This is a genomic window from Pseudomonas fjordensis (genome assembly GCF_976987115.1).
This window is the reverse complement of record NZ_OZ336860.1, coordinates 2,835,049-2,891,930: the sequence shown is the minus strand read 5'-3', so window position 1 is coordinate 2,891,930 and position 56,882 is coordinate 2,835,049. Positions and strand designations below refer to the sequence as shown.

Annotated in this window: 51 protein-coding genes and 1 pseudogene (2 of these 52 only partly in view); 34 read left to right on the top strand and 18 right to left on the bottom strand. The window is 60.6% G+C overall.

The annotated features are described in order from the left end of the window. A pseudogene (locus ACWHXD_RS13000) lies at positions 1-14 on the top strand (hypothetical protein); its annotated part reaches 157 nt to the left of the window's first position; the annotation flags it as partial. Positions 15-142: 128 nt separating this feature from the next. Beyond that, positions 143-355: a hypothetical protein gene (locus ACWHXD_RS12995; RefSeq protein ID WP_003190877.1), complete on the top strand. Its 213-nt coding sequence runs from the start codon at positions 143-145 to the stop codon at positions 353-355. Between the two features lie 101 nt (positions 356-456). On the opposite strand, the gene ACWHXD_RS12990 is transcribed toward ACWHXD_RS12995, so the two are convergent. From ACWHXD_RS12990 to ACWHXD_RS12975, 4 genes are all read right to left on the bottom strand, one after another. Beyond that, positions 457-948 carry a GNAT family N-acetyltransferase gene (locus ACWHXD_RS12990; RefSeq protein WP_003190875.1) on the bottom strand — a complete coding sequence of 164 codons (492 nt, stop codon included), beginning with the start codon at positions 946-948 and terminating at the stop codon, positions 457-459. A 165-nt stretch (positions 949-1,113) separates the two neighbouring features. Next, entirely contained in the window at positions 1,114-2,220 is a 1,107-nt protein-coding gene (gene zapE / locus ACWHXD_RS12985; protein WP_032892097.1) for a cell division protein ZapE, read from the bottom strand. A 664-nt stretch (positions 2,221-2,884) separates the two neighbouring features. Beyond that, positions 2,885-4,288 carry an MFS transporter gene (locus ACWHXD_RS12980; protein WP_138762585.1) on the bottom strand — a complete coding sequence of 468 codons (1,404 nt, stop codon included), beginning with the start codon at positions 4,286-4,288 and terminating at the stop codon, positions 2,885-2,887. A gap of 143 nt (positions 4,289-4,431) precedes the next feature. After that, complete coding sequence (locus ACWHXD_RS12975) at positions 4,432-4,962, bottom strand: GNAT family N-acetyltransferase (protein ID WP_138762584.1); 531 nt, start codon at positions 4,960-4,962, stop codon at positions 4,432-4,434. Positions 4,963-5,289: 327 nt separating this feature from the next. Here ACWHXD_RS12975 and proP point away from each other — a divergent pair, with 327 nt between their 5' ends. Together proP and ACWHXD_RS12965 are read left to right on the top strand one after the other, a co-directional pair. After that, entirely contained in the window at positions 5,290-6,792 is a 1,503-nt protein-coding gene (proP, locus tag ACWHXD_RS12970; RefSeq protein ID WP_032892100.1) for a glycine betaine/L-proline transporter ProP, read from the top strand. 53 nt (positions 6,793-6,845) lie between these two features. Beyond that, positions 6,846-7,352 (top strand): GAF domain-containing protein, encoded by a 507-nt coding sequence (locus tag ACWHXD_RS12965; RefSeq protein WP_032892101.1) that lies wholly within the window; start codon positions 6,846-6,848, stop codon positions 7,350-7,352. Here the strand turns inward: ACWHXD_RS12965 and ACWHXD_RS12960 are convergent. Beyond that, positions 7,327-8,250 carry an AraC family transcriptional regulator gene (locus ACWHXD_RS12960; RefSeq protein ID WP_032892102.1) on the bottom strand — a complete coding sequence of 308 codons (924 nt, stop codon included), beginning with the start codon at positions 8,248-8,250 and terminating at the stop codon, positions 7,327-7,329. The two genes, ACWHXD_RS12965 and ACWHXD_RS12960, sit on opposite strands and share 26 nt — an antisense overlap. Positions 8,251-8,413: 163 nt before the next feature. Between ACWHXD_RS12960 and ACWHXD_RS12955 the strand changes: the two genes are divergently transcribed. Both ACWHXD_RS12955 and ACWHXD_RS12950 read left to right on the top strand, forming a co-directional pair. Then, positions 8,414-9,436: an alpha/beta hydrolase gene (locus tag ACWHXD_RS12955; protein WP_138762583.1), complete on the top strand. Its 1,023-nt coding sequence runs from the start codon at positions 8,414-8,416 to the stop codon at positions 9,434-9,436. Continuing rightward, positions 9,433-10,623 (top strand): MFS transporter, encoded by a 1,191-nt coding sequence (locus ACWHXD_RS12950; RefSeq protein ID WP_138762582.1) that lies wholly within the window; start codon positions 9,433-9,435, stop codon positions 10,621-10,623. Before ACWHXD_RS12955 ends, ACWHXD_RS12950 begins: the two co-directional genes overlap by 4 nt. Here the strand turns inward: ACWHXD_RS12950 and ACWHXD_RS12945 are convergent. Continuing rightward, entirely contained in the window at positions 10,616-11,437 is an 822-nt protein-coding gene (locus ACWHXD_RS12945) for an AraC family transcriptional regulator (protein WP_034135456.1), read from the bottom strand. The two genes, ACWHXD_RS12950 and ACWHXD_RS12945, sit on opposite strands and share 8 nt — an antisense overlap. Before the next feature lie 102 nt (positions 11,438-11,539). On the opposite strand from ACWHXD_RS12945, the gene ACWHXD_RS12940 reads away from it, so the two are divergent. Next, positions 11,540-12,751 (top strand): MFS transporter, encoded by a 1,212-nt coding sequence (locus ACWHXD_RS12940; RefSeq protein WP_138762581.1) that lies wholly within the window; start codon positions 11,540-11,542, stop codon positions 12,749-12,751. 557 nt (positions 12,752-13,308) lie between these two features. Here ACWHXD_RS12940 and ACWHXD_RS12935 read toward each other — a convergent pair. Further along, positions 13,309-13,623, bottom strand: a complete 315-nt coding sequence (locus ACWHXD_RS12935; protein ID WP_014718650.1) for a DUF2834 domain-containing protein — start codon at positions 13,621-13,623, stop codon at positions 13,309-13,311. Between the two features lie 190 nt (positions 13,624-13,813). Here ACWHXD_RS12935 and ACWHXD_RS12930 point away from each other — a divergent pair, with 190 nt between their 5' ends. Next, complete coding sequence (locus ACWHXD_RS12930; RefSeq protein ID WP_138762580.1) at positions 13,814-15,523, top strand: amidase; 1,710 nt, start codon at positions 13,814-13,816, stop codon at positions 15,521-15,523. A 662-nt stretch (positions 15,524-16,185) separates the two neighbouring features. Here ACWHXD_RS12930 and ACWHXD_RS12925 read toward each other — a convergent pair. After that, a complete protein-coding gene (locus ACWHXD_RS12925; protein WP_098951723.1) occupies positions 16,186-17,511 on the bottom strand; it encodes an aminotransferase-like domain-containing protein in 1,326 nt (441 codons plus the stop codon). 86 nt (positions 17,512-17,597) lie between these two features. On the opposite strand from ACWHXD_RS12925, the gene ACWHXD_RS12920 reads away from it, so the two are divergent. From ACWHXD_RS12920 to ACWHXD_RS12910, 3 genes are read left to right on the top strand one after another with little or no spacing between them, the layout of a single operon-like run. Then, positions 17,598-18,488 (top strand): DMT family transporter, encoded by an 891-nt coding sequence (locus ACWHXD_RS12920; RefSeq protein WP_138762579.1) that lies wholly within the window; start codon positions 17,598-17,600, stop codon positions 18,486-18,488. Between the two features lie 47 nt (positions 18,489-18,535). After that, positions 18,536-19,030, top strand: a complete 495-nt coding sequence (locus ACWHXD_RS12915) for a PaaI family thioesterase (protein WP_034135447.1) — start codon at positions 18,536-18,538, stop codon at positions 19,028-19,030. Positions 19,031-19,085: 55 nt separating this feature from the next. Further along, positions 19,086-19,412 (top strand): hypothetical protein, encoded by a 327-nt coding sequence (locus ACWHXD_RS12910; protein WP_078467504.1) that lies wholly within the window; start codon positions 19,086-19,088, stop codon positions 19,410-19,412. On the opposite strand, the gene ACWHXD_RS12905 is transcribed toward ACWHXD_RS12910, so the two are convergent. Continuing rightward, positions 19,378-20,253: a LysR family transcriptional regulator gene (locus ACWHXD_RS12905; protein ID WP_032897463.1), complete on the bottom strand. Its 876-nt coding sequence runs from the start codon at positions 20,251-20,253 to the stop codon at positions 19,378-19,380. The two genes, ACWHXD_RS12910 and ACWHXD_RS12905, sit on opposite strands and share 35 nt — an antisense overlap. A 130-nt stretch (positions 20,254-20,383) precedes the next feature. Here ACWHXD_RS12905 and ampC point away from each other — a divergent pair, with 130 nt between their 5' ends. Beyond that, positions 20,384-21,526, top strand: coding sequence for a class C beta-lactamase (ampC, locus tag ACWHXD_RS12900; RefSeq protein ID WP_138762578.1), 1,143 nt, complete (start codon positions 20,384-20,386; stop codon positions 21,524-21,526). A gap of 77 nt (positions 21,527-21,603) precedes the next feature. Here ampC and ACWHXD_RS12895 read toward each other — a convergent pair whose 3' ends face one another. After that, positions 21,604-22,551: a polyprenyl synthetase family protein gene (locus ACWHXD_RS12895; RefSeq protein ID WP_138762577.1), complete on the bottom strand. Its 948-nt coding sequence runs from the start codon at positions 22,549-22,551 to the stop codon at positions 21,604-21,606. Positions 22,552-23,040: 489 nt separating this feature from the next. On the opposite strand from ACWHXD_RS12895, the gene ACWHXD_RS12890 reads away from it, so the two are divergent. The 3 genes from ACWHXD_RS12890 to ACWHXD_RS12880 all read left to right on the top strand — a co-directional run bounded on the left by ACWHXD_RS12890 (position 23,041) and on the right by ACWHXD_RS12880 (position 25,128). After that, entirely contained in the window at positions 23,041-23,910 is an 870-nt protein-coding gene (locus ACWHXD_RS12890; protein WP_238344571.1) for a terpene synthase family protein, read from the top strand. 139 nt (positions 23,911-24,049) lie between these two features. Next, positions 24,050-24,613, top strand: coding sequence for a nicotinamide riboside transporter PnuC (pnuC, locus tag ACWHXD_RS12885; protein ID WP_032892112.1), 564 nt, complete (start codon positions 24,050-24,052; stop codon positions 24,611-24,613). After that, positions 24,610-25,128 carry an AAA family ATPase gene (locus tag ACWHXD_RS12880; protein ID WP_003190840.1) on the top strand — a complete coding sequence of 173 codons (519 nt, stop codon included), beginning with the start codon at positions 24,610-24,612 and terminating at the stop codon, positions 25,126-25,128. The genes pnuC and ACWHXD_RS12880 overlap by 4 nt, the downstream gene beginning before the upstream one ends. Positions 25,129-25,242: 114 nt before the next feature. On the opposite strand, the gene ACWHXD_RS12875 is transcribed toward ACWHXD_RS12880, so the two are convergent. Both ACWHXD_RS12875 and ACWHXD_RS12870 read right to left on the bottom strand, forming a co-directional pair. Further along, on the bottom strand, positions 25,243-26,520 hold the full coding sequence (locus ACWHXD_RS12875) for an ATP-binding protein (protein ID WP_098951730.1): 1,278 nt from the start codon (positions 26,518-26,520) through the stop codon (positions 25,243-25,245). Continuing rightward, complete coding sequence (locus ACWHXD_RS12870) at positions 26,521-27,228, bottom strand: response regulator (RefSeq protein WP_032892114.1); 708 nt, start codon at positions 27,226-27,228, stop codon at positions 26,521-26,523. Between the two features lie 157 nt (positions 27,229-27,385). Between ACWHXD_RS12870 and ACWHXD_RS12865 the strand changes: the two genes are divergently transcribed. Beyond that, the gene (locus ACWHXD_RS12865) at positions 27,386-28,585 is read left to right on the top strand and encodes an MFS transporter (protein WP_138762575.1); all 1,200 of its coding nucleotides are present in this window, start codon (positions 27,386-27,388) and stop codon (positions 28,583-28,585) included. Here the strand turns inward: ACWHXD_RS12865 and ACWHXD_RS12860 are convergent. Further along, on the bottom strand, positions 28,541-29,143 hold the full coding sequence (locus ACWHXD_RS12860) for a MiaE family protein (RefSeq protein WP_138762574.1): 603 nt from the start codon (positions 29,141-29,143) through the stop codon (positions 28,541-28,543). The genes ACWHXD_RS12865 and ACWHXD_RS12860 overlap by 45 nt on opposite strands. A gap of 149 nt (positions 29,144-29,292) precedes the next feature. Here ACWHXD_RS12860 and ACWHXD_RS12855 point away from each other — a divergent pair, with 149 nt between their 5' ends. Then, complete coding sequence (locus ACWHXD_RS12855; RefSeq protein ID WP_138762573.1) at positions 29,293-30,156, top strand: universal stress protein UspL; 864 nt, start codon at positions 29,293-29,295, stop codon at positions 30,154-30,156. Positions 30,157-30,283: 127 nt separating this feature from the next. Here the strand turns inward: ACWHXD_RS12855 and ACWHXD_RS12850 are convergent, their stop codons facing one another. Continuing rightward, positions 30,284-30,754 carry a DUF1289 domain-containing protein gene (locus tag ACWHXD_RS12850; RefSeq protein ID WP_032892118.1) on the bottom strand — a complete coding sequence of 157 codons (471 nt, stop codon included), beginning with the start codon at positions 30,752-30,754 and terminating at the stop codon, positions 30,284-30,286. Positions 30,755-31,149: 395 nt separating this feature from the next. Here ACWHXD_RS12850 and acnB point away from each other — a divergent pair, with 395 nt between their 5' ends. Then, on the top strand, positions 31,150-33,759 hold the full coding sequence (acnB, locus tag ACWHXD_RS12845) for a bifunctional aconitate hydratase 2/2-methylisocitrate dehydratase (protein WP_032892119.1): 2,610 nt from the start codon (positions 31,150-31,152) through the stop codon (positions 33,757-33,759). A 691-nt stretch (positions 33,760-34,450) separates the two neighbouring features. On the opposite strand, the gene ACWHXD_RS12840 is transcribed toward acnB, so the two are convergent. Continuing rightward, positions 34,451-35,728: a serine/threonine transporter gene (locus tag ACWHXD_RS12840; RefSeq protein WP_032892121.1), complete on the bottom strand. Its 1,278-nt coding sequence runs from the start codon at positions 35,726-35,728 to the stop codon at positions 34,451-34,453. 413 nt (positions 35,729-36,141) lie between these two features. On the opposite strand from ACWHXD_RS12840, the gene ACWHXD_RS12835 reads away from it, so the two are divergent. Both ACWHXD_RS12835 and ACWHXD_RS12830 read left to right on the top strand, forming a co-directional pair. Beyond that, the gene (locus ACWHXD_RS12835) at positions 36,142-36,642 is read left to right on the top strand and encodes a DUF4822 domain-containing protein (protein ID WP_078803003.1); all 501 of its coding nucleotides are present in this window, start codon (positions 36,142-36,144) and stop codon (positions 36,640-36,642) included. A gap of 90 nt (positions 36,643-36,732) precedes the next feature. Beyond that, positions 36,733-37,146, top strand: a complete 414-nt coding sequence (locus ACWHXD_RS12830; protein ID WP_032897465.1) for a hypothetical protein — start codon at positions 36,733-36,735, stop codon at positions 37,144-37,146. 12 nt (positions 37,147-37,158) lie between these two features. Here ACWHXD_RS12830 and ACWHXD_RS12825 read toward each other — a convergent pair whose 3' ends face one another. Beyond that, complete coding sequence (locus ACWHXD_RS12825; protein WP_032892123.1) at positions 37,159-37,491, bottom strand: hypothetical protein; 333 nt, start codon at positions 37,489-37,491, stop codon at positions 37,159-37,161. A 287-nt stretch (positions 37,492-37,778) separates the two neighbouring features. Here ACWHXD_RS12825 and ACWHXD_RS12820 point away from each other — a divergent pair, with 287 nt between their 5' ends. From ACWHXD_RS12820 to ACWHXD_RS12800, 5 genes are all read left to right on the top strand, one after another. Beyond that, a complete protein-coding gene (locus ACWHXD_RS12820) occupies positions 37,779-38,732 on the top strand; it encodes a 2-hydroxyacid dehydrogenase (RefSeq protein ID WP_098951737.1) in 954 nt (317 codons plus the stop codon). Between the two features lie 129 nt (positions 38,733-38,861). Further along, positions 38,862-39,929, top strand: a complete 1,068-nt coding sequence (locus ACWHXD_RS12815) for a phosphotransferase family protein (RefSeq protein WP_098951739.1) — start codon at positions 38,862-38,864, stop codon at positions 39,927-39,929. Positions 39,930-39,950: 21 nt separating this feature from the next. Beyond that, positions 39,951-40,718 (top strand): SDR family oxidoreductase, encoded by a 768-nt coding sequence (locus tag ACWHXD_RS12810; RefSeq protein ID WP_138762572.1) that lies wholly within the window; start codon positions 39,951-39,953, stop codon positions 40,716-40,718. A gap of 70 nt (positions 40,719-40,788) precedes the next feature. Beyond that, complete coding sequence (gene pdxR, locus ACWHXD_RS12805; RefSeq protein WP_138762571.1) at positions 40,789-42,222, top strand: MocR-like pyridoxine biosynthesis transcription factor PdxR; 1,434 nt, start codon at positions 40,789-40,791, stop codon at positions 42,220-42,222. Between the two features lie 84 nt (positions 42,223-42,306). Continuing rightward, complete coding sequence (locus tag ACWHXD_RS12800) at positions 42,307-42,708, top strand: cupin domain-containing protein (protein WP_047710700.1); 402 nt, start codon at positions 42,307-42,309, stop codon at positions 42,706-42,708. A gap of 127 nt (positions 42,709-42,835) precedes the next feature. On the opposite strand, the gene ACWHXD_RS12795 is transcribed toward ACWHXD_RS12800, so the two are convergent. Then, a complete protein-coding gene (locus ACWHXD_RS12795; protein ID WP_098951744.1) occupies positions 42,836-43,465 on the bottom strand; it encodes a DNA-3-methyladenine glycosylase I in 630 nt (209 codons plus the stop codon). 215 nt (positions 43,466-43,680) lie between these two features. On the opposite strand from ACWHXD_RS12795, the gene ACWHXD_RS12790 reads away from it, so the two are divergent. The 3 genes from ACWHXD_RS12790 (at position 43,681) to ACWHXD_RS12780 (ending at position 46,582) form a co-directional block, all read left to right on the top strand. Further along, on the top strand, positions 43,681-45,006 hold the full coding sequence (locus ACWHXD_RS12790) for a C4-dicarboxylate transporter DctA (protein WP_169855370.1): 1,326 nt from the start codon (positions 43,681-43,683) through the stop codon (positions 45,004-45,006). Between the two features lie 171 nt (positions 45,007-45,177). Beyond that, entirely contained in the window at positions 45,178-45,879 is a 702-nt protein-coding gene (locus ACWHXD_RS12785; protein WP_014718317.1) for a FadR/GntR family transcriptional regulator, read from the top strand. 16 nt (positions 45,880-45,895) lie between these two features. Continuing rightward, positions 45,896-46,582 carry a GntR family transcriptional regulator gene (locus ACWHXD_RS12780; RefSeq protein WP_032892131.1) on the top strand — a complete coding sequence of 229 codons (687 nt, stop codon included), beginning with the start codon at positions 45,896-45,898 and terminating at the stop codon, positions 46,580-46,582. Between the two features lie 223 nt (positions 46,583-46,805). Here the strand turns inward: ACWHXD_RS12780 and ACWHXD_RS12775 are convergent, their stop codons facing one another. After that, positions 46,806-51,674: an NAD-glutamate dehydrogenase gene (locus ACWHXD_RS12775; RefSeq protein WP_138762570.1), complete on the bottom strand. Its 4,869-nt coding sequence runs from the start codon at positions 51,672-51,674 to the stop codon at positions 46,806-46,808. 482 nt (positions 51,675-52,156) lie between these two features. Between ACWHXD_RS12775 and ACWHXD_RS12770 the strand changes: the two genes are divergently transcribed. From ACWHXD_RS12770 to ACWHXD_RS12745, 6 genes are all read left to right on the top strand, one after another. Next, a complete protein-coding gene (locus ACWHXD_RS12770) occupies positions 52,157-52,510 on the top strand; it encodes a hypothetical protein (RefSeq protein WP_034135431.1) in 354 nt (117 codons plus the stop codon). A 564-nt stretch (positions 52,511-53,074) separates the two neighbouring features. Beyond that, entirely contained in the window at positions 53,075-54,034 is a 960-nt protein-coding gene (locus ACWHXD_RS12765) for an AAA family ATPase (protein ID WP_032892134.1), read from the top strand. A 5-nt stretch (positions 54,035-54,039) separates the two neighbouring features. Further along, entirely contained in the window at positions 54,040-54,972 is a 933-nt protein-coding gene (locus ACWHXD_RS12760) for a DUF58 domain-containing protein (RefSeq protein ID WP_032892136.1), read from the top strand. After that, positions 54,969-55,463 (top strand): DUF4381 domain-containing protein, encoded by a 495-nt coding sequence (locus ACWHXD_RS12755; protein WP_003190798.1) that lies wholly within the window; start codon positions 54,969-54,971, stop codon positions 55,461-55,463. Before ACWHXD_RS12760 ends, ACWHXD_RS12755 begins: the two co-directional genes overlap by 4 nt. Continuing rightward, positions 55,456-56,544 (top strand): vWA domain-containing protein, encoded by a 1,089-nt coding sequence (locus tag ACWHXD_RS12750; protein ID WP_138762569.1) that lies wholly within the window; start codon positions 55,456-55,458, stop codon positions 56,542-56,544. Before ACWHXD_RS12755 ends, ACWHXD_RS12750 begins: the two co-directional genes overlap by 8 nt. Beyond that, positions 56,541-56,882: the start of a tetratricopeptide repeat protein gene (locus ACWHXD_RS12745; protein ID WP_138762568.1), read on the top strand. It continues 1,398 nt past the right edge of the window; 342 of the gene's 1,740 nt are visible here — the first part of the coding sequence; the start codon lies at positions 56,541-56,543; its stop codon lies off the right edge, out of view. The genes ACWHXD_RS12750 and ACWHXD_RS12745 overlap by 4 nt, the downstream gene beginning before the upstream one ends.

Below are 56,882 nucleotides of genomic sequence, written 5' to 3'. Positions count from 1 at the left end.
GCCGCGTACGTTGAAGCTAACAAAACTGTTAACTTCAACGGCACTTTCAGTTAATTCCCACTTAATAAGATAACGCCATAGTCGCTCCATGATCTGATCACGGAGCGACCGGACACCTATCACTTTTAATGGGAATACCGCGATGAAACTGTCGACCTTGATGCTGGCCAGCCTGATGACCCTGACCTCCGCCGCCGCCTTTGCAGAGGGCGGTGCAGAGCGTTCCAAGGAGTTCTACAACAACTTCAGCTTCATTCAGGAAAAAACCCACGGCAAGGCTGAACAACAAGTTGCCAGTGCCGATGGCAAATCGGTTAAGTCTGAGACGGTTGATCAGACGCAACCGAACAGCTGAGTTAATACTTACTTAATCCGTAGCACCCTGCGCCATTCTGCTCCGTTGGCGAAGGTTTATTGGGCGCCGTTTAATGGCGCCCTTTTTTTGCCGGTTAGTTATTACAACGGTTTATGCCAGAACAGCATTCGCCCATGGGCGGGATCAAACACTGAGTCGTCAAACCCGAACTTGCGGTATGCCGACTGCGCCAGGGCATTACCTTCCAGCACTTCGAGGGTGATCTTGCAGCAACCACGCTGCCGGGCGATTTCCTCGACCTTTTGCAGCATCTTCTGACTCAAGCCCAAGCCGCGAAATTGCTCCTTCACCACCACATCGTGGACGTTGACCAAGGGTCGGCAGGCGAAGGTCGAGAAGCCTTCAAAGCAATTGACCAACCCCGCTGGCTCACCCCCGACAAACGCCAGCACGCTGAACGCGTGGGGGCGCTTGGCCAGTTCGGCGGGCAGTTGCTGCAAGAGATCGGCGGGCAGGCTGTGGCCGCCGCCCATCGGATCTTCAGCGTAATGGTTGAGCAGCAGGCCAATGGCGTCGGCGTGCACGGCGTTGGTATAGCTGGCTTGCAGCACCAGGATGTCTGGGGTGTCCATGTCCTTCCTCGATAGCGACAACCAGGGAATCGTTTCCCTTTGAGAAGGGCGATTGTAAGCGTGGAGTCGGCAGTAGATGAAGGAGATAAGCGACAAATAACTGACAGAAAGTGCGAAGGTTGCGCGCATCAAAGCGCGCAATGAGCCCGCAAGCGGCGATTTTTCCTAGGTGGCGAAGCGTTGCAGTTGCATCTCCTGCAGCCGGCTCAGGGTGCGTCGGAAAGGAAATTCCAGGTAACCATCGGTGTACAGGTGCTGCAACGGCACACGGGCTTCGATAAAGAGCGGCACCTTGCGGTCGTAGCACTCGTCTACCAAGGCGATAAAGCGACGTACGCTGTCATCGTGCACCGACAACTGCGGCAACTCTCGATCCCCCGCCACCACGCGCTCGGCGCCGTCTTCAGTGCCACGGGCAATTCGGCCTGGGCGTTTCTGTGCACTAAGGTTGGGGACGTCTCCCAGCAGGATGGCGCGGAAGCGATCACACAACAGCATGAAATCCATGGCGGCCAGGGGCTGCTCGCACAGGTCCGCATAGCGACACCAAAGCACGGTGTCACTGGCCTGTACCGTCATGATGGTGCGGTGCCCTACGTTTACCGCCCCGCTGGTCACGGTTTGGCCTTGGCTCAATTGCTGGAACACCGCCGCCAGTGCCTCGGGTTGATTCACCCAATAGCGCTGCATGCCCACGCCGGGATGCAAGCGATGATCCTCGCCACCGTCCACGGCCACCACCTGCATATGCTGCTTGAGCGCATCGATGCCCGGCAGGAAACGCTCACGGTTGAAGCCATCGGCATACAACTGGTCGGGCGGCTGGTTGGACGTGCACACCATCACCACGCCTTCCTCGAACATCACCTGGAACAGGCGGCCGAGAATGATCGCGTCCCCGATATCGTTCACAAACAGCTCGTCGAAGCACAGTACGCGCACGGCCTGGCTCAGCTCCCGGGCCAACGCCTGCAAGGGGTCCTGGGTGCCCGTGAGCTGGAATAAGCGCTGGTGCACCCACGCCATGAAGTGGTGAAAATGCTGGCGCCGCGCAGGCACGCGCAGGCTTTGGTAGAACTGGTCCATCAGCCAGGTCTTGCCGCGTCCCACCGGCCCCCACAGGTACACGCCAGCAATCGGTGAACGCCCTTGGTGCAAGGCCTCGTGACAGGCTTGCAGGGCTTGGACCGCCCGGCGCTGGGCGTCGTCGGCGACGAAACCCGGCTGGGTGATGGCATGTTGATAAGCGGCGAGAGGCGAGTCGAAAGTCATGTTGGCCAGTATGACTGATAGACCGTATATGTACTCTGCTTGATCTCACATCCCGGTATAGATATCGACGCAACGTTGGTGCGACGCAGGGCCTGTGGCGAGGGAGCTTGCTCCCGTGACGGCCTGCCTACCGACGCCTATCTACCTGGCACCCCACGATCCAACTGTGGGAGCTGGCTTGCCTGCGATGACGGCCTGACAGTCGCCCCATATCTACCTGACACCCCCACGATCCAACTGTGGGAGCGGGCTTGCTCGCGAAGGCGGCCTGGCAGGCGACACAGTTAGATTGTGTACATATCCATTGCTGCGGTAACGGCTACTTGGGGTTCCGCCCTGACGGCGGGTCACTTTGGAAAAGCCCCAAAGTAACCAAAGGGCTCTTGCCCCACCACTCGGCACCTCGCCTAGGCTCGGTGTGCCCGTAATCCGCCAGTGATTTGGGGGGCCGCCGCCACGCGCCATCCATGGCGCGGGGCGGCTAAACCGGCATCCCTGCCGGTTTACCCCCCAAATCTCTGGCGAATTACGGCCAGCGTGGTTTGACGGGGCGCCTGAGATCAAAATCAAGAGCAGATCAAGAGCGGCTCGCTTCGCATCGTAGTTAGCGTTTGCTGCTACAGCCCATACAGTTGTATCGGGAGCAAGCGGCGTCGCATTAAAGCTACAGGTCAGTGATTTCCTTGTGGCGCGGCACCAGCATCTTCATCACGCTCCAGGCCACCAGGTAAGCCAGGGCGCAGATGGCGAACATGATCATGTAACCGGTATGGATGTCGTTGATGGACTTGTAATAGTCGAACACCCAACCACCGACCTTGGTCATGAGCACGCCGCCCAAGCCACCGGCCATGCCGCCAATGCCGACCACCGAGGCCACGGTTTTCTGCGGGAACATGTCGGACACGGTGGTGAAAATGTTGCATGACCACGCCTGGTGTGCCGAGGCGCCCACGCCGATCAGCAGCACCGGCACCCAGAAGCTGAGGTAACCCAGCGGCTGCGCCAGCAACACCACCAGCGGGAACAGCGCAATCACCAGCATGGCTTTCATGCGCCCGTCATAGGGGGCATCGCCGCGTGCCATGAAGTAGCTGGGGAACCAGCCGCCGCCAATACTGCCGACCATGGTCATGCTGTACAGCACCGCCAGCGGCATCACAATATCGGCACCTTTCATGCCGTATTGGGCAGACAGGTAGGTGGGCAGCCAGAACAGGAAAAACCACCACACGCCGTCAGTCATGAACTTGCCAAAGGCAAACGCCCAGGTCTGGCGGTAGGTCAACAGTTTGAACCAGGAGACTTTCTTCACAGCGGTGCCCGTCGGCGCCGGGGTGAACGGCTGTACGGTCTGGTCGCTGCGGATGTAGGCCAGCTCTTCAGGCGACAGGCGTTTTTGCTGTTCCGGTTTTTGATACACGGCGGCCCACACGGCTACCCACACAAAACCCAGCATGCCGATGACCATAAACGCCGCCTCCCAACCCCACATGCCAGCAATCAAGGGCACACAGATGGGCGCCAGGATCGCGCCGACGTTGGCGCCAGAGTTGAAGATGCCGGTGGCCAGGGAGCGTTCTTTCTTGGGGAAATATTCGGCAGTGGCCTTGATCGCGATCGGGAAATTACCCGCTTCGCCAATCGCCAACACCGCCCGCGAGAGCATGAAGCCGGCAATCGACACTGGGATCACCGCCAGGCCAATGGCACCGCTGACGGCTGCGATGCCCTCGCCCATCGGTACCGCAAACGCATGCATGATCGCGCCGGTGGACCAGATACCAATCGCTACTACATAAGCGGCCTTGGTGCCGATCTTGTCGACGAAGCGCCCGGCAAACAGCATGGAAATGGCGTAGACAAACTGGAACACCGCCGCGATGTTGGCGTAATCGGTGTTGCTCCAGCCAAACTGCGTCGAGAGTTGCGGTGCCAACAGGCTGAGCACCTGGCGGTCGAGGTAATTGACCGTGGTGGCGAAAAACAACATCGCGCAGATCGTCCAGCGATAGCTGCCGACCGCCTGGCCGACACGAAGGGCACTGATGGGCTCGTTCAGATTCATGGCATCACTTTTTATTTTTGTTAGGTAGGACATATGTAACGTCATATGTCGTCGTACAACTGCGAGTTTTATAGCGAGACACCCACGCAGTGTCAATCGTAAAGATTGCCGCTTATCGAGGATTTACGTGGAATAGGAAAATGTCAGGCTTGTGCAGTTGTAGGATGACAAACCCTGAGTACCAGGCTGGGGGCTTGACCGGGGACATCATCCAGCAGGCCAAAGCGTTGCATGCCGAGCTTCTCCAATACGCGGATCGACGCAGCATGATCGGGCCGCACCAACCCGAAGACTTCCGGTAAAGATAGCGTGTCGAACGCCAGCGCCAGGGCGTCACGACCCAGCTCAGTGGCATACCCCTGCCCCCACGCCTCGACAGCCAGGCGATAGCCAAGGTTGATGCGCCGCAGCGTCAGATAGTTAAGTGGCGCAATGCCGCCAAATCCGATGATGTGTTCGGGGCTCTCTTTGCGGGCAATCGCCCACCAGCCGTAACCCTGGGAGGCCCATTGCTCAAGCCAGTGATCCAATAGCCGTTGTGCTGCAGCCAGGTTGGGCAGCGGGCCGGCAGGATTGAACAAGTGGGTCTGTGGATCACCGAAGATCGCGAACAATCGCTGAACGTCTGCGGCCTGTGGTTGGCGGTAGGTAAGGCGTGAATGGCTGCTTGGCATATGAATGACTTCCCTGTTTTGCCTGACTGACAATGACAACCCCCTGTGGGAGCGTTCGAGCTTTAGCGAGGCCGCGATGGCGATAGTTCAGGCAACACAAATGCCAACAGTGCCGCCGCCTTCGTAGCCTCGCCGGGGCTCGACAACTCCCACATTTGATCTGTTTTTCCGGTAGCCATGCATCGGCCTCCTGAACCAGGCATTTTCACCCCCGGGAGAAAAAATACACAAAGCGGTGAATTATTTCGTGTCCACTTGTATCTGAACTGACAGAGCGGTGCCATCGTAGCGATGGCACCTCCCCTGTTCAGCTTTTGAGTGGCCCGCATGAAACTACGTAAAAAACGCGTCAAACCCATCGGATTGAAAGACATCACCATTGTCGACGACAACAAGATGCGCAAGGCGATCACCGCTGCCGCACTTGGCAATGCCATGGAATGGTTCGACTTTGGCGTCTATGGCTTTGTCGCCTACGTGCTGGGCAAGGTGTTCTTCCCCGACGCCTCCCCAAGCGTGCAGATGATCGCAGCACTGGCCACCTTCTCCGTTCCCTTCCTGATTCGCCCGCTGGGCGGCCTGTTCTTTGGTGCACTGGGCGATAAGTACGGGCGGCAAAAAGTCCTCGCCGCCACCATCGTGATCATGTCCTTGAGCACCTTTGCCATCGGCCTGATCCCCGGCTATGCCTCCATTGGCATCTGGGCGCCGATCCTGTTGCTGCTGTGCAAAATGGCCCAGGGTTTCTCGGTGGGCGGTGAGTACACCGGCGCGTCGATTTTCGTGGCTGAATACGCCCCGGACCGCAAGCGCGGCTTCCTTGGCAGTTGGCTGGACTTCGGCTCTATCGCCGGTTTCGTCCTCGGTGCGGGTGTGGTGGTGTTGATCTCCACCGTGCTCGGTGAGGCTGAGTTCGAGGCCTGGGGCTGGCGCCTGCCGTTCTTCCTCGCCCTGCCCCTGGGCATCATCGGCCTGTACCTGCGCCATGCGCTGGAAGAGACACCGGCGTTTCAACAGCATGTCGACAAACTCGAACAGGGTGACCGCGAAGGCCTGAGCCACGGCCCGAAAGTCTCATTCAAGGAAATCGCCACCAAGCACTGGCGCAGCCTGCTGACCTGCATCGGTATCGTCGCGGCCACCAACGTGACCTACTACATGCTGCTCACCTACATGCCGAGCTACCTGTCCCACAACCTGCACTATGCCGAAAACAGCGGCGTGCTGATCATCATCGCAATCATGGTCGGCATGCTGTTCGTGCAGCCGTTCATTGGCTTTGTCAGCGACAAGATCGGCCGCAAGCCGTTCATCATCGCCGGCAGCATTGGCCTGCTGTTCCTGTCGATCCCGGCCTTCATGCTGATCACCAGCGGCAAGACCGGCCTGATTTTCGGCGGCCTGCTGATTCTGGCGGTAGTGCTGAACTTCTTTATCGGTGTGATGGCGTCGACCTTGCCGGCAATGTTCCCCACCCACCTGCGCTACAGCGCCCTGGCCAGTGCCTTCAACGTCTCGGTACTGATCGCCGGTGTTACGCCGACCGCCGTGGCCTGGCTGGTGGAGAGCACCAACAACCTGTACATGCCCGCCTATTACCTGATGGTGTTCGCAGTGGTTGGCCTGATCACGGGCCTGACCATGAAGGAAACTGCCAACAAACCCCTGCGTGGCGCGGCCCCGGCAGCTTCCGACATGGAAGAAGCCAAGGAACTGCTGCAAGAGCATCACGACAATATCGAGCAGAAAATCGAAGACATCGACGCCGAGATTGCCGCGTTGCAAACCAAGCGGGAAAACCTGGTACAGCAACACCCGCGCATCAATTAACAACCTGACTGTGCGTGGTCGCCGCCTGCGACCACGCCATTGGAGCGTTCAGCATGGTTTCAAGCGTCACCGCCGCACACAGGTTACTCAGCGCAGACGAGCGCGCCGCCATTGCCGAAATAGAAGCAACCACCAACATCCTCAAGCTGGTCACCCGCCTGACCGGGATGAGATTCGCCGGCATCGCCAAGTTCACCGACCAGGAATGGGTGGTGTGTTCGGCCTATGACCCGCTGCAAATGGGCATCAACGTCGACGACGTACTCGACCTTGAAACCACCCTGTGCAGTGAGTTCTGCATCAACCCACACACCCTGTTCATTCCTCAGATCAGCCAGAACGGCCGTTTCGCGGCGCGCCCGGTGGTCAAGCAATACGCCATCGAAAGCTACGCCGGCGCGCCGATCTTCCTGCCCGATGGCCGCCTGTTCGGCGCGCTGTGTGCGCTGGACTCACGGGCCATGTTGTTCGACGACCCGAACCTGCCGGAAACCCTGAGCCTGTTCGCACGGCTGATTGGCTGCATTTTCTACGCTAATTTGACCCCGGCAGATCACTGACACCCGCCCTGCCCCGCAGGGTCGCCATGTCGCGCTTGGGCGGCACCCCAAACAGCCGGCTGTACTCACGGCTGAATTGCGACGGGCTCTCATACCCGACTTTGAACGCGGCACTGGACACATCCTGGTGCTCGTTCAACATCAACCGACGCGCTTCATTCAAACGCAGCCATTTCTGGTATTGCAGCGGGCTCATCGCGGTCAGTTGCCGGAAGTGATGGTGAAAGGTCGCCGCGCTCATTTGCACCCGCGCTGCCAGCTCTTCCACCCGCAGGGCGGCGTCGAAATTCAACTTCAGCCAGTCGATGGCCTTGGCAATCCGATAGCCCTGCCCGTCCACCGAGCAGATCTGGCGCAATCGCCCGGCCTGGTCGCTTTTCAGTAGCCGGTAATGAATCTCGCGCTGGATCAAGGGCGCGAGTACCGGGATGGCTTCGGGTTCATCCAGCAACGCCACCAGGCGCGCGAATGCGGCCAGCATGCCGTCGGTGACCGTGCCGATCCCCACGCCCTTCATGACCGCACGCTCACGCACCGGCGGCAGGCCACCCTGGGCGATCAGCTCGGTGAGCATGCGCAGGTCCAGCTTGAACGTCAGCCCCAGGCACGGCTGCTCGGGGCTGGCCGCCAGCACCTCGGAATTGGCGGGGATGTCCAGCGATGTCACCAGGAACCGGGACGTGTCGTAGGGGTAGCCCTCGCCGCCCACCCACAACTGCTTCTCGCCCTGGGCCACCAGCACGATGCACGGCTCCACCATGCACACCACCGGCGCAGCGGGTTGCTCACGCCGATAAAAGCCCAGGCCGGGGATCGGCATGGCGTAGTCGCCGGGCGACGGCGTGCGCGAACCAATCGACTGGATCAGCGCGTTCAGGGGGGTGGGAGTGGACGTCATAGCAGACCCTTTCAATGCTTCATTGCACTTTACCCGCGCAAGCCACGGGCGTCGTCACCTTGCGCTGAAACTCAGAGGATCAGGCAAGTAATCCACTCAAATGCACTACAGAAGCCCTGCCGTCACCCGGAAAATGTGCGGACACTTCACAAGGAACATCCCTATGAAACGCCTCTTGCTCGCCTTGGGTTTGCTGGTGACTTCTCTTTCTTCATTTGGAGCCGATATGTCCAACGGTGCGGATAACTTCTACAGCAGCAACACAGTGACGGCCGAACCTGTCACCTTCAACAATCAATACGGCATGCAGGTCGCAGGCACGCTGTTCGTGCCCAAGCACCTGGCCCCGGGCTCAAAGCACGCAGCCCTTGTCGTCGGCCACCCGATGGGCGCCGTCAAAGAGCAAAGCGCTAACCTCTACGCCACCAAAATGGCTGAACAGGGTTTCGTGACCCTGTCCCTGGACCTTTCCTTCTGGGGCCAAAGCGCCGGTACGCCGCGCAACGCGGTGTTGCCCGACCTCTACGTGGAAGACTTCAGCGCCGCCGTGGACTTTCTCGGCACTCGCCCACAGGTCGACCGGGAACGCATCGGCGCCATCGGCATTTGTGGCAGCGGCAGTTTCGTGATCAGTGCGGCGAAGATCGATCCGCGTCTCAAGGCAATCGCCACCGTCAGCATGTACGACATGGGCGCGGCCAACCGTAATGGCCTCAAGCACGGCATGACCTTGCAACAGCGCCAGCAGATCCTGCGCCAGGCCGCCAACCAGCGCTATGTAGAATTCCAGGGCGGCGAGACCCTCTACACCGGTGGCACGCCGCAGAGCCTCACGGGCGATCCGATCGGCGACGAGTTCTACGACTTCTACCGCACCCCGCGCGGCGAAGTCACCCCGGCAGGCGCCTCATCGCAAACCACCACCCGGCCGACGCTGACCAGCAACGTCAAGTTCATGAACTTCTACCCCTTCAACGATATCGAGACGATCTCGCCGCGCCCGCTGCTGCTGATTACCGGGGCCGACGCGCACTCCCGAGAATTCAGTGAAGACGCCTACCAACGCGCTGCCGAGCCCAAGCAATTGCTGGTCATCCCCAACGCTGGCCATGTAGACCTGTACGACCGCGTCGAACTGATCCCGTTTGACACGCTCACCACCTTCTTCCAGAGCCACTTGCAGTGAGTTCCGTGACCCCTCAACCGCAACGCTGGGGCGCGGTGCTGGCGATGTCGCTGGCGGCGTTTGCCTTGGTCGCCTCCGAGTTCATGCCGGTCAGCCTGCTGACACCGCTGGCGGCTGACTTGCAGATCACTGAAGGCCAGGCCGGCCAGGGTATTTCTGTGTCCGGGGTGTTTGCCCTGCTCACCAGCCTGGTGATCGCGGCGGTTGCCGCGCGGATGGATCGCAAGCGCCTGCTGATGGCCTTGACCTTGCTGATGATCGTCTCGGGCAGCGTGGTGGCGTTCGCACCGAATTACGCGGTGTTCATGCTCGGTCGCGCGTTGATTGGCGTAGCGATTGGCGGCTTCTGGTCGCTGTCGGCGGCCACGGCAATGCGCCTGGTCGAGCCCGCCCAAGTGCCACGGGCCTTGGCCATCGTCAACGGTGGCAACGCCCTGGCGACGGTGATTGCGGCGCCGCTGGGCAGTTTTCTCGGCGGCCTGATTGGCTGGCGCGGCGCATTCTTTTGCGTGGTGCCGGTGGCCGTGATTGCGCTGGCCTGGCTGTGGCTGAGCTTGCCTGCGCTCAAGCACAGCGGCGCAGCGAACACCGGCAATGCACTGCGCCTGCTGAAAAGCCCCAAGGTGGCCTTGGGCATGTGCGCTGTCAGCTTGTTCTTCATGGGCCAGTTCATGCTGTTCACTTACCTGCGGCCGTTCCTGGAAGGCGTGACCCGGGTCGAGGTGTCCACCCTGTCGTTGATGCTGCTGGTGCTCGGCCTGGCCGGTCTGGCGGGTACGGTGTTGATTGAGCACTTGCTCAAGCGCCACCTCTACCCGACGCTGATTGCCATCCCGTTGATCATGGCCGGCATCGCCCTTGCGCTGGTGGCGTTCGGCGGTTCAGCGATTGCCACCACTGTGCTGCTGGGCTGCTGGGGCCTGGTGGCCACTGCTGCGCCTGTGGGCTGGTGGACATGGCTGGCGCGCGCCTTGCCCGACGACGCCGAGGCCGGCGGGGGATTGATGGTCGCCATCATCCAACTGGCGATTGCCGCTGGCGCCACCGTCGGTGGCGTGGCATTCGACTTGAGCGGCTATCAGGCCACCTTCGAGCTGAGCGCCGCCTTGCTGGTGATCGCCACGCTGCTCGCTTACCTGGCATCGCGCCGCACGGCTCATGCGCGCATGGCGAGCGGCGCTACTTGAAAAAATGACTCGGCGTTTTGCCAAACTGTTTCTTGAACATGCTGGTAAAAGCGCTGGGGCTTTCATAGCCCAACTCAAACGCCACATCGATGATCTTCTGCCCCACCGCAATGCGCTCCAGCGCCAGCAATAGCCGCGCTTGCTGGCGCCACTGGCCAAAGGTCATGCCGGTTTCCTTGCGGAACAGGCGCTGGATGGTGGTTTGGTCCAACCCCAACCGCGCACTCCAGTCGGCGACGGTGGAGGCATCACTCGGCTCGTCCTGCAACGCCAGGCAGATCGGGCTCAAGCGTGGGTCGGCAGGCTGCGGCAAAGACAGCGGCAAGGCCGGCAGGATGGCCAGCTCATCAAGAATCAGGTGCATGATCCGCGCGTCGCGTGAATCCTCGGCATATGGCGGTTTCAAACTGACCGAGGCCTTGATCAGTTCGCTCAGCAGCGGCGAGACTGTCACCGTCTTGGGCTCGGCCGGCAGGTTGGGGAAGCTGTCCGGGCGCACGAACACGCTACGCATCTGCAGCGTACCCACGCAGCGCAGCGAGTGAACTTGACCGCAAGGCATCCAAAAGCCACGATTGGGCGGCACCGTCCATTGCCTCAGGGCCGAGTACACCACCATCACACCGCCAATGGCGTACAGCAGTTGGTGCTTGTTGTGGCTGTGTTCGGGGATCACCCAGTTTTCGGGGTAATCGGTGGCCGAGCTGATGACGGCCCAGTCGCCCTCATCGATTTCTCGCAGAAATTTATCCAGTGATTTGATCATTTCGCCCTTTTTGCGATGGTTTCTGCCCGAATTGCGCGAGACAGGCATTGGCGCCGAATCTAGCATAAACGCCGAGTCCAGATGGAGTGGCGGTTCACATCACCGCCGCCCGCCTCCACGCCTGTTAGCTGCCTTGTACGGAATGCCCGCATGTCCACAGTCACAGCGTCACCCGCCGCACCTTCGACCAGCCCGCAAGTAAGCCCCTTAGTCATGCGCGTCCTGGGCGCCTGTGCCCTGGCGCACCTGATCAATGACTTGATCCAGGCGGTGCTGCCGTCGATTTACCCGATGCTCAAGGCCAACTACGGGCTGAGCTTTACCCAGGTCGGCCTGATCACCCTGACCTTCCAGTTGACCGCCTCGCTGCTGCAACCGTGGATCGGCTACCACACCGACCGCCACCCCAAACCCTGGCTATTGCCGGCGGGCATGGTGTGCACCTTGGTCGGCATCTTGATGCTGGCCTTTGTCGGCAACTTCCCGGCGATATTGCTCGCGGCGGCGCTGGTGGGCGTGGGCTCATCGACCTTCCACCCGGAAACCTCCCGCGTCGCACGCCTGGCCTCCGGTGGGCGCTACGGCCTGGCGCAATCGACCTTCCAGGTCGGCGGCAACACCGGCAGCGCCTTCGGCCCATTGCTGGCGGCGGCGATCATCATTCCCTACGGCCAAAGCCACATTGCCTGGTTCGGCCTGTTCGCGGTGTTCGCCATCCTGGTGCTGTACGGTTTGAGCCGCTGGTACCGCCACCACCTCAACCTGTTCAAGCTCAAGCAAGGCAGCCAGGCGACCCACGGCTTGTCCAAAGGCCGCGTGACCTTCGCCCTGGTGCTATTGGCCGTGCTGGTGTTCTCCAAATACTGGTACATGACCAGCCTGACCAGCTACTTCACGTTCTACCTGATCGAGAAATTCCAGCTGTCGGTGGCAAGCTCCCAGATGTACCTGTTCCTGTTCCTCGGCGCGGTGGCCGTGGGCACCTTTGCTGGTGGCCCGATCGGCGACAAGATCGGCCGCAAAAAGGTTATCTGGTTCTCCATCCTCGGCGCCGCACCGTTCACCCTGGCCCTGCCCTACGTCGACCTGTTCTGGACCGCCGTACTCAGCGTGGTCATTGGCTTTATCATCGCCTCGGCGTTCTCGGCCATCGTGGTGTTTGCCCAGGAACTGGTGCCGGGCAATGTGGGCATGATCGCCGGGATATTCTTCGGCCTGATGTTCGGCTTCAGTGGGATCGGCGCGGCGCTGCTCGGGATGCTCGCTGATCATCACGGCATCGAGTACGTGTACAAGTTGTGCTCATTCCTGCCGTTGGTGGGTATCCTGACGGTACTGTTGCCGTCGACCAAAGGGGTTTGATCGGTTGCGGGGCGCCAAATAGGTATCGACACAACTCTGTAGCGCTCAACGGTAACCACGATGCGAAGCGAGCCGCTCATGATCTTGATCTGCTTTTGATCTCAAGCGCCCCGTCAAACCACGCTGGCCGGAATTCGACAGGGATTTGGGGGGTAAACCGGCAGGGATGCCGGTTTAGCCGCCCCGCGCCATGGATGGCGCGTGGCGGCGGCCGCCCAAATCACTGGCGGATTACGGGCACACCGAGCCTAAGCGAGGTGCCGAGTGGTGGGGCAAGAGCGTTTTGCTTACTTTTGCGCTTCTCAAAAGTGAGCCGCCGTCAGGGCGGAACCCTAAGTAGCCGTTACCGCAGGAATGGATATGTACACGGTCCAACTGTGTTGACTGTAAGGCCGCCTTCGCGAGCAAGCCCGCTCCCACAGTTTGATTGCAGGGTGTCAGGTAAAGAAACGTCGACTGTCAGGCCGTCATCGCAGGCAAGCCAGCTCCCACATTTGGATCGTCATGTATCAGGTAGATCAGCGTCGGCTGGCAGGTCGTCACGGGAGCAACAAGCCTCACTTCATGGCCCGACGAGAAAACCCATTAACCACGATATAGAGCAACGGCCCTACCGACACAAACACTGCCGTCAGTAGAAAATACGGCAACACTGAGGCCATCGACCGCCCTCGCCCACGCGCATCCCGGTACATCCACACACACGCCAGCACCGCCATCAGATACAGGTCAATCACCACCTGTGCCGTATCGGGTCTGGACATCAGTTCCCATCCAAACGCCAGCAGTGATTGCTCAGCCGTGAGCATGGTCGCCACGGTATAGACGGTAAATCCCAGCAAGGCCGCCAGGGCGATATAAGGTTTTTGCATGGTCTCTTCCTTGAAGCGCAACGTTAATCAGCGCGGCCACCTTAGCGATAAGAGGCTGCCGCTGGCAATCCTGCTGACGTCTTTCTCGAGATGTCCTGCGCGCCGCCTACACGAGTATGCCGCGCTGGTTTTGTGAAATATCTGTACGTAGACTGCCGCCATACCCCCACTTGAAGGCGGCGAAAAAAACGTGATGCAAGTTACTGAAGTCTCCATTGCCCAATTGCGCGCTGCGCTTGAAGCCGGCCAGACCACGGCGGTTGAACTGGTCCAGGCGTACCTGGCGCGAATCGACGCCTACGATGGCCCGCAAACGGCCACTGCGCTGAACGCCGTGGTGGTACGCAACCCCGAAGCGCTGAAAGAAGCCCAGGCGTCCGATGCGCGCCGCGCCAAGGGGCAAACCCTCGGGCCGCTGGATGGCATCCCTTACACCGCCAAGGACAGTTACCTGGTCAAGGGTTTGACGGCTGCATCCGGCAGCCCGGCGTTTGCCAAACTGGTGGCCCAGCGCGATGCCTTCACCATTGAGCGCCTGCGGGCGGGCGGCGCCATCTGCCTGGGCAAGACCAACATGCCGCCGATGGCTAATGGCGGTATGCAACGTGGCGTGTATGGCCGCGCCGAAAGCCCCTACAACGCCGACTACCTCACCGCGCCGTTTGCGTCGGGCTCCTCCAACGGTGCCGGCACCGCCACCGCCGCCAGTTTTGCCGCGTTCGGGCTGGCTGAAGAAACCTGGTCCAGCGGTCGCGGCCCGGCCTCCAACAATGGCCTGTGTGCCTACACGCCTTCACGCGGGGTGATTTCGGTGCGCGGCAACTGGCCGCTGACCCCGACCATGGACGTGGTGGTGCCCTACGCTCGCACCATGGCCGACCTGCTGGAAGTGCTCGACGTCGTGGTGGCCGAAGACCCGGACACCCGTGGCGACCTGTGGCGCCTGCAACCCTGGGTGCCGATCCCCAGCGTCACCTCGGTGCGCCCAGCGTCCTACGCGGCCCTCGCCGTCAGCAGCGAAAGCCTGGCCGGCAAGCGTTTTGGCGTGCCGCGCATGTACATCAACGCCGACCCGGAGGCTGGCACCAGCGAAAAACCCGGTATCGGCGGCCCGACCGGGCAAAAGATCCACACCCGTGCCACGGTGATCGAACTGTGGCAAGCCGCACGTCAAGCACTGGAAGCCGCCGGTGCCGAAGTGATCGAAGTGGATTTCCCGCTGGTGTCCAACTGCGAAGGCGACCGCCCCGGCGCGCCGACGGTGTTTACCCGTGGCCTGGTCTCCAAGGAATTCCTCCACGACGAACTGTGGGAACTGTCGGCCTGGGCCTTCGATGACTTCCTGCGCGCCAACGGCGACCCAAACCTGAACCGCCTGGCCGATGTAGACGGGCCTAAAATATTCCCCCACGACCCCGGCACCCTGCCCAACCGTGAAGACGACCTGGCCGCCGGCATGGACGAATACGTGCGCATGGCCCAACGCGGCATCACCCCATGGGACCAGATCAGCACCGTACCCGATGGCCTGCGCGGCCTGGAACAAACCCGGCGCCTGGACCTGGAAGACTGGATGAACTCCCTTGGGCTCGACGCCGTGCTGTTCCCTACCGTGGCCGATGTAGGCCCGGCGGATGCCGATGTGAACGAAGCGTCTGCCGATATCGCCTGGAGCAACGGCGTATGGGTCGCCAACGGCAACCTCGCCATCCGCCACCTGGGCGTGCCCACCGTCACCGTGCCAATGGGCGTGATGGCAGACATCGGCATGCCAGTGGGGCTCACCTTCGCCGGGCGCGCCTATGACGATTCGGCGCTGTTGCGCTTCGCCTCGGCGTTCGAAGCCACCGGCAGCAAACGCATGATCCCGCCGCGTACGCCACCGTTGGCAGCCCGCTAAACGCGGTCAACCTGTGGGAGCTGACTTGCCTTAATGCCAGTCAGTCAAGGCTTTTTTGTAGGAGCGAGCTTGCTCGCGAAGAACTCACTGGCGCCGCGTTCATTCAGCAAACACGGGTTATCGTTGACGTTTTTCGCGAGCAAGCTCGCTCCTACAGAATTGGCCGCGGCGCCGACTCCATGTGGGAGCTGGCTTGCCTGCGATGGCAGCCGTTCAATCGACAGCGACGTCGAACCTGCCCCCCACAGGTAACCACGATGCGAAGCGAGCCGCTCTTGATCTTGATCTGCTTTTGATCTCAGGCGCCCCGTTAAACCACGCTGGCCGGAATTCGACAGGGATTTGGGGGGTAAACCGGCAGGGATGCCGGTTTAGCCGCCCCGCGCCATGGATGGCGCGTGGCGGCGGCCCCCCAAATCACTGGCGGATTACGGGCACACCGAGCCCAAGCGAGGTGCCGAGTGGTGGGGCGAGGACCTTTTGGTTACTTTTGGGTCCTTCCAAAAGTGACCCGCTGTCAGAGCGGAACCCTAGGTGGCCGTTACCGCAGGAATGGATATGTACTCGGTATTACGGTGTCGACTGTAAGGCCGCCATCGCAGGCAAGCCAGCTCCCACATTTTTGCCGTATTTCAAATCAAGCCCTGTCGCTGGGCCTTGATTCACCACACCACCACCTTGCGCACCTTCACCAGCGCCTCCCACAACGCCGCCATCGGCACCGAACCCAAAGCCAGGCGCAGCGCGTGGGGCACCTGGGCCGAAACCGCAAACGGCTCGGCGGTGGACACCGAGATGCCTGCACGCTGCAAAGTCATGGCGACCTGATCGGCGCGGGCATCTTCCGCCAACGGCAGCCACAGAAAGTAGGATGACGGATGGCTGATGGTCTTCACCCCTCTCAGCACCTGCGCCGCCAATGCCTGTCGGGCCTGGGCATCGGCGCGCTTTTGCGCCTCCAGTTGCGCCACCGTACCGTCTTCGAGCCAGCCCACCGCAATCGCACTCATCACCCCCGGCACGTTCCACGTAGTGGCCATGATCGTGCGTTCCAAGCCGCTTACCCAAGCCACAGGCGCCGCGATAAAGCCCACGCGCAACCCGGTGGCAACACTCTTGGACAGCCCGCCGATGTACACCGTGCGCTCCGGTGCGAGGGTCGCCAAGGGTGGCGGTGCTTCTTCGGCGAGAAACGCATAGGCGCCATCCTCGATAATCATCACGTTGTGCTGCCGGGCGAGCGCCACCAAGCGCTCGCGCTGCGCCAGGCTCATCACCCAGCCCAGCGGGTTGTGCAGGGTCGGCATGCTGTACACCGCTCGCACCGGGCGCTGGCGACACAGGCTGTGCAGATGTTCCAGGTCCGGGCCGCTGGCAGTGACCGGGATGGCGACGAGCTCCAGGTGCAGGGTTTCGGCCAGCACCTTGAAACCCGAATAGGTCAGCGCATCCACCGCCACCACATCCCCAGGCTTGAGCAAGGTCATCATGCTCACCGCCAGGCCATGCTGGGCGCCGCTGACCACCAGCACCTGCTCGGCTTGCACCGTCAGCCCTCGGTTCAACAAGTGCCGGGCCACGGCGGCGCGCTCGTGCACGCGACCGGCATGGGGCTGGTAACGCAGCAACGCCTCCAGATCGCCAGACAGGGCAAGTTGGCGCAACGCCGTGCGCAACAGCTCGGCCTGGCCCGGCAAAGACGGGTAGTTGAAATTCAGGTCAAGCAACCCCGCCGCAACCGTCATCTGCCCACTGCCCTGCCCCGGCGGTAAGGCAATCTCACGCACGAAGGTGCCGCGCCCGGTCTCGCCACTGACCAGGCCCATGGCTTCCAGCTCGCTGTACACCCGGCTGGCGGTGACCAGCGCCAGGCCATGCTCGGCGGCCAATTGCCGATGGGTGGGCAGCCGTGTGCCGGGCAGCAATTGGCCGCTGCGGATGGCCTCGGCGAAGGTATCGACTAGCGACTTGTAGCGAGCACGGGGCATAAGGATGTATCCATGACAATTTTTTGATTGTCTTAATCTTCAATCCTAGGATGCCCAGCACGCAACTGCCTTTTCAGGACGCCCCCATGGAACGCACTTCTCGCCTACGCACTCTGGACAACAGCACCCAGGGTTGGATCAACGGCTTTATCGGCGTGGTGATTTTCAGCGGCTCGCTGCCGGCCACACGCGTGGCGGTGATGGAGTTCGACCCGGTGTTCCTGACCATGATCCGCGCCACCCTCGCAGCCCTACTGGGGTTGTGCCTGCTGTGGCTATTCAAGGAAAAACGCCCCACGTGCCAGCAATGGGCACCGCTGGTCATCGTTGCGCTTGGCGTGGTGATCGGCTTTCCACTGCTGACGGCCCTGGCCTTGCAGTACGTGACCTCGGCCCACTCCATCGTTTTTATTGGCCTGCTGCCGCTGGCCACGGCGGTGTTCGGCGTGCTGCGCGGCGGTGAGCGGCCGCGGCCGGTGTTCTGGTTGTTTTCGATTCTGGGCAGCCTGTTGGTGATGGGTTACGCCGTTGCCCAAGGCTTGAGCGCCGCACCCGCGGGCGATGTGCTGATGCTGTTGGCGGTGCTGGTATGCGGCCTGGGGTATGCCGAAGGCGCCAAGCTGTCGCGCAGCCTGGGCGGCTGGCAGGTGATCTGCTGGGCGCTGGTGGTGTCGCTGCCGGTGGTCGCGCCCTTGAGCCTGGTGCTGGCGCCTGCCACCCTCAGCGGTATCAGCCTGCCGGCGTGGTTGAGCCTGGGCTACGTGGCGTTGTTCAGCATGTTGATCGGTTTTGTGTTTTGGTACCGCGGCCTGGCCCAGGGCGGGATTGCCGCGGTCGGCCAGTTGCAGTTATTGCAACCATTCTTCGGCCTGGCGCTGGCAGCCGGCTTGCTGCATGAACAAGTCAGCCTGGGCATGGTGCTGGTGACGGTGGCGGTGATCGGCTGCGTGGCCGGGGCGAAGAAGTTTGCTCGCTAACCCCTGGCCTGCTAAATAGAAGCGTCGCCAAACAACAAGGACTCTGCATGCACAGCGCTTCTCTCCAGGACACCACGGCGCCGGAAGGCATCTGCTACGGCTGCGGCAGCAACAACCCTCATGGCCTGCACATCAAGAGCCGCTGGGATGATGATGGCGTACACGTCATTGCCGAGCACCAACCCGAGGCCAAATACAGCGGCTGGCCGGACCTGGTCTACGGTGGCCTGATCGCCATGCTGGTGGACTGCCACTCCAACTGGACCGCCATGGCCTACCACTACCGCGCCGAACAGCGTGAACCCGGCAGCCTGCCGCGCATCGACTGCGTCACCGGCAACCTGGGGATCAAATTCATCAAGCCCACGCCCATGGGCGTGCCCCTGGTCCTGCGGGCTCGGGTCGAAGGCGAAGTCGGCCGCAAAAGCCGGGTAGTCTGCGAAGTGTATGCAGGCGGCGTGCTCACCGCCGTCGGCGACTCGGTGTTCGTGCGCGTTGATACCGGGCAACTGGCTGCCGCCGCCCATGGTCGCGAGGTTTGATCCGGCGCCGTAGTGACAACCGTGATCAGACACCCTGCATAAGGAACACTTGAAGATGGCCTGTGAGATTTGTCTGGGGCTGAGCGAGCAATTTACCGAGAGCTATAAGCTGACCTGGCTGGACTTCGGCCTGCAGATCACCTGCGTGCCTAACGCAGAAATCAGCCCGCAGGAACAGGGTCTCTATCGGTTCTTTTTCGAAAGCGGCCTGGTATGGAAAGTCGACCACGTGGATGCTTATGGCGATTACTGGCTGTGCGTGCAACATGGCGAACACAGTTATGAAACGCTTGCACCCGTTGCGGGCAGTTTCACAAAAGTCCCCTGTGACCCACCCTATCCAGTGGCTACACACCCACCCGTTCGCGCAACCACCCCTTGAACGCCACCATCGCTGACGTCTCAGCCCGCGACTGCAAGCGCGTCAGCCAATAGCTGCCCGTCGTGATCCCCACCTCGAACGGCTGGCGGATCACATCGCTCTCCAATTGCCGCGAGAACATCAAGGCTGGCGCCAGTGCTACGCCAGCCCCTTGCAGCGCGGCCTCCATCATCGCCAGCGAGGAGTCGAACACCACGCTGCGCGGCACCCGGGTATCGCTGGGCAAACCGGCGGCCTGGAACCACAGGTTCCACTCATCGGCACGGTAGGAACGCAGCAAGGTGTGCTTCAACACGTCAGCCGGGCTGCGCAGTTGCTCGGCAATCTGCGGCACGCACAACACCGTCAACGGTGCCTCAAGCAAAGGGCAGGCATCAGTGCCGTGCCAGGCGCCAGCGCCAAAGCGGATGGCATAATCCAGGCCCTCGGCGGCGACATCCACGCGGTTGTTGTGGGTGGACAAGCGCAAGTCGATCAACGGGTAGCGGCTATGAAAATCCGCCAGGCGCGGCAACAACCAGCCCACCGCAAAGGTACCGACCGCCCCCACGGTCAATACTTCACGGTAATGCCCGCCTTCAAACTGATCCAAGGTCAGGGCAATACGGTCGAAGGCGTCACGCAGCACGGGCAGCAGGGATTCGCCTTCGCTGGTGAGCATCAAGCCCCGTGGCAGGCGCTTGAACAGCGTGACGTTGAGTTGCGCTTCGAGGCTTTTGACCTGATGACTGACCGCCGCTTGGGTCACGCATAACTCGATGGCCGCACGGGTAAAGCTCAAATGACGCGCCGACGCTTCGAAGGCGCGCAAGGCATTGAGCGGCAGGTGGGAACGCAACATGGCTTGGCCCAAATTTTTCTAATGGCTGGTGCGAGATATCATCGTTTGCCCGCTCTGGGAAATCCACCTACATTTGCCATGCCTGCGCAGGCTCCGATCGTCATTGCCTTTACTTACATGGAAGCGAAGCATGAAACACACCCTGAAAAAATATGCGATCTCAGCCTTATTGCTTGGGGCCGGCAGCTGCATGGCCGCCACCGATATGCGCCAGGTCGTGGACAGCCACGTCACCCCTCTGATGAAACAGCAAGGCATCGCCGGCCTGACGGTCGCGGTCGTCCAACACGGCAAGGTGCAATACTTTAATTACGGCGTCGCTGCCAAGGACACTCAGGCACCCGTCACCGAAAACACCCTGTTCGAAATCGGCTCAGTGAGCAAAACCTTCAACGCCACCCTCGGCGGGTATGCCCAGGCTATCGGCAAGCTCAAGCTGTCGGACATGACCAGCCAACACCTGCCGGTGCTGGCTGGCAGCGCGTTCGATCGCATCAGCCTGCTGCAACTGGCGACCTATACCCCCGGCGGCCTGACGCTGCAGTTTCCGGATGCCGCCGACAGTGCAACCACCATGATGGATTATTTCCAGCATTGGAAACCCACTTATGCGCCGGGGGAACAACGCCTGTATTCCAACCCCAGCATTGGCCTGTTCGGTTACGTAACCGCAAAAAGCCTGGGCCTGCCGTTCACCGTCGCCATGGAAAAAACCCTGCTGCCCAAGCTGGGCTTGACCAACACCTATACCCGCGTGCCTGCCGACAAGACCGGCCAATACGCCCAGGGCTATGACAGCCAGCAGAAACCGGTTCGCGTCAACCCCGGCGCCTTGGACTTCGAAGCCTACGGCCTCAAAAGCAGCAGCCAGGACCTGGCCCGCTACGTGATCGCGAACATGCACCCGCAAAATCTGGAGCAACCGGTGCAGCAGGCCATTGCCACCACTCACGCCGGCTACTACACCGTCAACGGCATGACCCAGGGCCTGGGCTGGGAACGCTACCCCTACCCCATCGCGCTGCAAGCGTTGCTTGAGGGCAACTCCACACCGATGGCGATGGAGCCGCACAAGGTTAACTGGCTCAAACCCGCCCAGGCGCAGCCTGCCAACGTGCTCTACAACAAAACCGGCTCCACCGGCGGTTTTGGCGCCTATGTGGCGTTTGTGCCAAGCAAGGACATGGGTGTGGTGATCCTGGCGAACAAGAACTACCCGAATGCCGAGCGGGTAAAGTTGGCTTATGAAATTTTGAGCACGATGGATCAATAAACCACGACAGGGTCTCCGACAGTCGCGGCCACCTCTGACCGCGACCTTCAGTGACTGGTGCGACACACCGGAGGGCGTTACCTGAGTAGCGTTGCGTAATAATTGTCAACGGGCTCAGGTTGGAAATGAATGCTGCGTAAAAACCCCTTTAATGCGTGAATGCTGACAGTGCGGTTTCGCCGCTTTATAGCGTCTGCAAAGCGCAATAGCTGCCCATAGGTTTCTTCCATCAACGCCAGGGCAGCGTCAAATACGCCTGCGTCTCCATATTCTCGAATAATCTGTTTTTTTTGATCTGAAGTGAGCGCGCCCTTGACCAGTGCCTTGCCTGCCAAGATCATCAGGAACGACTTTGGCCCACCCTCCAAATCCATGGCGAATCCTTTTTTTTCAAAGTGCGGAATATGATTGATATCGCAATAGTCGTTGACGTAACGATAATAGATGCCCATCAACAGCAGCATCCGTTCAAGCAGAACATAGGTCTGCGTTTCCAACGGTTTCAGACATTGGCAAGCCTTTAACAGAAACACAAAAAAACAGCCGGTATTAGCCTGTGCAATACAGCCATAGTCTTCCAAGGTGGGCAATGTGTCACCTGCACTTGCTTTGGCGTCGAGGTATTGCCCAACATGCAGACGTTCAAGGCTTTCTATACCCGCCCGCACAACATTCAAGTTGTTGAGCTTGGCCAGGAGCTGAAGACCTTCCAGGTACCCATACATCCCCGACACCAGAGCAACCTCCGTACCGTATTGCTTCCATACCGTTGGAACACCACGGCGCACCGTATCCCCATCCAGTAAATCGTCATGAATCAATGAGGAAAGATTCATCTTTTCGATGGCCGCGCAGAGGGTGTGAGTCTGGACAGAAGGCAAGCCGTAGAACACCGAGAGTGCCCACATGAGTTCTGTTCTTACGGCTTTACCGGGGAAACGCTCTTGATAAGCAAAAGGCTCAGACCACTGGGCCCTGGCGTTTAAGTACCAAGTGTCATCGAATGACGAGCAGAAAGGGTTCATCTCATAGGCCTCGTTGTTGACCGCGTGAGCGCCTCAACACTCACTGTCTTCTACGTTCTTCACGTGTAAAAGACCTTCAACCCTGCGCAGGCCACCGCTTTACGTGATCATCATTAACCTTCTGAGAAGGTTAGCCATTTTTTTAAGAGGCACAAGGACACAACATTCCACGGCGCGCAAAAACACAGTCTATTTATTCATAAGGTTCAGCGCATCGATTCCAAATCCCTATTGAGAGCGCACCAGACGCTACAACACTGAGTGCTATAACTTGTCTTGCTACTTATCGACGCACTCTAACGTTACAGGTTACATCGTATGTCAGCGCGATCAGGCTCGCGGGGAAGAACCTCGCCCTCTTCACCACGCCTTGATGTCCAACACCCCATCGGCCCCTTTCATTTACCCCGATGGCTTGAGACGGCGACTTATCCTTTGAGCCCCTTTGCGCAAGAGGCTCAGCAGCACACACGCCAATGGCTCAAGAATATGGGGCTGGAACAAACATCCCGCGCAACCCATCAATTGGACATCTACATTCCCGGTTTGTATGCCGGTTATATGTGGAGTGACGCGCCACTTGAGTTATTACTCATTCTGTCTGATCTGGTGGGATGGTTCAGTTGCCAGGACGATCTCGCCGACGAAGACTGCAATGACCCCGAAGCTCTCGAACGCCTGATTCGAGGTGTCTACGCAAGAGCGTTCACGCGCGCGAGCACACCCCGAGAACCGTTGGCCAATGCACTCACAGACATCATGCGACGCGCGTCACGCTTGATGCCCTCGCTCTGGCAGCAGCGAGTGGCCGAGCAATACTTGACCTACCTGGTTCCTTGCACCACCGCGCTGATGCATCGCCTTCATAACACGCAGCCGGGGGTAGAAGGTTATGAGGCTCTGTGGCAAAACGCCGGCGGTTTTCAAGTCTGTCTGGAGTTCACCTACCTGGTGCAGAACATTCAATTATCGTCCTCGCTTTACTACAGCCACCCCTGGCAAGACCTGCGAAACCTGGCTTTGAAACTCTTCAAGGCAGTTAACGATTTGTTGTCTTTTCAGATCATGGAAAACCCTGATGAAGACATCTACAACCTACTGACTCACCTCAGGCACACCCAGGGCCAATCGGCGCTGCAGGCCGCAGCCGAGGTGTCACAGCGGATTGAACAATGGGCGAAAAGCTTCGCAACGGCGCAAGCCGAGTTGCCCAAACGCCTGGATGCGCTGGGCTACGACACGCGAGCTCAAGAACAGGCAATGACCTGTGCTCAAGCCCTGCATAACCAATGGCGCGGCAACATTGCCTGGCATCTGGCCGTACCGCGGTATCGGGAACTGCGCTTCAAGGGTCAATAACCGGCTGCGCTTACATCCCCAGCCACGGCATCGCCGCGCGCATGGAGCAAGCCCACGTGCGCGTTTGTCCTGCGGTGTTTGAGGTTCGGTGGCCTCTAGGTACAATCACCGCCCTCTCCCACTCCCCCAAGGATCCGCCATGTCCGGGCTTGAACTGTTTGCCGCCGCCCTGGGGGTGATCGCCGTTTGGCTGACGGTCAAACAAAACCCCTGGTGCTGGCCCATCGGCTTGGTGATGGTGCTGCTCTACACTTGGGTGTTCTTTGAGGTCAAGCTCTACTCCGACATGCTCCTGCAAGTGGTCTATGCGGCCTTGCAGGTGTATGGCTGGTGGCAGTGGACCCGCGCTGGCGAGGTCAAGCAAGGCCGCCAGGTCACCAGCCTGAAAGCGCCGGCAATCATGGCCAGCCTGGCTGTGGGTGCCGTTGGCAGTCTGCTGCTGGGCGCCGCCATGGCCCACTGGACCGACGCCGCCCAGCCTTGGCTCGACGCCGCGCTCACCGGTTTCAGCCTGGTGGCGCAAATGTGGATGGCGCAAAAACGTGTGCAGTGCTGGGCATTGTGGATCGTGGTGGATGTGATCTTCGTCGGCCTGTTCCTTTACAAAGGCCTCTACCTCACCGCCGCGCTCTACGCACTGTTTACCGTGATTGCCGTGCAAGGCTGGCGCGAGTGGCGCGCCGACCCGGCGTTGCGCGCATGAAGGTGGTGGTATTGGCAGGCCCCGAATCCAGCGGCAAGAGCTGGCTGGCGGCGCAGTTGCACGCGCACTTCGGCGGGTTGATGGTAGGGGAATATGTGCGCTACTTCATCGATCAGCATCAGCGCGACACCACCCTGGCGGATATCCCGGCCATTGCCCAAGGCCAGTTGGCCTGGGAGGACGCCGCCCGCGCCAAACGCCCCGCGTTGCTGATCCTCGACACCCACCTGCTCACCAACAGGCTCTGGAGCCAGACCCTGTTCGGCGACTACCCCGGCTGGCTGGATGACGAACTCCTGGCGCGGCATTACGACCTGCACCTGCTGCTCTCCCCCGAAGACGTGGAATGGAGTGCCGACGGCCAGCGCTGCCAGCCGGAACTGGCGGATAGGCAGGCGTTTTTCCAGGCCAGTCTGGAATGGATGCAGCAGCACCAACAGCCACTGGTGGTGATTCGCGGGGGCTGGGAACAACGGCGCCAGGCGGCGTTTGCCGCGGTAACGCAGTTGCTGTAGGAGCGAGCTTGCTCGCGAAAAACGTCAACGATAACGCGTGTTTTCTGGATAAACGCGGCGCCTGTGAGTGTTTCGCGAGCGAGCTCCTACAGGATGATGTTGGGGCGTGCCCCTTTACTCGGCATACGCCCACGTCATCCGAAACGACGCCCCGCCCCATTCCGAATCCAGCACCTCAACTTGCCCGCCATGCCACTGGCTGACACGCTTGACCAGCGCCAGGCCCAGGCCAAACCCGCCCGTGCGGCGGTCGCGGCTGGTGTCAAGGCGCAGGAAGGGTTCGAATATCTTGGTGCGGCCCTCCAGCGGCACCCCCGGCCCATCGTCGTTGACCCGCACTTCGTAACCGCTGCCAAACTTGACCAGCGACACTTCCACACGGTGGTCGGCATAACGAATGGCGTTGCGCAGCAGGTTGATCACGGCCCGCGCCATAAAGCGTGGCTCGATCTGGATAACGTCCACCTCGCAGGTGCGCAACGACAGCTGCACCCCTTGCGCCTCGGCCTCCAGGGCCACGGCGCCTATAACACTGTCGAGCCAACTGTGGGCCTCGATATGCTCGCGGGTGACCTGGGTGGCGCCTGGCTCCAGGCTTGCGTAGGTCAATAGTTCGGAGACCATTTCTTCCAGCTCACCGAGGTCGGCGTACATGTCGTTGATCAACGCTCGGCTTTGCCGTGGGTCGCTCTGCTGTCTGAGTTGATCAAGCTCGAATGACAACCGCGCAATCGGCGTGCGCAATTCATGGGACACCGCGTTGGTGAGTTCGCGCTGGTTGGCGATCAAACCCTCAATGCGCTCGGCCATCTGGTTGAAATGCCCGGCCAGGGAACGCACGGTGGAACGGCTCGGCAGCAAGATGCGCGAGCCCAGGTCGTTGTCACCGAAACGTTGCGCCGCGAGGCGAATGTGCTCCAGGTCGCGCCAGTGTGGGCGCACCCAGAAATACAGGACAATGGCCAGGCTCACGCCTAGGAAGCCGTAGGCCCACAGGTACAACCACTTGGGTTCTTCCGGCAGTTTGATTTCGAGCAATTGGGGGCCGTCGTCGATAGGCGCGAGAAACTTCATGAAGTCTTCGCGCACCACCACCTGACCAGCCGCCAGGAGTTTCTGCTCGCGCTCGCTCAACTGCTGGTTGTCGCGTTGCACCAGTTTGAGTCGCAAGCCGTAATGCGGCTGCAGTTCGTCCAGGCGTGCCTGGCGCGCCTCTGCCGGCACGGGGCGCAGCTGTTCCACCAGGGCCCACGCCGGGCCGCGCAGGGCTTCACGGTTGTAGGTCTCGTTGGACTCGGGCATGTAGGTGTCCAGGCCGAAGTTCACCAGCCAGATCGACCCGGCGAGGCCGAGCGCGAGAATCAAATAGAGGCGCAGATACAAACGCAGCATCTACACCTCCCACGCGAACGGATTGAACAGGTAACCCTTGCCCCAGATGGTCTTGATGCACACCGGCTCGCGGGGGTTGTCATTGAGCTTGCCGCGCAGTTTGCTGATGTACACGTCTACGCTGCGGTTCAGCCCATCAAAGGCAATGCCGCGCATGCGGTTGAGGATATCGTCACGGGACAGAACCTTGCCCGAGCTGCTGGCCAGCAACCACAGCAACTCGAACTCCATGGTGGTGAGGTCAATGGTTTCGTCGCCCAGACGCACCACCCGGCAACTGCGATCAATCGACAAGCGGCCGAACTCCAGAGCGCCGCGCACCGTGGGCTCTGGCACCTGGCGGCGCTGCAACGCACGCAGGCGCGCCAGCAACACCGGCGGTTTGATCGGCTTGATCACGTAATCGTCAGCACCGGACTCAAGGCCAAGGATATGGTCCAGGTCATCTTCCTTGGCGGTGAGGATTACGATGGGCGTGTCCGACACGTTGCGAATCTCGCGACAGACATGCAGCCCACTCTGCCCCGGCAGCATCAGATCGAGCACGACGATCTTCGGCTTGAAATCCACGAACGCCGCCAGGGCTTCATCGCCCCGATGCACCACCCGAACCTCGAACCCATGTTGCGACAAAAAATGCGAGACCAGCGCTGCCAGCTTTTCATCGTCCTCAACGAGCAGGACCTTGCCCAGACCCAGGTTTTCCATAAGTTCTCAGTGTGGATGCGCGGATTGAAAAAGGGCCATTATAGGTGGCAAGCTGGCCGACAGAAGCCGCTGGCCAGCACCCAGCGAAGAAGCTTCATGCTTTTAAGAGTTTTTAACAAATAGCCTGCACTTTTTAACGCCATTGACAGGGAGTTCCATGCGTAAGGATTACCTGGCGTTCTTCATTTCGCTGTTCCTGTCACGGCTGGCCGACCAGGTATTGCTGTTTATCGTGCCCCTGATCGTGTTCCAGACCACTCAAAGCGTGTCGTGGGCGGGGCTGGCGTTTTTTGTCGAGTCGCTGCCGCGTTACCTGGCGTTTCCGGTATGCGGTGCGCTGTGCGACAGGTTTTCACCGGTGCGTATCCTGCATATCAGCCAGGTGTATCGGGCCTTGGCATGTGTGGTGGCGATGGCGTGCTATGGGCTGTTCGACGGCATCCATTGGCTGGTGATGCTGTCCGCGTTGTGCGGCGTATTGACCACCCAGGGCATCATGGCGCGGGAAGTGGTGATGCCGCATATCTTCGGGCAGTACACCTACGCCAAGACCTTGTCCTATTCGCAAATCGCCGACCAGAGTGGCCTGGTGCTCGGCCCGTTGGTGGCGGCGCTGATGCTGGAAGTCTGGGCGTGGCCTTGGGTGGTGCTGGGGGTGGCCGTGCTGTTTGTGCTGGCGGACCTGGCAATGCTGATCTGGCAGCGCAACACCACGGTGACCCTGGAAATACACCAACAGCACCCGGGTATCTGGCTGCAACCCCTGCGCACCGCCTTTGGCCATATCCTCAACCGGGTGGAGTTGAAGCGCATCATCGTCCTGGCGGTCGGCGTGAACCTGATAGTCGGCGTGACGCTGGCCACCTCGGCCGCCCTGGTCACCGGCCACTACGCGGCGGGCAAAGACGCCTATGCCCTGCTGCAAGCCGCCGGGGCGCTGGTGACCATCGCTATTCTGTTCTACTTGGCGCGCTCATCACTGAAGCTGAAGGTGCTGGGCGGGCTGTCGTATTCGATGATCACCGTCGGCGCGCTGATAACCGCGCTCAGCCCCGGCGTGTGGGCCTACGCGGTGGGCTTCCTGCTGGTGAGCGGCTTCGACAAGATGTTCAACGTGTATCTTCGCAGCACCCGTCAACGGGTGATCCCGGTGCAGGATTTCGGCAAGACAGTCGGCGTGATGACCTTGCTCAACAACCTGGCCCAGCCCCTGGCAGGCTTGATGATTGCCGTGCTGGCGGCGCCTTTGGGCACGCCAACGGTGATCCTGCTGCTGGCGGGGATCACCGCCTTGATCGGTGTGGCCGTGGCCTCAGGCTGGCACGCCACTGTGAAAGCGGAACTCGACGTCGGGTGATTCGATCAGGTCCTGCTCGGTGGCCCGCACCCGCTCGATCACCTGAGCGATGTCCTTGGCGTCGCCGTACTGGTAAGCCAGCTTCAAGTAACCCTGGAAGTGCCGCGCCTCGCTCTTGAGCAAGCCGAAGTAGAACTTGCCGAGTTCTTCGTCCAAATGCGGCACCAGTGCTTCGAAACGTTCGCAACTGCGCGCTTCGATAAAGGCGCCTACCACCAGGGTATCCACCAGCTTGACCGGCTCATGGCTGCGCACCACCTTGCGCAAGCCCGAGGCATAACGCCCGGCGTGCAGTTGACGCAGTTCGACCTTGCGCTTTTTCATCAGGCGCATGACCTGCTCGTGGTGCACCAACTCTTCGCGGGCCAGGCGCGACATCATGTTGATCAGGTCAACGTGGCCGTAGTACTTGGCTATCAGGCTCAAGGCGGTGCTGGCGGCTTTGAATTCGCAGTTCTTGTGGTCGATCAGCAGGGTTTCCTGATCGGCCAATGCGGCCTGTACCCAGGCATCAGGGGTGCGGCAGCCGAGGAATTCATGGATTTCGGGCAGGTTCATCGGGCTCACGGGCAAAGGATACAAAAGGACGCCGATTATACCGACCCCGCTGCAGACCACCAGCCACCGGCCTTGATGTGTATCAACATGACGGCTGCCGGCCAGCAACTATAGTTATCCAACGCCCGCCCTTTTTGGAGATCCCGACCATGCAAGCCATCCGCAGCATCCTGGTGGTCATCGAGCCCGAGCACTCCGAAAGCCTGGCACTCAAGCGTGCCAAGCTGATTGCCGGGGTGACCGACGCGCACCTGCACTTGCTGGTCTGTGACAAGAAACACGAACATTCGGCGCTGCTGAGCCTGCTCAAGCAAGGCTTGACGGAAGACGGCTACAGCGTCACCACCGAGCAAGCGTGGAACGACAGCCTGCATGAAACCATCATCGATGTGCAGCAAGCCGAAGGCTGCGGCCTGGTGATCAAACAGCACTTTCCCGACAGCCAGCTGAAAAAAGCCCTGCTGACCCCGGCGGACTGGAAGTTGCTGCGCTATTGCCCAACGCCAGTGTTGCTGGTCAAGACCGCTACGCCCTGGGCGGGCGGCGTGATCCTGGCGGCCATCGACGTGGGCAACACAGACGGCGAACACCGCTCGCTGCACAACTCGATCATCGACCATGGCTTTGATATCGCCAGCCTGGCCAAGGCCAAATTGCATGTCATCAGCGCTCACCCGTCGCCCATGCTGTCGGCGGCCGACCCGACCTTTCAGCTCACGGAAACCATCGAGGCGCGTTACCGCGAGCAATGCAAGGCATTCCAGGCTGAGTTCGACGTAGACGACAGCCACCTGCATATCAAGGAAGGCCCAGCCGATGTGCTGATCCCGCATATGGCCCATCAATTACAGGCGGCGGTGACCATTATCGGCACGGTGGCGCGCACGGGGATTTCCGGCGCGTTGATCGGCAATACGGCGGAGGTGGTGCTGGATGCGGTGCAAAGCGATGTGCTGGTGCTAAAACCGCAGACGCTCATGGATCAACTGGAAGAGCTGGCGACCAAACCCTGACCCTGAAGATCAACTGTAGGAGCGAGCTTGCTCGCGAAAAACGCCAACGATAACGCGCGCTTCCTGAATAAACGCGGCGTCTTTAAGTTTTTCGCGAGCAAGCTCGCTCCTACATTGACCGCGCCCGTCAGTTACCCAGCGCATCTTTCAAGAACCCCGGCGCGATATAGCGCTGGTAATGCGCCTCGGACAAGATAAAGAACTCGCGATCAATGGCATCGCGCAGTTCAGGCAGCGCCCAGTCGCGAAACTCCGGCAACAGCACCATGCCATAGGCCTCCAGGTTATTGATCACCCGGGCCCCACGGGCGATCAACTGGTAGGCCCAGCAATACTCGGACTGGTGCGGCACAAAGCGAATCTTGCGTTGCTCCAACTGCCCGCGCAGGGTCTTAGGGTCGAAAACCTCCACTTTGCCAGCCATGACCTGCACCAACAGCTGCTCAAGCCTGAGCCAGACCGCGCGTTTTTCCTCTTCGTTATAGCCATTCCACTGGATCACTTCATGGTGGAAACGCTTGCATCCACGGCACACGAGATCGCCGTAGACCGTGGAACACAGGCCGACGCAGGGAGTTTTGATGGTTTGGTTGGGCATGGGCAACGACACGCAAATCCGCGAAACAGTGCGCCATGTTAGCCCTTTGTCTAAGGTTGATCACCCAGCAAACTTGAGCAGGCAACTTACCTTTAGATTTTTTTTGCCGTAGAATCACCCGGCCTTGTAAGGCGCCAATAATCCGCTGGAAGCTGTTTTCAAAGCGTCACGAGCACAGTCGTTCCTTCAGAACGGTGTTGGCGCAGGTTCGACCCGGTAGGTCAGAGCCCGCGCCAACCCTCATCAGCTCCGTTCTGCAGGCGTAAAACTTTGAAAGCAGCTTCTGTAAGGAATGCCGGCAGCGCTGGCTTTGTGGCCCAAAAAGCCCCCGAGCGCATGCGTGCCGTTCATTTCTGGATGAGCGTCCCGTGGGACCACTGATGAGGGTAATAACTGTGCTTGAAGCCTACCGCAAACATATCGAAGAGCGTGCAGCACTGGGTATCGTTCCCCAGCCGCTTAACGCCGAACAAACCGCAGGCCTGGTCGAGCTGCTGAAAAATCCTCCGGCTGGCGAAGAAGAATTCCTCGTTGACCTGATCACCAACCGCATTCCACCAGGCGTTGACGAAGCCGCTTACGTCAAGGCCGGTTTCCTGTCTGCCCTGGCCAAGGGCGAAGCCACTTCCCCCCTGATCGACAAGAAACGCGCTGTTGAACTGCTCGGCACCATGCAAGGCGGCTACAACATCGTGACGTTGGTCGAGCTGCTGGACGACGCCGAACTGGCGCCCGTCGCGGCCGCCCAGCTCAAGCACACCCTGCTGATGTTCGATGCGTTCCACGACGTCGCCGAAAAAGCCCGCAACGGCAACGAACACGCCAAAGGCGTGATCCAGTCCTGGGCTGATGGCGAGTGGTTCCGCAACCGCCCTACCCTGGCCGACAAGATCAGCCTGCGCGTCTTCAAGGTCACCGGCGAAACCAACACCGACGACCTGTCGCCTGCGCCGGATGCCTGGTCCCGCCCTGACATCCCGCTGCACGCCCTGGCCATGCTGAAAATGGCCCGTGAAGGCATCGTGCCGGACGAGCAAGGCAAGACCGGCCCGATGAAGCAGATCGAAGAGATGCGCGGCCAAGGCTTCCCGATCGCCTACGTGGGCGACGTGGTCGGTACCGGTTCGTCGCGTAAATCGGCAACCAACTCGGTGCTGTGGTTCTTCGGTGACGACGTGCCTTACGTGCCGAACAAGCGTGCCGGCGGTTTCTGCTTCGGCAGCAAGATCGCTCCGATCTTCTACAACACCATGGAAGATGCTGGCGCACTGCCAATCGAATTCGACGTCACCAACATGAACATGGGCGACGTGATCGACCTGTACCCGCATGCTGGCAAAGTCTGCAAGCACGGCACCGACGAAGTCCTGACCACCTTCGAAATGAAGACCCCGGTGCTGTTGGACGAAGTCCGCGCTGGCGGCCGTATCCCGCTGATCATCGGCCGTGGCCTGACCGACAAGGCCCGCGCTGAGCTGGGCCTGGGCCCAACCGACCTGTTCAAGCTGCCTGAAGCGCCTGTCGACACTGGCAAAGGCTTCACCCTGGCACAGAAAATGGTCGGCAAGGCCTGCGGCCTGCCAGAAGGCAAAGGCGTTCGTCCAGGCACTTACTGCGAGCCGAAGATGACCACCGTGGGGTCCCAGGACACCACCGGCCCAATGACCCGTGATGAACTCAAAGACCTGGCGTGCCTGGGCTTCTCGACCGACCTGGTGATGCAGTCCTTCTGCCACACCGCGGCTTACCCGAAGCCGATCGACGTGACCACCCACCACACCCTGCCTGACTTCATCATGACCCGTGGCGGTGTATCGCTGCGTCCAGGCGACGGCATCATCCACAGCTGGCTGAACCGCATGCTGCTGCCGGACACCGTCGGTACCGGTGGCGACTCCCACACCCGTTTCCCGATGGGCATCTCGTTCCCGGCCGGTTCTGGCCTGGTCGCATTTGCCGCCGCCACCGGCGTCATGCCGCTGGACATGCCGGAATCGATCCTGGTGCGCTTCAAAGGCAAGATGAAGCCTGGCATCACCCTGCGTGACCTGGTTCATGCCATTCCTTACTACGCGATCCAGGCTGGCCTGCTGACCGTAGAGAAGAAAGGCAAGAAGAACGCCTTCTCTGGCCGCATCCTGGAAATCGAAGGCCTGAACGACTTGACGCTGGAACAGGCTTTCGAGCTGTCCGACGCCTCGGCTGAACGTTCGGCTGCCGGTTGCACCATCAAGCTGTCCAAAGAGTCCGTCACCGAATACCTGAACTCCAACATCACCCTGCTGCGCTGGATGATCGGCGAAGGCTACGGCGATGCACGCACCCTGGAACGTCGCGCCCAAGCGATGGAAGCCTGGGTTGCCAACCCAGAACTGATGGAAGCCGATGCCGACGCCGAATACGCCGAAATCATCGAGATCGACCTGGCGGAAATCAACGAGCCGATCCTCTGCGCGCCAAACGACCCGGACGACGCCCGTCTGCTGTCCAGCGTCGCTGGCGAGAAGATCGACGAAGTGTTCATCGGTTCGTGCATGACCAACATCGGTCACTTCCGCGCTGCCGGTAAACTGCTGGAGCAGGTCAAGGGCCAGCTGCCAACCCGTCTGTGGCTGTCGCCGCCGACCAAGATGGACGCTCATCAACTGACCGAAGAAGGCTACTACGGCATCTACGGCAAGGCTGGCGCACGCATGGAAATGCCAGGCTGCTCGCTGTGCATGGGTAACCAGGCACGCGTTGAGCCAAACTCCACCGTGGTGTCGACCTCGACGCGTAACTTCCCGAACCGCCTGGGTGATGGTGCCAACGTCTACCTGGCGTCGGCTGAGCTGGCGGCCGTGGCCTCTACCCTGGGTCGCCTGCCGACCGTCGAAGAGTACATGGGCTACGCGGCGAAACTGGACACCATGGCCAGTGACGTCTACCGCTACCTGAACTTCGACCAGATCGCTGAGTTCCGCAAGATCGCAGCGAGCGCCAACATCCCGGTGATTCAAGCTTAACGGTGTGTTGATGTGAAAAACGCCGCGTATCGCAAGGTACGCGGCGTTTTTTTATGCCTGGAACTAACCATTACTGCCAACACAAAACAAATGTGGGAGCTGCGGACCCTGTGGCGAGGGAGCTTGCTCCCGGGACGGCCTGACAGACGATGCTGATCTAACTGACGCAACGCGATCCAAATGTGGGAGCTGGCTTGCCTGCGATGACGGCCTGCCAGCCGGCGCCTATCTACCTGACACCCCGCGATCCAACTGTGTGCGGGCTTGCTCGCGAAGGCGGCCTGGCAGTCAACACAGTTGGACCGGGTACATATCCGTTATTTAGGTAACGGCCACTTAGGGTTCCGCCCTGACGGCGGCTCACTTTTGAACAGCGCAAAAGTAAGCAAAACGCTCTTGCCCCACCACTCGGCACCTCGCCTAGGCTCGGTGTGCCCGTAATCCGCCAGTGATTTGGGGGGCCGCCGCCACGCGCCATCCATGGCGCGGGGCGGCTAAACCGGCATCCCTGCCGGTTTACCCCCCAAATCCCTGTCGAATTCCGGCCAGCGTGGTTTAACGGGGCGCTTAAGATCAAAAGCAGATCAAGATCAAGAGCGGCTCGCTTCGCATCGTGGTTACCGTGTGCTGCTACAGCCCACAAAGTTGTGTAGATACCTATGCTGGACAGTCAGATAGACCGCATCAGGGCTCAAGCAACCAGCGAATACACCAACGCCGTAATGGCAACCAAACCAACCGCAGTCACAAACACATTTGACGCCTGCCCACGGTACTTGGCCATGGCCGGCACCTTGCGGATGGCGTACATCGGCATCAGGAACAGAATCGACGCAATCACCGGCCCACCCAGGGTCTCGATCATGCCGAGGATGCTCGGGTTAAGCGTGGCGACGATCCAGCACACCACCAGCATGAAGGCTGCGGTCATGCGGTCCAGGGTCTTGGGCGCCGGACGGCGGCCAGTCTTGACCACCAGGCCCTTGAGGCCCTCGCTGGCGCCGATGTAGTGGCCCAGGAAGGACTTGGCAATCGCCACAAACGCAATCAACGGTGCGGCAAAGGCAATCGTCGGGTTATCGAAGTGGTTAGCCAGATACGACAGGATCGACAGGTTCTGCGCTTTCGCTTCAGCTAACTGTGCGGGCGACAGGGTCAGCACGCAACTGAACACAAAGAACAGCACCATCGCCACCATCAGCAAGTGCGCGCGGGACAGGATCTGCGAACTGCGTTCCTCGGCGTGGGCACCGTACTGGCGCTTCTGATCCACCGCAAAGGCCGAGATGATCGGTGAATGGTTGAACGAGAACACCATCACCGGAATCGCCAGCCACAGCGTGTTGAGCAACGCAGACGGTGCCGGCACTTCGCTCGCGGTGCTGAGAATGCCGCCATTCCAGTGCGGTACCAGGTACACCGCCAGGAACAGCAAGGCGACAATAAACGGATACACCATCAGGCTCATGGCCTTGACGATCACCTGCTCACCGCAACGCACCACGGCCAGCAGACCCAGGATCAACACAAACGCCAGGATCGCCCGCGGCGGCGGCAGGATATGCAGCTGGTGCTCCATGAAGCTGCTGACGGTATTGGTCAGCGCCACGCTGTAGATCAGCAGGATGGGGAAGATCGCAAAGAAGTACAGCAAGGTGATCAATGCACCGGCCTTGATACCGAAATGCTCTTCAACCACGTCGGTGATGTCGGAACCTTCACGGCCGGACAGCACGAAACGGGTCAGCCCACGGTGGGCAAAGAACGTCATCGGGAAGGCCAGCAACGCCAGGATCACCAGCGGCCAGAAGCCCCCCAGGCCCGCGTTGATCGGCAAGAACAAAGTACCGGCGCCAATGGCGGTACCGAATAGCCCGAGCATCCAGGTAGTGTCCTGGCGGCTCCAGCTTGTGAGCGTTGCAGGTGTCGTTGCATAGCGTTCGTCGACGCTATTGGCCTGATCATTCATCCGGTCGGATCTCCGCATTCACACGGCCAGCACGAGTCAGAAAAACCTGACAGGCAGCGCCCTGGCCGAAACAAGGGCCGGATTGTCCGGGATTCTCTTGGAGAAGCAAAGACTTAGCTGAGGAATGGTTAGGCGGTGCAGACGTTCAGAGGCCGTCCCGAGGGAAGGATTTGGATGACCGAGAAGTCAAACGGAAAGTAGCTCTTTACTATTAAGCGCTAAACATACAAGAAAAGTCCGACAACAAGCTCAGAATTAACCTCCTTCAAAAACATATTATTACTCATACAACACCTCAACTGTTACAGAACCATACACAGCTATTGAGCGTGCACAAACTCACAAACTAATATCTTCGCGCACCGACCAAAAACACGATAACAACACTTAGTCAACACTCAAGGAGTTTGACAATGCGAAGACTCACCCTTGCAGTTACCGGCCTGCTCTTTGCAGGCTTATTAGGCGCGCCTGCCACTTACGCCAAGCCTGTTGAACCCGAGGCGGATATACGTGCCCTGGCCTCATCGCCCCAATGGCTGACCACCAAAGTCTATATAGAGGGTGAACCAGAAAACGACGTCAAGGCCCAGTACCCCGGTGTGGTGGGCATATCGATGTGGGATCCGCAGCGCAATCGTTATGAGTTCTTCTACACCGATACAGGACGCTCGAAACACCCTGACGGAGGGGGCGGCTATTTCCTGGTCACTGGCGACAAACAGACCCACATCCTGGTGCCTGACCTTGGCCCGCACCGCACCATCGTCAGAAGGCTGGAAAAACTGGACAGCACCGAGTTCACGTATTCTCGCGAAGTCCCTCGCGACATGGTAGCGACCAACCCTCCGGTTAGAATTTACGTTGTACATGCCCCTTACACAGGGCCGATAAAGACTCACATGTCAAACTAGTTGAATACCTTCTTTATACCCAGCCATATAAACCAACAACAAAAGAGACACTTCATGATAAAGACATATATTTCATTCAAATCGCTATTAATGCCTGCACTGCTGGCAGCCGTGCTGTTACCCAGCGCAACTACGCTACAGGCCAGCACGACACTGCCCACTAAAAGCATCGCCGCCACGCCAGATAACACCGTCATGTTGACCGTGTTTCTTAAACACGATCAATCACGACCGCTCAGCGAATTGAAAGCCCAGCTGGCCAAGCAGGAATTTCATAAAGTCTTCCCGCCGGAAGGTGTCGAAGTCGTCAGCTGGAATATCACCATGGGCATCGGGCAAGTCATTGTGCTGCGCCTGCCGGCGTCGCGCCTGGCTCAAGTCAACCTGGCCATCGAGAACACGGCGTGGGGTGTCTACAAGACAGAATTCTTCCCGACGTACGATTTCATGCCGATCGCGCAAAGAGAGCGAGCCCAGGCACGGCAAACGGGGACTGCGCAGTAGCTGGCGCACTCGCTAAGTGGCCGAGGTGCCCAGGTTTGGATTGCGCAGCTCGCTTTGTATGGCGTTCTGCGCAATAGCCAGTTTTTCTAACAATTCAGAGGTTTCGTGGGCCGTCAGCGCCATAAGTGGGAGGTCCCAGTCATAGTTCTTGATGACGTTTATCCGAAAACCACCCGCCGCATCAAATTCTGGGTACCAACCCACATCCAGTAACAATCCCTCGGCGAACTCCACCTGGAGCATATCTTCCTTTAACAGATCGACCTGCTTGGCCACTGCAATATCCTGCAGGTGCGACAGATCGTCATGGGTGACTGTGCCACCGGTAAAGTTAAGCGAGATCAATTTGTTAACCTCCTGAATTCCTGTTCAGAAATCGGGTGACCATGAATAGCACCAGCGCTGAGCTCTATCCGCACCCAGCGGCTGAGTTTGCCATGGCTGGCCCCAATGCAGTGGGAGAACTCCATCACTTTCCAAGGTTTTCCTTGCGCAAAAAAGCGGGCGCGAATGGACGGCCTGTAAAATCAGACAGGCCTTACGAGCGAAGAAATTTTTCCACCGCAATAAAACGCTCTGTCTTACAAATCCCGCATACTCATGCTCTCAAACCCTTCAGGAAGAGCCTTGCGATGCCCACCACTGTTCTGGTCCTGGTTGAAACCATCAACGAATACCTGCAAATCATCGAAAGCAGTGACTTCCATGTGATCCTGGCGCCGACGCCCGCTGAACGCGCCCAGGCGATCAAGACCCATGGTGGGCAGATCCAGGCTGTGCTGACCCGTGGCCCGCTGGGGCTGTACGCCGAGGAAATCGCCGCGCTGCCCCTGCTGGAGATCATTTGCGTGATTGGTGCCGGCTACGAGCATGTAGACCTGCAGGCGGCGAGCAACCGTGGGATTGTGGTTACCAACGGCGCCGGCGTGAACGCCCCTTCGGTGGCCGATCACGCCATGGCGTTGTTGCTGGCGCTGGTGCGTGGCATTCCCCAGACAGATGCGGCGGTACGGCGCGGCGAATGGCCGAAGGTGATGCGCCCTTCCCTCAGCGGTAAACACCTGGGGATTGTCGGGCTGGGCGCGGTGGGTATGGAAATTGCCCGGCGCGCCGCCCTGGGGTTCGGCATGGAGGTGAGTTATCACAACCGCCAACCCCGCGATGACGTGGATTACACCTATTGTGCAACGGCCGTGGAGCTGGCGCGCACCTCGGACTTCCTGGTGCTGGCCACGCCCGGCGGTGCCAGCACTCGCCACCTGATCGACCGCCACGCCCTGGACGCCCTGGGGCCGCACGGTTTTCTGGTCAACATTGGCCGCGGCAGCGTGGTGGTGACCGCCGACCTGGTCGCCGCACTGGAACAGCGACGCATCGGCGGCGCTGCGCTGGACGTGTTTGACGACGAACCCGCAGTGCCCGATGCCCTCAAGCGCCTGAGCAATACCGTGCTGACGTCCCACGTGGCCGGGCTGTCCCCGGAAGCGGTCCATGACACGGTGCAGCGCGTCGCTGACAACCTGGTGGAATACTTCGCCGGCCGCCCCGTGCTTACACCGGTGGCCTTGCCAGCGCCTGCAAAATGACCGATCAGGCACGCTGATCACGCTTCAACACGCTAACCTATTAAGCCGCCCCGACCTTGTCGCTGGGCGGCTGTGCGCATTAGATTAGGAAATAGTCCAAGGCCTTTAGAATAAGCAGAAGGGATAAGCATGGCGCTGAACGACCAATCGACCCAGATTCGCCCAGGCGAAGAACTTGATGCCAGCCTGATCGATCCCTACCTCAAGGCCCATATCCCGGGCTTGGAGGGCACGCCCACCATCAGCCAGTTTCCGGGCGGTGCGTCGAACCTGACCTACCTGCTGGAATACCCAGGCCAGGAATTTGTGCTGCGTCGCCCGCCGTTTGGCCACAAGGCCAAGTCTGCCCACGACATGGGCCGCGAATACCGCATTCTCAACCAGCTTAAAGATGGCTTCCCGTACTGCCCCAAAGCCTATGTGCACTGCACCGATGAATCGGTGATCGGCGCCGAGTTCTATGTGATGGAGCGCGTCAACGGCATCATCCTGCGTTCCGACCTGCCGCCCGAACTGGGCCTGGACGCCACTCGCACCGAAGCCTTATGCAAAAGCTTTATCGACAAATTCGTTGAGCTGCACCAGGTTGACTACACCGCGTGCGGCCTGGCCGACCTGGGCAAGCCTGAAGGCTACGTGGCACGGCAGATTCGCGGCTGGAGTGAGCGCTATGAAAAAGCCCTGACGCCCGATGCGCCAAAATGGGAGGCGGTACGCGCCTGGCTCAACGACAAAATGCCAGCCGATCACCCCACCTCCAGCATCGTGCACAACGATTACCGCTTCGACAACGTGATCCTCGACCCGCACAACCCGATGCAGATCATCGGCGTGCTGGACTGGGAGTTGACCACCCTGGGCGACCCGCTGATGGACCTGGGCAACACCCTCGCCTACTGGATCGAGGCCGCGGACCCGGCGCCGGTGCAACTGATGCGCCGCCAGCCGAGCAACGCCCCCGGCATGCTCACCCGCCGCCAGTTTGTCGACTACTACGCCGAGCGCTCCGGCATCCAGATCGACAATTTCGATTTCTATTACACCTACGGCCTGTTCCGCCTGGCCGGGATTGTGCAGCAGATCTACTACCGCTTCTTCCATGGCCAGACCCAGGACAAACGCTTTGCGCAGTTCATTCACATGAACAAGCTGCTGGAGCAGATGAGCCTGAACGTCATCGGCAAATCTGCGCTCTGAGTGCAACTACAAGGAACCCTCATGTCCAAGACCAACCTGTTCGACCTCGACGGCAAGATTGCGTTTGTTTCCGGCGCCAGCCGTGGCATCGGTGAGGCCATCGCCAAGTTACTGGCCCAGCAAGGCGCCCATGTGATTGTCTCCAGCCGTAAGCTGGAGGGCTGCCAGCACGTGGCCGATGCGATCATCGCCGACGGCGGCAAAGCCACGGCGATTGCCTGTCACATTGGTGAAATGGAGCAGATCAGCCAGGTGTTCGCCGGCATCCGCGAACAGTTCGGCCGCCTGGATATCCTGGTCAATAACGCCGCCACCAACCCGCAGTTCTGCAACGTACTGGACACCGACCTCGGCGCGTTCCAGAAAACCGTCGACGTGAATATCCGTGGTTACTTCTTCATGTCGGTGGAAGCCGGCAAGCTGATGCGCGAGAACGGCGGCGGCAGCATCATCAACGTGGCCTCGATCAACGGTATCTCGCCGGGCGTGTTCCAGGGCATCTACTCGGTGACCAAGGCCGCCGTGATCAACATGACCAAGGTGTTTGCCAAAGAATGTGCGGCCTTTGGCATCCGTTGCAATGCCCTGCTGCCGGGCCTGACCGATACCAAGTTCGCCTCGGCGCTGGTCAAGAACGATTCGATCCTGAACATGGCCCTGGCGCAAATCCCGCTCAAGCGCGTTGCCGCCCCCAGCGAAATGGCCGGCGCGGTGTTGTACCTGGCCAGTGACGCGTCGAGCTATACCACCGGCGTTTCGCTGAATGTGGACGGCGGCTTCTTGTCCTGACCTCACCTGGGTTTTTTCAGATCGATTTGCGCGTAACCTTGGCGCAGATCGATCTGTCCCAGGATGAAACATGGAACTGCACCTCGTCATCACCGGCCGCAAGGACCTGGCTGCCCAGCTTTATCAGCAATTGCGCCAAGCCATCGCCACCGGGCGGCTGTCGGCGGGCGCGCAACTGCCCCCCAGCCGACTGCTCGCCGAACAACTGGGCATCTCGCGCAAGACGGTATCCGACACCTACGCCACCTTGACCTACGAAGGCCTGCTGATTGGCAAGATCGGCCGCGGCACCTTCGTCAACGCGTGGGCGCCACAGCCCGATCGCGTGCAAACCGCCACCGACCTGGCGTGCGCCGCCAACCTGGGCAAATGGGCGGCATTGCCCTCGCCCATGGGCCACCCCGCCCGTGAAGACATCCTGCGCTACGAATTTATCGGCGGCGCGACGACACGCCACCACTTCCCCCAGGACGAATGGCGGCGTTGTACCCAGGATGCGTTGCGTCGTATCGCCCAGAACAGCGGTTTTTACAGCCAGCCAGAAGGCGTGCCCGCCCTGCGCGAAGCCATCGCCGGGCATATCGCGTTTTCTCGCGGGGTCAAATGCGGAGCCCGCGATATCGTGGTCACCAACGGGGCACAGCAGGCGCTGGACCTGATTGCCCGCGTGGTGCTTGAGCCCGGCAGCCTGGTCGCGATGGAAGACCCCGGCTACAGCCCCGCACGCCAATTGTTCGTCGCGATGGGCGCCAATGTTGCCAGTGTGGCCGTCGACAAAGAGGGCCTGCAGGTCGACCAGATCCCGGATGGCACCCGCTTGATCTATGTGACGCCGTCCCACCAATTCCCCCTCGGCATGCCCATGAGCCAGGCGCGGCGCGAGGCCCTGCTGGACCGCGCCATTGCGCTCGGCGCGATCATCATTGAAGACGATTACGACAGCGAGTTTCGCTACGAAGGCCGCCCCACCGACTCCCTGCAAAGCATGGATACCCGAGGCGTGGTTACCTACGTCGGCACCTTCTCCAAAACCCTGTCGCCGGAATTACGCCTGGGCTATGCGGTGCTGCCGCCGGCCATCTACGGTGCGGTGCTCAAGGCCAAGAAATTGACCGACCAGCACAGCGCTACCTTGCCGCAGTGGGCACTGGCCAAGTTCATCAGTGAAGGTTACCTGCTCAAGCATATTCGTCGCTGTCACAGCCTCTATGCGGGGCGTCGCGAACGCATATTGCAGCGTCTGGCGGGCGATCTGTCACCGTGGTTCGAGGCAGTACCGACGGTGGCGGGTTTTCACCTGGCGGCCCTGTGCAAGGTGCCAGTGAATATTCCCTTACTGATGGAACGGGCGCGTGAGGTCGAGGTGGGGTTGTATCCCCTGGACGTGTTCTTTCACGATCTGCCGGTGCGCTCTGGGCTGATTCTGGGGTTCGGCGCCATCGAGACTCTGGATATCGACCCGGCGCTGGACAAGGTTCGCGATATTCTCTTGCAGATTGGCTAGGCGGTTTTCCGGCGCATTGGTCATTGGTGGCAGGCCTTCTGCGGCGTAGGGTGAAGCGGTCTTTCACCCGATGGAACCCTCATCATGAAACGCTTATTCGCTGCCACACTGATGCTCGCCTCCCTCAGTGCATTTGCCCACGACCCGGTCTACAACCAGGAAACGCTCAAGGTGCTGCAAGAGCACGCCTTGACCAACGTGCCAGGCAAGAAAACCATCATGCTCACCGTGGACTACGCCCCCGGCCAGGCCACCGTGCCCCACAGCCACACCGGCACCGCCGTGGCGTATGTGCTCGAAGGCCAGATTACCTCGCGGGTCAATGATGAAAAGGCGATCACCTACAAAGCCGGGCAATCGTTCTACGAGCCGGCCGGCTCGCGGCATTTTGAGTCAAGCAATGCCAGCCAGACCCAACCGGCCAAACTGCTGGTGGTGATGGTGCTGGATGACAAGGCTGAGGTACTCACCCCACTTCCCAAATAATCAGCAACACCACAAAACCCCTGTGGGAGCTGGCTTGCCTGCGATAGCGGTGGGCCAGTAAAAGATGAGCTGGCTGATACACAGCTATCGCAGGCAAGCCAGCTCCCACAGTTTCAACCGTGTCTGGTCAGGGACGTTTGAACAGGTTGCGCAGGTGTTCAATACGCGACCGGCACTCGCAACCCTCCAGATGGTCATTGACCATCCCCATCGCCTGCATCAACGCATACATCGTGGTCGGGCCGACAAAGGTCCAGCCGCGTTTCTTCAGGGCTTTGGACAAACGCACCGAAGCCGCCGAGGTCGGATTGGCCGTCCAGTAAGCCATATCCACCACTGCCGGCCGCTCTTCTGTGCCGGGTTCGAACGCCCACAGCCAGCGCGCCAGCGAGCCGGTCTCCTCCACCAGTTCACAGGCCCGACGTGCATTGTTGATGGCCGAGACGATCTTCGCCCGGTTGCGCACAATGCCCGGGTCGCTCATCAACCGCTCGATGTCCGCCTCGCCATACTGCGCCACCCGGCGAAAATCAAAGCCCTCGAACGCCTGGCGAAAGTTTTCGCGCTTGCGCAGGATGGTGATCCACGCCATCCCTGCCTGAAAACCCTCCAGGCAGATCTTCTCGTACAGCGCGATGTCATCCGCCACCGGCACGCCCCACTCGTGGTCGTGGTAATGCAGGTAAGCAGGCGCTGCAGTGCGCCAGGCGCAATACATGCGCCCTGCTTCGTCGGTTGTCAGCCCTGGTTGGTCCATCCATCACCTCGTATGCCGAAGGCGATGATACGCAAAAAAAATTAATCCCCGCCAACCGCTCAAGCATCGTACTTACCGACCAACTGGTCAGACCGGGACCTGCCAACCGCCAAATATTTACTTGTGATTTGAAAAAACCCGAGCGTAGACTGGCCCCGCACTGGACTTACCGGTAAGACCACAACAATTAAGCCCTGGAACCACCAGGGCACCGAATAGAGATCCCTCCCATGCTCAGATGGTGCTCGCGTTCGATTTTCCTGCAAGTCGTGATTGGCCTGATGCTCGGCATCGCCTGCGGCCTGGCCCTTCCCGAATTCTCCTCGCAACTCAAACCCTTGGGTGACGGCTTTATCAAGCTGATCAAAATGCTGATTGGCCTGATCGTGTTCTGCGTGGTGGTCAGCGGTATTTCCGGCGCGGGCGATTTGAAGAAAGTCGGGCGCATCGGCCTCAAGTCGGTGATCTATTTTGAAATGCTCACCACCGTCGCCCTGGTGCTCGGCCTGATCATGGCCTTCAGCACCGGCATTGGCAGCGGCGCCAATATTCACCTGGAGCAACTCTCTTCCGCCGGTTTGAATGAGCTGGCCGACAAAGGCCAGCACATCCGCGGCACCAGCCAGTTCCTGATGGAGTTGATCCCCAACTCGGTGGTCGGCGCCTTTGCCGATAACAACGTGCTGCAAGTGCTGTTGTTCTCGGTGCTGTTCGGCAGCGCGCTGAACCTGGTGGGCGAAGCGGCCAGCGGCATCTCGCGGCTGATCAACGAATTGAGCCATGTGATCTTCCGCATCATGGGCATGATCGTGCGCCTGGCGCCAATTGGCGTATTCGGTGCCATCGCCTTCACCACCAGCACCTATGGCCTGGACTCACTGCAACACCTGGGCAGCCTGGTGGGGCTTTTCTACCTGACCTGCTTTGCCTTCGTGGCGGTGATCCTCGGGCTGGTGATGCGCCTCTCGGGCCTGCGCATGTTGCCGCTGCTCAAGTACCTGCGTGAAGAACTGCTGATCGTGATGGGCACCGCTTCGTCGGATGCGGTGTTGCCGCAGATCATGCGCAAACTGGAGCATCTGGGCATTGGCAGCTCCACCGTGGGCCTGGTGATTCCCACCGGTTACTCGTTCAACCTCGACGGTTTCTCCATCTACCTGACCCTGGCGATCGTGTTTATCGCCAACGCCACCGGTACACCGCTGTCGATGACCGACTTGCTGACCATCCTCCTGGTATCGTTGATCACCTCCAAAGGCGCCCATGGCATTCCAGGCTCGGCGTTGGTGATCCTGGCGGCAACGCTCACGGCGATTCCGGCTATTCCAGTGGTCGGACTGGTGTTGGTGCTGGCCGTGGACTGGTTCATGGGCATCGGCCGGGCGCTGACCAACCTGATCGGCAACTGCGTGGCCACCGTGGCGATTGCACGCTGGGAAAAAGACATTGATATCCAGCGCGCCAACAAGGTGCTCGACGGCCAGCAAGGCTATGCCTTCCAGGCCAAGAAGCCGGTGCTGCCGGCGCATCAGGAGTTCTAACCCCTCTTATGAGCGGCACAGATCAAATGTGGGAGCGGGCTTGCTCGCGAAAGCGGTGGTTCAGCTTGCAAATCCAGTGACTGAAACACCGTATTCGCGAGCAAGCCCGCTCCCACATTTTGACCCCCGCACGCTTGGCAATCGTATGAGCAACATCAAGGAGCCTTCGACGTGATCAGCACCTCAACCGTCGTCAATTCAGTGGTAGAAAAACTGCGCGCCGCCTTGGCGCGAGGCCAGTGGCGCCGCGGTGAAATGCTGCCTGGCCAGCGTGAACTGGCCGAACAGCTGGGCATCAGCCGCCCGAGCCTGCGCGAAGCGGTGATCGTGCTGGAGACCCTTGGCCTGGTGCGCTCCATGCCCGGCAAAGGCGTGGTCGTGCTGGAAACCAGCGTCAGCGAGCCGCAATCGAGCGACGCCGTGGCCGATGCCAGCCTCGAGGACATCCTGCAACTGCGCTACACCCTCGAACCTTTCATCGTCGGCCTGGTGGCCCAGTCCATCAGCAGCAAGGAAATCGGCCAACTGCGTCTGACCCTGATGGACATGCGCGAGGCTCTCGATGCGGGCGATGCCGAAGCCGGCATGAACGCCTATATCGACTTCCATGAAGAACTGTTCGCCCTGACTTCCAACCCGATCTTTCAGAACGTGGTGCAGCAAACCAGCACCGCGCTCAAACAAAGCGCCCAGGTATTGCGCAACTCGCCAGAACACCTGGCCGAACGCCTGCAAGAAAACGAAGCCGTGGTACGCGCCATCCGCAACAAGAACAGCGCCCTGGCCAGTGCCGAAATGCGCCGGCACATCCTGCAGGAAGGCCTGCGCATGGGCATTCGCTTGAATATCCCGGACGACCATCTGGGCAGTTGATTTTCGGAGACCGGCCATGAACGCTCACGCCTTGCAACGCAATTGCACCCTCACGTCCTTACGCTGGACGCCCGAAAAAAAGCCCTCAGTGGACGACATCTACCCACGCTTGTTCGACGCCATCCTTGAGCAACGCATTGCGCCCGCCAGCCGCTTCACCGAAGAAGGCCTGGGCGAGCTCTTTGGCGTGAGCCGCAGCGTGATTCGCCGGGTGCTGGCCAAGCTGTCCCATCAGCAAGTGGTCATCCTGCGCCCCAACCAGCGCGCCCAGGTCGCCGCGCCGGATGCCCAGCACACACGGCAGATCCTGGAAGCCCGGCGCCTCACCGAAATCACAGTGGTGCAACTGGCCTGCGCCCAGGCCACCGCGATGCAGATTCGCCAACTGCGCGAGCTGATTGCCCAGGAGCGCGACGCCATTGAGCGTGACCAACGGGGGCCGGCGATCCGGTTTTCCGGAGAGTTTCATCTGCAACTGGCGCACATGGCCGGCAATGCGCCGCTGGCCCAGTTTCTCAACAGCCTGGTGCCGTTGACGTCGTTGATCATTGCGCAATTTGAAGCCAAGGCCTGCACGTATTGCGCGTGGCAGGAGCATGTGGCGATTGTGGATGCCGTGGAACAGCGCGACGCCCACATGGCCGTCGCCTTGATGACCCAGCACCTGGATCACCTGGAAACCCGACTACTCAAACACCACTGATCCCCAGTGAATGAAGATCAACCTGTGGGAGCTGGCTTGCCTTAATGCGATTGTAGGAGCGAGCTTGCTCGCGAAAAACGCACAGGCGCCGCATTCATTCAGCAAGCACGCGTTATCGTTGACGTTTTTCGCGAGCAAGCTCGCTCCTACATTGATCGCATTCCAGATCAAATAAAAAAGCCCCCGCATCTCACGATGCGGGGGCTTTTGGTTTAGCGAGGCATCAAGCCGGTTGCAACACCGACTGGCCACTCAACGCCAGGTCCAGCAACTCACGGTTGGCCACCGCGTACATGGCGTAGTCCGTGCCCACTGCGGCACGAATTTCCACCATCATGGCGCGCCAGCGATCCGCCATGTCCTGGTGCTGCTCAAGCCACAGGGCCACGCGGGCTTCCATGTCTTGTGGCGCATCGGCCATTTGCAGGACCGAGATGGTGATCGCCCGTTGCTGCCAGTCCACGTCATCGCGGAAGGCTTCGCGGGCCTGGGCCTGCCAGTTGTTGGCAACCGGCAGATCGCTGATCTGCTGCAAGTACCAAGGCAGGTCCAGGGCGCTGCCGACGGCGAAGTAGGCCTTGGCCACTTCGGCGGCGTCATGCCCGGTCACGTCGGCGGCTTCGATGATCGGCAGCAAGGTGTACAGGTGGGTAGTGCCTGCAACCATGCGCGCCAACAACTCCGGTACGCCGGCCTGGGTGTAGGCCTGGTAGCGGTTCTGCCAGCCTTCGCGGGTCGGGCCTTCCAGCAGTTCGTCGAGCTTGAGGCCCAGCGCGGCCAGGTGCGGACCGAAGTGCGCGGTGTCACGCCCGGCGTCTTGCTCGTTGCGACGGCTGCGCAGGAACCAGCGCGTAGCGCGACGGCCCAGGCGCATCAGTTCATCCATCAGCTCCAGTTGCACGTCAGCGGAAACCTGGTGGTCCAGGGCTTCAATCTGACGGAACCAGTGCGGGAGATGGAAGATGTCCCGCACGATCACATACGCGCCCGCCACGTTCGCCGGGCTCATGCCGGTCGACTCTTTGAGTCGTTGAACGAAGGTGATGCCCATGTGGTTGACCAGGTCGTTGGCGATCTGGGTGCTGACGATCTCGCGCTTCAGACGGTGGCGACGCATGGCTTCGCCGAACTTGGCCACCAGGCTCGGAGGGAACGCGGTCTCCATGTCGCGGGTCAGGTACTCGTCATCCGGTACCAGCGACTTGAGCAGCGCTTCCTTGAGGTCGATCTTGCTGTAGGAAATCAGCACCGACAGTTCCGGACGGGTCAGGCCCTTGCCGCTGGAGGCGCGCTCGGTCAGCTGCTCTTCGGTCGGCAGGTACTCGATGGCACGGTCCAGCTTGCCACGGCCTTCCAGGTCGCTCATCAGGCGCTTGTACTCGGCAGCACGCTCGTAAGCCCTGCGCGCGGCCAGGGACAGGGCCTGGGTCTGCTTGTAGTTGTTGCCCAACACCAGGTTGCCGACTTCGTCGGTCATGCTCGCCAGCAGCTGGTTGCGCTGCTTGTCGGTCATGTCACCGGCCTGCACCACTTCGTTGAGCAGGATCTTGATGTTTACTTCGTGGTCAGAGCAGTCCACGCCACCGGCGTTGTCGATGAAGTCGGTGTTGGAACCGCCGCCATTGAGGCCGAATTCCACACGGCCCAACTGGGTCATGCCGAGGTTACCGCCCTCGCCCACTACCTTGCAGCGCAGCTCGTTGCCATTGACGCGCAGTGCGTCGTTGGCCTTGTCGCCCACATCGGCATGGCTCTCGGTGCTGGCCTTGACGTAAGTACCGATACCGCCGTTCCACAACAGGTCCACCGGCGCCTTGAGCAAGGCGTTGAGCAGTTCGGTCGGGGTCAGCTTGTCGGCCTGGATGTCGAAGCGTTCTTTCATCTGTGGCGAGATGGCAATGCTTTTCGCGCTGCGCGAGAAGATACCGCCGCCTTCGGACATGATGCTGGTGTCGTAGTCGGTCCAGGCCGAACGCGGCAGTTCGAACAAACGCTTGCGCTCGACGAAGCTGGTGGCCGGGTTCGGGTTCGGGTCGATGAAGATATGCAGGTGGTTGAACGCTGCGACCAGTTGCAGTTTGTCCGACATCAACAAACCATTACCGAACACGTCACCGGCCATATCGCCGACGCCCACCACGGTGATGCTGTCTTCCTGCACGTTGATGCCGCGCTCACGGAAGTGACGCTGCACACCCACCCACGCGCCCTTGGCGGTGATGCCCATTTTCTTGTGGTCGTAACCGGCCGAACCACCGGAAGCGAACGCATCGCCCAGCCAGAAGCCGTAGTCGATGGCAATGCCGTTGGCGATGTCGGAGAAGGTCGCAGTGCCTTTGTCCGCCGCCACCACCAGGTACGGGTCATCGTCGTCATGGCGCACGACGTTGGCCGGCGGTACCAGGGCGCCGTCTTTCAGGTTGTCGGTGATGTCCAACAGGCCAGAGATGAAGATGCGGTAGCAGGCGATGCCTTCGGCCGCGATTTCGTCCCGGCTGCCGCCCAATGGCAGGCGACGCGGCAGGAAGCCGCCTTTGGCGCCCACCGGCACGATCACCGAGTTCTTCACTTGCTGGGCTTTTACCAGGCCGAGCACTTCGGTACGGAAGTCTTCTTCACGGTCGGACCAGCGCAGGCCGCCACGGGCCACGTTGCCAAAGCGCAGGTGCACGCCTTCGACCCGTGGCGAGTACACGAAGATTTCAAACTTCGGCACGGGCTTGGGCAGCTCTGGGATAGCACGCGGGTCGAACTTGAAGCTGAAGTACGACTTGTTCTGGCCGTTGGCGTCGGTCTGGTAGAAGTTGGTACGCAGGGTGGCCTTGATCAGGTCCAGGTAGCGACGCAGGATCCGGTCTTCGTTGAGCACCTGGACGTCGTCCAGGGCGCTGAGGATCGCTTGCTCCAGGCGTTGCTGCTTGTCTTCCAGATCGTCGGCAGTGAGCTTGCGCGCCAAGTAGAAGCGGGTCTTGAACAACCGGGTCAATTCGCGGGCGATGTCGGTGTGGTTGTTCAGGGTGCTGGCGATGTAACCCAGGTCGAAGCCCAGGCGAATCTGCTTCAGGTAACGGGCATAGGCACGCAGCAGTGCCACGTCGCGCCATGGCAGGCCGGCGGTGAGGACCAGGCGGTTGAACGCATCGTTCTCGGCATCGCCATGCACGATGTGCACGAATGCATCCTGCAGGGTGTCGTTGAGCTGCTGGATATCCAGGTTCACGCCTTCGGCGGCGATGAACGCAAAGTCATGGATCCAGAACTCGCGGCCATTGGCATGACGCAGGCGATACGGGAACTCGCCCAGCACACGCAGGCCGAGGTTTTCCAGGATCGGCAGCACGTCGGACAGCGCCAGCGGCGTATCGGCGTGGTAGAGCTTGCAATGCAGCTCACGCTGGCCGGAGACCTGGCCCAGCGGCTGATAGAAGCTCATCACCAGCGGGTTGGCTTCGGTCAGGCTGTTGAGGTGCTGCATGTCGACCACAGCCGAATGTGCGGCAAAACGCTCGCGGTAGCCGGCCGGGAAGCCTTTGGGGAAATCCGCCAGCACGTTGGTGCCCTGGGCTTCGCCGAAGCTTTCCACTACCAGGCTGGCGTAATCGTCCTGCCAGCTGCGGCAGGCCTGCACCACTTCTTTTTCCAGTTGCAGCGGGTCGATGTCCAGGCGGTTCTTGGGGTCAACACGCAGAATCAGTTGCACACGGGCCAGCACGGACTCGGAGAAGAAGGTCCAGAACTCGCAGTCCGAAGCCTTCAGACGGTCCATCAGCACTTGCTGGATCTTCTGGCGCACTTCGGTGGAATAGATATCGCGTGGCACGTAGGCCAGGCAGTAGCAGAAACGACCGTACGGGTCTTTGCGCAGGAACACGCGGATCTTGTTGCGCTCCTGGATCTGCACAATCGACATCACGGTGCTGAACAGCTCGTCGACCGGGGTCTGGAACAGATCGTCACGGGGCAGTACTTCAACCACTTGGGCAAGTTCTTTACCCAGGTGCGCCTTGGCCTGGAAGCCCGAGCGACGTTCGATTTCCGCAACCTTGCGACGGATATAAGGGATCACCCGCACGCTTTCGCCATACACCGACGAGGTGTACAGGCCCATGAAACGGTGTTCTTTGATGACCTTGCCGTCGGCGCTGATCTCACGGATAGACACGTAGTCCGGGTAAGCCGGGCGGTGCACGCGACTTGGGTGTGCGGCCTTGGCGAACGACAGCACGGTCGGCTCGCGCAGGTAGGCCACAGCGTAGTCTTCGATGCGCAGGTCTTCGGCAGTGAGGCCGGCGCGCAGCAACTTGGTCAGACCGAGGAAGGAGCTGGCGTCATATTCGATATGACCGCCGTCCGCCTCGTCACGTACCACGAACTCTTCGTAGCCCAGGAAGGTGAAGTGGTTGCCCACCAGCCATTCGAGGAAGTTCTTGATCTCGGCTTTTTCTTCGCCGTCGATGGCGAACGCACTGGCGTCGATACCGGCCAGCAGGTCCTGGACCTTGGCTTTCATCGGTTCGAAATCGGCCACGGCCACGCGCACTTCGCCCAGCACCTGCTCAAGCTCTTTGCTCAGCACGTTCAGCTCGGCGGCATTGGCGCAGCGGTCGATCTCCAGGTACATCAGCGATTCTTGCAGGATGCCTTCGCCCTGGGTGCCCTTGGGCAGGATTTCCAGCAGCTCGCCCTTGCTGCCACGACGCACGCTGAGCACGGTGGTTTGCAGGGTATGGATGCTGTAGCCACGGCGGTTCAGCTCAGTGCGTACCGAATCGACCAGAAAGGGCAGGTCATGGTGCAGCACTTCGACCGCGGTGTGGGTCGACTGCCAGCCATGACGTTCGTAATCGGGGTTGTATACCCGCACTTGCGGTTGGGTGTGATCAAAGCGCTCAAGCAGGCGCCAGGCAGACAGGGTGCAACCGGCCAGGTCGGAAAGGCGACGCTGGGTCAGTTCGTCCAGGGAAATGATGCCGAAAAATTGTTCAGCGAACAGCGCCACTTGTGGCAGTGCCTGTTCACTGAGGTGCTGCGCCAGTGCCGCTTGCAGTTGATGCTGGAAGTCGGCCTTGCTGGCTGCGGTGAAGAACGCCATCTGTGGTACTCCGCTTGGGCTTGTTATTGATGAAAGCGTCGCGTGTTATCCCCTCGCGGGGAGACCGTCAGCTCTGTTCGCTGGTGTGCTGACAAGCACCATAAACGAATCAGGGCGACAGGTGGGTGAAGCTGGACAAGACAGTCAGGTCACATACAACTTCCATACGGCATGCCCCTGGCCAGGTGACGATACGACGGGCAGGTCAGGCGCCTGGCACAGGGCACATCCGTTGCGCAGCTTAACGAGTGTAGGAAGAGCGCTGCTTGCGACGCTGCGACATATTCGGTCATCGGTAAGCAGGGTATCGGTTGCAACTTGGGCAACCTCGGTTTTTCGGTGGAAAATCTTGCTACTTTGAACACCATCAGTACCAGAAATGACCGATCCGGTCCGTCAGGTCATGCCTAAGTTCCGACACAGGATGAAGCACAAAATTCGCCGCAATGGCACAATTGCCCTCCCCTACACAGGATTGCCCCATGCTGCAGCTGAAAACCGACGCCCTGATGGTCACCCCGTGCGACGACGAAGAAGACAACATGGCCATGCTGTGCTGTCACGGCAAGAACGGCGAAATGTTCATGCTCACCCGTTACCCGGATGAAGATGAAGTGGAGCTGACCTGGGACTACGAACCTTCGACCCTCGATGGGCTGAAAGTGACGCTGGGCGACACCACCTTATTGATCGAACTGGCGGCTGGCGATGCCGATGCCCTGGGCGGTAAGGACCAGTTGGAGATCACCCACAGCACCGCTGCGGCAGACATGGCTGAAGTGCAGGAAACCCTGCAGAACATCCTCACGGGCACCGGCACTTTCATTCGGATCTGAATGCACCGAAGACCCCCTGTGGGAGCTGGCTTGCCTGCGATGACGGCCTGGCAGTCAATACAGTTGGACCGGGTACATATCCGTTATTTAGGTAACGGCCACTTAGGGTTCCGCCCTGACGGCGGCTCACTTTCGAAAAGCGCGAAAGTAAGCAAAGCGCTCTTGCCCCACCACTCGGCACCTCGCTTAGGCTCGGTGTGCCCGTAATCCGCCAGTGATTTGGGGGGCCGCCGCCACGCGCCATCCATGGCGCGGGGCGGCTAAACCGGCATCCCTGCCGGTTTACCCCCCAAATCCCTGTCGAATTCCGGCCAGCGTGGTTTGACGGGGCGCCTGAGATCAAAAGCAGGTCAAGATCAAGAGCGACTCGCTTCGCATCGTGGAGTGTGTGGCCGTACTCTACCTACCCAGCTGTTATGCCTCTCACACCGCAATCCTGTAAGTTTCGCCAAAAATACCCATCAAGCCGTTAGTCGCCGCACCCCGCGATGCATTAAAGTAAACGCCCCAGGCCCGGTGTTCTGTCACAACACCCAGGCTCATCTTTTCCAGGAACCGTCATCGATGGAACATCGTGAAGCGCTGCTTGCGCTGCGAACCTTTCTTTCTACGCAGATTCTCGGCCAGGAAAAACTCATTGATCGCCTGCTGATCGCCCTGCTCGCTGACGGCCATATGCTGGTCGAAGGCGCACCGGGGCTGGCCAAGACCAAGGCGATCAAGGAGTTGGCCGAAGGGATCGAAGCGCAGTTCCATCGTATCCAGTTCACCCCCGACCTGTTGCCCGCCGATATCACCGGCACCGAGATCTATCGCCCGGAAACCGGCAGCTTTGTGTTCCAGCAAGGGCCGATCTTCCATAACCTGGTGCTCGCGGACGAAATCAACCGTGCCCCGGCCAAGGTGCAGTCGGCCTTGCTCGAGGCCATGGCCGAGCGCCAGGTCAGCGTGGGCCGCAGCACTTACGAGCTGTCGCCGCTGTTTTTGGTGATGGCCACGCAAAACCCCATCGAGCAGGAAGGCACCTACCCGCTGCCCGAAGCCCAGCTCGACCGGTTCCTGATGCACGTCAAGATCGGCTTCCCGGACGCCGCCGTCGAGCGCCGTATCCTGCAGCAAGCCCGTGGCGAAGCGCTCAATGGCGAAACCAAGCCCGAGCGTCGGGTGAGCCAGCAGGCCATCTTTGCCGCACGCAAGGAAATCCTCGGCCTGTACATGGCCGATGCCGTGGAGGAATACCTGGTGCAACTGGTGATGGCCACGCGCACCCCGTCCAAGTTCGACCCGGAAATGGCCGAGTGGATCGCCTACGGCGCCAGCCCCCGAGGCTCCATCGCCCTGGACCGTTGCGCCCGCGCCCATGCCTGGCTGGCCGGTCGCGATTTCGTCAGCCCCGAAGATATCCAGGCGGTGCTGTTCGACGTGCTGCGCCACCGCATCATCCTGTCGTTCGAGGCCGAAGCCGCCGGGGTCGACCAGGACCGCGTGGTGCAGCGCATTCTCGACGTCGTTGCCGTCGCTTGAAGTCGATGAACGCAAGCGATGGCATCCGCGTAACCCTCAGTGAATTGATTGAGATGCGCCACCGCGTGCGTGAAGTGCAGTTGTTCTCCACGCCTGGCCAACGTAGCCCGCTGGTGGGCCTGCATCACTCCAAGCTGCGCGGGCGTGGCGTCGATTTTGACCAGGTGCGCGTGTACCAGGCCGGCGACGACGTGCGCACCATTGACTGGCGCGTGACGGCGCGTACCCAGGAGCCGCACACCAAGCTGTTCCACGAAGAGCGCGAACGGCCGATTTTCATCATGGTGGAGCAAAGTTGCCGGCTGTTTTTCGGCTCGGGGCAAATGTTCAAGTCGGTGCTTGCCGCCCAGGCCGCCAGCCTGATCGGTTGGGCCGCCCTGGGCCATAACGACCGAGTGGGCGGGCTGGTGTTCGGCGACAGCGAGCACTACGAGATCAAGCCACGGCGCAGCAAGCAAAGCCTGTTGCAACTGCTTAACCGGCTGGTGCGGGTCAACCAGAGCCTGAACACCGAGCGTCAGCCGGAAGCGGATGCCCTGGGCATGGCCTTGCGCCGTGGCCGCGAGGTGCTGCGCCCGGGCAGCCTGGTGGTGGTGATCTGTGATGAGCGCGCCCTCACCGAAGGCGCCGAGCAACAGCTGAGCCTGTTGGCGCGCCATTGCGACCTGCTGTTATTACCGATCTCCGACCCGTTGGACCATGCCCTGCCCGCCGCCGGGCTGCTGCGTTTCGCGCAAAGAGGCGCGCAACTGGAACTGGACACCCTGAATATCGACCTGCGCCAGGCCTACAAGGCTCAGGCCGAAGCCCGTATCGCCCGTTGGGAACGGCTCGCGCAGAAACTGCGGCTGTTGTTGATGCCCTTGAGTACCCAGAGTGAAATGGTCGAGCAACTGCGCGAATACCTCAACCCGCAACGCCCGGTTAAAAAACCATGAGCAGCCTGGACCAACTGCAACCACTGATCGCCCCGCCCGCCATTGGCTTCTGGCCGCCTGCGCCGGGCTGGTGGCTGTTGCTGCTGGTGATCCCCCTGCTCGGTTGGGGCCTGTGGTGGCTGCGCCGTTTCCTGCCGGCTCGCCGCCCCGTGGCGCGTGCCGAACAACCGCTGGACCCATTGCGTATCGCCGCCCTGGCCGAGCTGGCTTTGATGCCCAAGCCCTACGACGGCGCGCCGGCGGGCGCCTGGTTGCAGCAACTCAACGGCCTGCTCAAGCGCCTGTGCCGTAACGACTACCCTTATAGCCAGAGCCACACCCTCAACGGGCGCAAATGGCTGGCCTTCCTGGATAACCGCTGCCCCGCCGCCGGCCTGACGCGCTGGATGGTGTTGGTGGAAGGCGCCTACAAGCCCGAATGCAAGCTCGACGACAAAGCCATCGCCGGTCTCACGCAAGCCGTCGACACCTGGATTCGCAAACATGTTTGAGTTCGCCTGGCCGTGGATCTTCGCCCTGTTGCCACTGCCGTGGATCATGCGCCTGGTGCTGCCTGTGGCCGACAGCGGCGAACCGGCGCTCAAAGTCAGCTACCTCAGCGACCTTGAAGGCCTGGCCCGCCGCCGTGCCCGGGTCAACCTGCCCGGCTGGCGCCAGCAAGCCCCCTTCGTGGTGCTGTGGTTGCTGCTGTTGACCGCCGCCGCCCGTCCGCAATGGCTGGGCGAACCCCTGCCGATTGCTGCCAGCGGCCGAGATCTGCTGGTGGCGGTGGACGTCTCCGGCTCCATGGACTTTCCCGACATGCATTGGCAGGACGAGGACGTCAGCCGCCTGGCCCTGGTCAAGCACCTGCTGGGGGACTTTCTGGAGGAGCGTGAAGGTGACCGCGTGGGCCTGATCCTGTTTGGCAGCCAAGCCTACCTGCAAGCGCCCTTGACCTTTGACCGCCGCACCGTGCGCACCTGGCTGGATGAAGCGCGCATCGGCATTGCCGGCAAGAACACCGCCATCGGCGACGCCATCGGCCTGGCCCTCAAGCGCCTGCGCCAACGCCCGGCGCAAAGCCGCGTGCTGATCCTGGTCACTGACGGCGCCAACAACGCCGGGCAGATCGACCCGTTGACCGCTGCGCGCCTGGCGGCCGAGGAAGGCGTGAAAATCTACCCGATCGGCATCGGTGCCGACCCCGAGCAAACCGGCTCCCTGGGCATCCTTGGCGTCAACCCGAGCCTGGACCTCGACGAACCGGCGCTCAAGGCACTGGCCGAGGCCACCGGCGGCCAGTATTTCCGCGCCCGTGATGGTGAGGAGTTGCTGAAGATCAAGGACACCCTCGACACCCTTGAGCCGGTGGAGCAACAACCCACCCAGGCCCGCCCGGCCCAGGCGCTGTACAGCGGCCCATTGGCCTTGGCGTTGGTGTTGAGCCTGTTGCTGGTAATCCAGGAACGCTGGCCGAACAACGCCTTGCAGCGCGGCTTCAATCGACTATCGAGCAGGGGCATCTTTTTGCAGCAACACCCTGAATGGCGCCAGCGTCTGCAGCGCCTGCGCTTGCGGAGGCGTCGATGATCGCGCTGTGGCCGCACTGGTTGCGCCCCTGGTGGCTATTGCTGTTGCCCCTGCTTGGCTGGTTGCTGTGGCAGTTGTGGCACCGGCAAAAGCGCGCCGGGCGTTGGCAGATGATCCTGCCGTCGGCGTTCCATGCCGAGTTGCTCAGTGGTGGCAATGGCCGCGAGAGCAAATCGCCGTGGGTAGTGCTCGGCATCGCCTGGCTGTTGGCCGTGTTGGCGTTGCTGGGCCCCAGTTGGCAACGGGTTGAGCAGGCCAGCCAGAAACCTTCCGACCCCTTGGTGGTGCTGCTGGAACTGACCCCGGAAATGCTCGCCACCGACAGCCCGCCCAACCGC

Excerpts from the sequence above, each read along its gene's own strand:
- ACWHXD_RS12770 (WP_034135431.1), top strand. The coding sequence starts at position 52,157 with ATGCTGCAGCTGAAAACCGACGCCCTGATGGTCACCCCGTGCGACGAC.
- ampC (WP_138762578.1), top strand. The coding sequence starts at position 20,384 with ATGAAACACACCCTGAAAAAATATGCGATCTCAGCCTTATTGCTTGGG.
- ACWHXD_RS12800 (WP_047710700.1), top strand. The coding sequence starts at position 42,307 with ATGAAACGCTTATTCGCTGCCACACTGATGCTCGCCTCCCTCAGTGCA.
- ACWHXD_RS12850 (WP_032892118.1), bottom strand. The coding sequence starts at position 30,754 with ATGCCCAACCAAACCATCAAAACTCCCTGCGTCGGCCTGTGTTCCACG.
- ACWHXD_RS12905 (WP_032897463.1), bottom strand. The coding sequence starts at position 20,253 with ATGTTGCGTTCCCACCTGCCGCTCAATGCCTTGCGCGCCTTCGAAGCG.
- ACWHXD_RS12880 (WP_003190840.1), top strand. The coding sequence starts at position 24,610 with ATGAAGGTGGTGGTATTGGCAGGCCCCGAATCCAGCGGCAAGAGCTGG.
- ACWHXD_RS12875 (WP_098951730.1), bottom strand. The coding sequence starts at position 26,520 with ATGCTGCGTTTGTATCTGCGCCTCTATTTGATTCTCGCGCTCGGCCTC.
- ACWHXD_RS12895 (WP_138762577.1), bottom strand. The coding sequence starts at position 22,551 with ATGAACCCTTTCTGCTCGTCATTCGATGACACTTGGTACTTAAACGCC.
- ACWHXD_RS12780 (WP_032892131.1), top strand. The coding sequence starts at position 45,896 with ATGAACGCTCACGCCTTGCAACGCAATTGCACCCTCACGTCCTTACGC.
- ACWHXD_RS12810 (WP_138762572.1), top strand. The coding sequence starts at position 39,951 with ATGTCCAAGACCAACCTGTTCGACCTCGACGGCAAGATTGCGTTTGTT.
- ACWHXD_RS12920 (WP_138762579.1), top strand. The coding sequence starts at position 17,598 with ATGGAACGCACTTCTCGCCTACGCACTCTGGACAACAGCACCCAGGGT.
- ACWHXD_RS12935 (WP_014718650.1), bottom strand. The coding sequence starts at position 13,623 with ATGCAAAAACCTTATATCGCCCTGGCGGCCTTGCTGGGATTTACCGTC.
- ACWHXD_RS12755 (WP_003190798.1), top strand. The coding sequence starts at position 54,969 with ATGAGCAGCCTGGACCAACTGCAACCACTGATCGCCCCGCCCGCCATT.
- ACWHXD_RS12980 (WP_138762585.1), bottom strand. The coding sequence starts at position 4,288 with ATGAATCTGAACGAGCCCATCAGTGCCCTTCGTGTCGGCCAGGCGGTC.
- ACWHXD_RS12955 (WP_138762583.1), top strand. The coding sequence starts at position 8,414 with ATGAAACGCCTCTTGCTCGCCTTGGGTTTGCTGGTGACTTCTCTTTCT.
- ACWHXD_RS12860 (WP_138762574.1), bottom strand. The coding sequence starts at position 29,143 with ATGAACCTGCCCGAAATCCATGAATTCCTCGGCTGCCGCACCCCTGAT.
- ACWHXD_RS12890 (WP_238344571.1), top strand. The coding sequence starts at position 23,041 with ATGGGGCTGGAACAAACATCCCGCGCAACCCATCAATTGGACATCTAC.
- proP (WP_032892100.1), top strand. The coding sequence starts at position 5,290 with ATGAAACTACGTAAAAAACGCGTCAAACCCATCGGATTGAAAGACATC.
- ACWHXD_RS12940 (WP_138762581.1), top strand. The coding sequence starts at position 11,540 with ATGTCCACAGTCACAGCGTCACCCGCCGCACCTTCGACCAGCCCGCAA.
- ACWHXD_RS12915 (WP_034135447.1), top strand. The coding sequence starts at position 18,536 with ATGCACAGCGCTTCTCTCCAGGACACCACGGCGCCGGAAGGCATCTGC.
- ACWHXD_RS12990 (WP_003190875.1), bottom strand. The coding sequence starts at position 948 with ATGGACACCCCAGACATCCTGGTGCTGCAAGCCAGCTATACCAACGCC.
- ACWHXD_RS12960 (WP_032892102.1), bottom strand. The coding sequence starts at position 8,250 with ATGACGTCCACTCCCACCCCCCTGAACGCGCTGATCCAGTCGATTGGT.
- ACWHXD_RS12910 (WP_078467504.1), top strand. The coding sequence starts at position 19,086 with ATGGCCTGTGAGATTTGTCTGGGGCTGAGCGAGCAATTTACCGAGAGC.
- ACWHXD_RS12995 (WP_003190877.1), top strand. The coding sequence starts at position 143 with ATGAAACTGTCGACCTTGATGCTGGCCAGCCTGATGACCCTGACCTCC.
- ACWHXD_RS12865 (WP_138762575.1), top strand. The coding sequence starts at position 27,386 with ATGCGTAAGGATTACCTGGCGTTCTTCATTTCGCTGTTCCTGTCACGG.
- ACWHXD_RS12965 (WP_032892101.1), top strand. The coding sequence starts at position 6,846 with ATGGTTTCAAGCGTCACCGCCGCACACAGGTTACTCAGCGCAGACGAG.
- zapE (WP_032892097.1), bottom strand. The coding sequence starts at position 2,220 with ATGACTTTCGACTCGCCTCTCGCCGCTTATCAACATGCCATCACCCAG.
- ACWHXD_RS12925 (WP_098951723.1), bottom strand. The coding sequence starts at position 17,511 with ATGCCCCGTGCTCGCTACAAGTCGCTAGTCGATACCTTCGCCGAGGCC.
- ACWHXD_RS12830 (WP_032897465.1), top strand. The coding sequence starts at position 36,733 with ATGCCTGCACTGCTGGCAGCCGTGCTGTTACCCAGCGCAACTACGCTA.
- pdxR (WP_138762571.1), top strand. The coding sequence starts at position 40,789 with ATGGAACTGCACCTCGTCATCACCGGCCGCAAGGACCTGGCTGCCCAG.
- ACWHXD_RS12975 (WP_138762584.1), bottom strand. The coding sequence starts at position 4,962 with ATGCCAAGCAGCCATTCACGCCTTACCTACCGCCAACCACAGGCCGCA.
- ACWHXD_RS12840 (WP_032892121.1), bottom strand. The coding sequence starts at position 35,728 with ATGAATGATCAGGCCAATAGCGTCGACGAACGCTATGCAACGACACCT.
- ACWHXD_RS12765 (WP_032892134.1), top strand. The coding sequence starts at position 53,075 with ATGGAACATCGTGAAGCGCTGCTTGCGCTGCGAACCTTTCTTTCTACG.
- ACWHXD_RS12870 (WP_032892114.1), bottom strand. The coding sequence starts at position 27,228 with ATGGAAAACCTGGGTCTGGGCAAGGTCCTGCTCGTTGAGGACGATGAA.
- ACWHXD_RS12820 (WP_098951737.1), top strand. The coding sequence starts at position 37,779 with ATGCCCACCACTGTTCTGGTCCTGGTTGAAACCATCAACGAATACCTG.
- ACWHXD_RS12750 (WP_138762569.1), top strand. The coding sequence starts at position 55,456 with ATGTTTGAGTTCGCCTGGCCGTGGATCTTCGCCCTGTTGCCACTGCCG.
- ACWHXD_RS12795 (WP_098951744.1), bottom strand. The coding sequence starts at position 43,465 with ATGGACCAACCAGGGCTGACAACCGACGAAGCAGGGCGCATGTATTGC.
- ACWHXD_RS12945 (WP_034135456.1), bottom strand. The coding sequence starts at position 11,437 with ATGCCTGTCTCGCGCAATTCGGGCAGAAACCATCGCAAAAAGGGCGAA.
- ACWHXD_RS12775 (WP_138762570.1), bottom strand. The coding sequence starts at position 51,674 with ATGGCGTTCTTCACCGCAGCCAGCAAGGCCGACTTCCAGCATCAACTG.
- pnuC (WP_032892112.1), top strand. The coding sequence starts at position 24,050 with ATGTCCGGGCTTGAACTGTTTGCCGCCGCCCTGGGGGTGATCGCCGTT.
- ACWHXD_RS12855 (WP_138762573.1), top strand. The coding sequence starts at position 29,293 with ATGCAAGCCATCCGCAGCATCCTGGTGGTCATCGAGCCCGAGCACTCC.
- ACWHXD_RS12760 (WP_032892136.1), top strand. The coding sequence starts at position 54,040 with ATGAACGCAAGCGATGGCATCCGCGTAACCCTCAGTGAATTGATTGAG.
- ACWHXD_RS12815 (WP_098951739.1), top strand. The coding sequence starts at position 38,862 with ATGGCGCTGAACGACCAATCGACCCAGATTCGCCCAGGCGAAGAACTT.
- ACWHXD_RS12835 (WP_078803003.1), top strand. The coding sequence starts at position 36,142 with ATGCGAAGACTCACCCTTGCAGTTACCGGCCTGCTCTTTGCAGGCTTA.